The organism is Nonomuraea sp. NPDC050786, from assembly GCF_040654115.1.
Taxonomy (GTDB): Bacteria; Actinomycetota; Actinomycetes; order Streptosporangiales; family Streptosporangiaceae; genus Nonomuraea.
Genome location: NZ_JBFAHJ010000002.1, coordinates 53,405 through 109,079, shown reverse-complemented (window position 1 = coordinate 109,079; position 55,675 = coordinate 53,405). Strand labels below are relative to the sequence as shown.

Here is a 55,675-nt window from a genome sequence, read left to right as displayed (position 1 = left end):
AGCACGACGGCCAGCGCGCTGGCGCCGCCGATGTCGCCCTCGTTGAAGGCCAGCCGGTAGACGAGCAGGCCGGGCACGTTGGTCTGCCCCGCCGGGCCGCCGTTCGTGGTGACGAAGACGAGGTCGAAGCCGGCCAGCGCCGCGATGGTGGTGATGACGCCGGCGACCGTGATCTCCCTGCGCACCCCGGGCACGGTGACGTGCCGGAACTGCCGGAACGCCCCCGCGCCGTCGAGCCTGGCGGCCTCGTACAGGGACGGGTCGATCTTCTGCGCGCCGGCCAGGAAGAGCATCATGCACAGCCCGCTCATCACCCACGTCCCGATGAGGCCGAGCGCGACCAGCGCCAGGCCGTAGTCGCCCAGCCAGGCGCGGGTGATCGACCCCAGCCCCACCAGGTCGAGGAACTGGTTGACGACGCCGGACTCGCCGTAGAGCCACCGCCAGGTGATGCCGACGGCGACGAGCGGCAGCACCTGGGGGAGGAAGAAGACGATCCGGAAGAACGTCATCCCCCGCCGCACCTTGCCCATTAGGAGCGCCGTCATGAGCAGGCCGACGCAGATGGGGATGACCGAGAAGAAGACGATCAGCGCCAGGCTGTGCAGGATGGCCTCGTACAGCTGCGCATCACGGAAGATCTTGACGTAGTTGGCGAGGCCCGCCCACTCCGCCGGCAGGATCCCGTCCCACTTCAGGAGGGAGAGCCGGAGCGTGTTCATGGCCGGCCAGATGGCGAAGCCCAGGTACACCGCGAGCGCGGGCAGCACGTACAGCCAGCCGCGCGCCCGCCGCCCCCGCCGGCGCGGCGGGCGGGCGGGCCCGTCGGCCACCCGCCCCCCGCCGCGGGCCGGAGCGGCCCGCGGCGCGGAGACGGCCGGGCTCAGATCACGAGCCATGATGTCCGTCCCACGACTCCTGCAGGGACTTCAGGAAGGCGTCGGGGGCCATCTTGCCGCTGATGAGACCCTGGATGCCCGGAGTCAGCTTGTCGATCATGCCGGGGGAGGCGTAGTCGGGGAACGGCACGATCCCGTTGCCCTGGGCCACCGGCGCGAAGGCGCTCGCGATGTCGCCGCGCAGCCCCGTGGCGCCCAGTTCGGCCTTGGTGTCGACCGGCATGAACCCGCCGTCGAACTCGATCTTCGCCGCCTCCGGCGAGCTCAGGTAGTCGAGGAAGGCCGCGGCGACGTTCGGGTTCTTGGACTTCGACGAGATGGCGTACGCGACGCTCGCGCCCGAGGCGACCTTCGCGGGCTCGCCCGAGGGCGTGGGCATGAGGAAGAAGCCCACGTCGTCCTTCATCTCCGTCTCCAGAGTGGAGGCGGCCCAGTTGCCGGTGATCAGGAACGCGCTGTCGCCCTTGGCGAAGCTCGCCAGCGCGTCGGCGTCCGCCGTGGCGCTCGCCCCGCCGGCGATGTAGCCCTTCTTCGCCCAGTCGGTCAGGGTCTGGGTGGCCTTCAGCGCGGCCGGGTTCTCGATCGTGCCGCCCGGCTTGCCGTACACCCATGACCGGTAGTCGTTGACGTCGCCGATGACGTTGAGCAGCGCGTTCCACAGGTGGAAGCCGCCGACCTGGAGCGCGCCGTTGCTCAGCGGCGTCTGGCCGGCGTCCTTGGCCTTCTGCATCGCGGCCTCGAAGTCGGCCAGCGTCTTCGGCGCCGCCTTCACGATCTTCTTGTTGTAGAAGACGCCGAGCACGGAGAGCCCGCCGGGGACGGCGTACAGGCTGCCGGTCCCGAACTGCTTGGCCGACTTGTCCGAGCTGAGGACCTCGAGGCTGGCCGGCGGGAACTTGCTGGTCCAGCCGTACGCCGTGGACCACGGGCTCAGGTCGAGGATGAGGCCGGCCGGGACCAGGGAGTTCATCGCGCCCGGGTTGTACTGGGCGATGTCCGGTGCCGCATCCCCCGACATCGCCAGTTTGATGGACTTGATGTAGTCGTTGAACGGCGTCATCTGGGGCTTGACGGTGACGTTCGGATGCTTCCTGGTGAAGCCGTCGATGAGCGCCTTGGTGGGCGGGTCGTTCGTGTAGGCCAGGGTGAGCGTCACCGGGTCGTTGGGAATGGTGGTCGATACGTCGACCTTGGTCGCCGTACTCCCGCTGGAGCCGCTGGTGCCGGCGCAGGCCGTCAGAGCGAACGCCGTCGTGACGCTGAGCGCCGCGACCGCCGCGCGCCGGGCTGGTCTCGTCATGCGTATGACCTCTCTCCTCAATCGGGTGGTGGCGTGGTGTCGTCAACGGCCCTCAGGACGACCGCTTCTCACCAGGCCGAACCTGTTGCGCTCGATCTCGTCCAGCGAGTGCAGCAGCGCCCCGTGGACGACGGCGTCCTCCTGGAGCGCGGAGACCTCCAGGGCCGGCTGATCCAGCGGCTGGCCGGACAGATGCCGCCGGAGCGCCGCCAGCAGCGGCTCGCCGCATCTGGCCAGGGGGCCGCCGATGACCACGAGCCGCGGGTCGAGGATCGCCCTGATCACGGCGATGCCCTTGGCGAAGCGGCGGGCCACCACGTCGATCGCCTCCAGCGCCGCCGGGCTGCCGTCGGCGACGGCGTCCAGCACAACCTCCAGCGCCTGCTCGCCCGCGGCCTCGATCCGGGCCAGGAGCGCGCTGTCACCGGTGCGTCCGGCCGCCGCCGTGGCCAGGCGGACGACCTCCGTGCCGCCCACCCGGTCCTCGAACGGGCCGAGGCCCCGCGGATGGCGGGCCCCGGCGGGCTCCTCGGTGAACAGGTCGAGGAAGCCCACGTCGCCGGCGTCGTTGGAGGCGCCGCGGTAGAGCTCGCCGTTGAGCACGATCCCGGCGCCGACCCGCTCGCCCCAGTGGATCATCACCAGCGAGTCCTCGCGCTGGTCGGCGTCGCGCCACCGCTCGCCCTGCGTGGCCAGCTTGACGTCGTTGTCCAGGTAGACCGGGCAGCCGAGCGCCTCCTTCAGCCGGCGCGCGAGGAGGTCGCCGGTCAGGCCGGGCATGCTCGGGATGAGCTTGATGATCCCTGAGGCGGGGTCGACGATGCCGGGGGTGCCCACCGAGGCGAACCAGAGGTCGCCGGTCGTGACGCCGGTCTTGCGCAGCGCCCGGTCGATCGTGGACAGGAGCGTCTCCACCACCTGCTCACCGCCGCGACCGGCGCCGAGCTGCACCACGTCCGTCACCATGACCGTCCCGGCCAGGTCCGCCACCGCCACGCGGGCGTCCTGCGGGCTGATCGACAGGCCCAGCACGTGGCCCGCCTCCGCCCGGAAACGCACCAGTTGCGCCGGCCGGCCCGCGCGGGTGGAGTCGCGGTCGAGAGGGCCGAACTCGACGAGCCCCTCGGCGGCCAGCGCGTTGAGCGAGCGGGTGACCGCCTGGCGGGAGAGCCCCACCGCCTTGGCCAGCGCGGACACGCTCATGCTGGACTCGGCCCGCAGCTTCCGCAGGACGGCGGCGGTGTTGACCTCTCGCATGAACTGTGTGCCGGCGGCCACGACCTGCTCCATGCCGTCTCCCTGTCATCGGTTGCCGGTACGCTAGCATATTAATTATGGACCGTACGGAATTAATTAGTCGAGGGGTGTGACCTGCGATGTCGTTCGGTGACGGCCCGCTCTGGGAGGACACTGTCCGCGGCCTGGCCCACCGCGTGCTGGGGCCCGTGGCCGAGTCGGTACGGTTCGCCGCCCGCGACGGCGACGGGCGCGAATACTCCTACGAGGAGGCGCGTGGCGTGCTCACCGTCGCCGCGACCGACGGGGTGAGCGCCTCGGTCGCGCTCCACCACTATCTCCGTGACCGCTGCGGCGCCTCCGTGGGCTGGGACACGGTCCTGCCGCTGGGGCTGGCGTCGCTGCCCGACGCGCCGCTCCGCGAGGGCTCGGCGCGGGTCCGCGAGGGCTACTACTTCAATTTCTGCACCTTCAGCTACACGATGCCGTACTGGGACTGGGCCGACTGGGAACGCGAGATCGACTGGATGGCCCTGCACGGCATCACCATGCCGCTCGCGGTCACCGGGCACGAGGCCGCGCTGCACGCCGCCTACTCCCTCCTCGGCCTCGACGACCAGCGGATCCGCGGCTTCCTGGGCGGGCCGGGCTACCTGCCGTTCCAGTTCATGGGCTGCCTGGACGGCTTCGCCGGCCCGCTGCCCGCCTCATGGATCGAGAGCCATCGCGAGCTCGGGGCGCGCGTCCTCGACCGCGAGCGCGCCTTCGGCATGACCCCGGTGCTGCCGGCCTTCACCGGGCACGTCCCGTACGAGATCGCCGCGACGGCGCGGGCCGGCCGCCGGCACTGGCAGGGGTTCGAGACCTGGGTCCTCGACCCGGCCGACCCGCTGTACGAGCGGATCGGCGCCGAGATCGCCCGCGCCCAGATCAAGCTCTTCGGCACCGACCACCTGTACGCCGCCGACCCGTTCATCGAGATGATCCCCATCGACGCCGACCCGGCCTTCCCCGGCGCCGTGGCGGCGGCGACGCTGGCCGGCCTGCGGGCCGCCGACCCGGACGCCGTCTGGCTCATGCAGGCCTGGCCGTTCTCCTACCAGCGGGACTTCTGGACCGAGGAGCGCGTCAACGCCTTCCTCGACGCGATCCCGGACGACCGGATGATCGTGGCGGACCTGTGGGCGGAGCACGATCCGCTGTGGGGCCGCTTCCGGGAGTTCTCCGGGAAGCCCTGGCTGTGGTGCGCGCTGCTCAACTTCGGCGGACGCACGGACCCGGGCGCCGACCTGCGCGGGGTCCCGGCCGGGATCGACGCGGCCCTGGCGGCGGCGAGCCCGCCCGCGGGCCTCGGCCTGTCCATGGAGGCCACCCGCAACAACCCCGTCTTCTTCGAGCTCGTCGCCGATCAGATCTGGAACGGGGTCCCCGACCTGGAGGCCTGGCTCGACTCCTTCGTGACCCGGCGTTACGGCATTGGGGAGCGGTGGACGGACGAGTTGCGGGCGGCCTGGCGCGGGCTCCTGGACACCGTCTACGCCGCCCGGGGCGTGCGGATCGCCCCCGACCAGTTCAAGGGCGTGCTCACCGCCGATCCCTCGTACGCGCGGATCCCCGACGGCGTGGCCGAGCTCCGCGCCGAGGCCGCCCGCGCCCTCTGGTACGAGCCGGCCGTGCTGGCGCGGGCGTGGGAGCACCTGATCGAGGTGGCCGAGCACGATCCCGCCCTGCTGGCCGGTCCGCTGGGGCACGATCTCGTCGAGGTGGGCGTGGCCTTCATGGCCAGGGTCGCCGACCGCCGCCACCTCGACGCCGTGGAGGAGTCGGTACGGCTCGCAGCGGCGAGCGCGCCCGGCATCGACCGGTTCCTGCGGGTCTTCGATGACCTGGACCGGATGCTGGCCTGCCGCCCCGAGTACACCTTCCGGCACTGGGAGTCGAAGGCGCTGTCGTGGGCCGCCGACGCCGCGGACCGCGACGTCCTGGCCGACAACGCCCGCCGCATCATCACGGTGTGGGGCACCTCGGACAGCCCGCTGCTCGACGACTACGCCGGCCGGCACTGGAGCGGGCTCGTCGGCGGCTACTACCGCGACCGCTGGGCGCTGTGGGCGAAGGGCCTCGACCGCGCGCTCGCCGCGCCCGACGCCGCCGAAGCGGAGCTGCGGGAAGGGCTCCGCGAACGCGCCGAGGCGTTCCTGCGCGAGGGGACGGCGCCGGCGCCGGGTGACCTCGGCGATCTGGCCGCGGAGTCACGCCGGCTGTTCACCGCCTACGCGGGCGCCTTCCAGCCGGACGAACGATGAGGAGCACGATGGCCCAGGGGGCACCACCGACCGAGCGCCGCAACCCGCGCACCGCCGACATCGACACGCTGGAGTCAGGAGAGGTCCTCCGGCTGCTGCTGGACGAGGACGCCAGGGCGGTCGAGGCCGCCCGCGCCGCCACCGGTCCGCTCGCCCGTGCCGTCGACGAGGCGCACCTGCGGCTGACCCGGGGCGGAGGCGTGCACTACTTCGGCGCCGGCGCGTCGGGACGGCTCGCGGTGCTGGACGCCACGGAGATCACGCCGACGTTCGGGGTGGAGCGCGGGCTCTTCACCGCGCACTTCGCGGGCGGGGCCGCCGCGCTCACGGACTCGTCCGTCGATCAGGAGGACGCCGCGGAGCTCGGCGCCGCCGACGCGCAGGTCCTCGACCAGTACGACGTGGCGGTCGGCATCACGGCGTCCGGGTCCACCCCCTACGTGGCCGGCGCGCTGCGCGCCGCCCATGCCGCCGGCGCGCTCACCGTGCTGATCACCTGCAACCCCCTGGCGCCCCTGTGCGAGCAGGCCGACATTCTCGTCGTCGCGGACACCGGGCCCGAGGCGCTCACCGGGTCCACGCGGCTCAAGGCCGGAACGGCGACCAAGGTGCTGCTGAACGCGTTCTCGACGGCTGTCATGATCAAGGCCGGGCGGACGTACTCGAATCTCATGGTCGGGCTGGTCGCCACCAACGCCAAGCTTCGCGAGCGGGCGGTGAGCGTGCTCGCGGAGGCGACCGACCTCTCCAAGGAGGCCTGCCGCGCCGCCTTGGAGGAGTGCGGCGGCCGGATCCCCGACGCGCTCGTGCGCCTCCTCACGGGCTGCCCGCCCGACCAGGCGCGGGCCGCGCTGGCCGCGCACCCGGGCGTCCGTGCCGCCGTCGCCGCGCTCGGCGGGCACGCCGGATGAGCGGCGGCTTCGCGGGCGTGGACGTCGGCGGCGGGGGGATCAGGGTCCGGATCGAGAGCGGAGGGACGAGCGCGTACGGGGAGGACGCGGCCCCGGTGCCCAGGGACGGGGGCCGGGTGGACCTCGAACGGCTCGCCGCCCGGATCGCGGCGGTCGTCGAGGACGCGACCCGTCCCCTGGCTCCGGCGGTGGTCGAGGACGCGACCCGGCTTTTGGCCCCGGCGGTCGTCGAGGGCACGACCCGTCCCTCGGCCCCGGCGGTCCCGGAGCGGTTCGCCGGGATGGCCGTCGGGGTGACCGGGCTGCCCGGGCTGGTCAGGGAGCCGGAGACGCTCTGGCGCGCGCTGGGCGAGCGGTTCGGGCTCGGGGCGCTCGTGGTGGCGGGGGACATGGTGACCACGCACGTGGGCGCGCTCGGGTTCCAGCCGGGGGTGGTCGTCGCCGCCGGAACCGGCGTCATCACCCTCGGCACCGATCTGGACGGTGTCTGGAACCAGTCCGACGGATGGGGCCACCTCCTCGGCGATCACGGCGGCGGCGCCTGGATCGGGATGCACGGCCTCCAGGCCGCCCTGCGCGCCCACGACGGCCGGGCCGGCGGCTCGACGCCCCTGCTCGAACGCCTGACCGCCTGCTTCGGCCACCCCCTGGACCTGGTGGCGCTCGTCTACGAGTCGGCCTCGCCGGCGCACCACCTGGCGTCGTTCGCGCCCTCCGTCGCCGACGCGGCCCGTGCGGGGGACCCGGTCGCGCGGGACATCTGGGCTGAGGCCGGGCGGCAACTCGGCCAGACCGCCGTGGCCGCCGCGACCGGGCTCGACCCGGTCTTCTCCTGGGGCGGGCGGCTCTTCGACGCCGCGGACCTGCTGATGGAGCCGTTCCAGAGCACCGTACGGGCCCTGCTGCCCGGGGCCCGGTTCGCGCCGCCGCGGGGATCCTCGGCGGCCGGCGCGCTCGCCCTGGCCAGGGCCGCGGCGGGCGGCGAGGTGCGGCCGCACCACCCGTACCTGTACGTCTTCGCGGCTACTCGGAGCCGGACAGGCGCTGGAGCCGCTCCACCGCCTCCCCGAACTCGCTGATCATGTCGTAGACCACCTCGCGGGCCGGTCTGATCTGATCGAGCTGGCCCACCACCTGGCCCACGAAGTAGTTGACCAGCTCCAGCGCCCCCGGCTCGCCCTTCTCGGCCGCCGCCCCGATGCGGGCCATCGCACCCTCGGCCACCAGCAGCTGCAGCGGCATCCCCAGCGGCCCCGGGCTCTCCTGACCGGAGTCCCACTCCTCCGTCCAGGCGGACCTGAGCTGGCGGGCCGGCTTGCCCGTACGGGACCTGGACCGGACCGTGTCCAGCGACGAGGCCGCCAGGAACTTGCGCTTGACCGCCGGGCTCGTCTCGGCCTCCTCCGTGGTCAGCCAGACCGAGCCGCACCACACGCCCTGCGCGCCGAGCGCCATGGCCGCCGCCATCTGCCTGCCTGACGCGATGCCGCCCGCCGCCAGCACGGGGGTCGGGGCCACCGCGTCCACGACCTGCGGCACCAGCACCATCGTGGAGACCTCGCCGGTGTGCCCGCCCGCCTCGGTGCCCTGCGCCACGATGAGGTCCGCACCCGCGGCCACCTGCCTGCGGGCGTGCTCGACCGTGCCGACCAGCGCCGCCACCAGCACGCCTGCCTCCCTGGCCTTGGCCACCATCTCGGGCGGAGGCGGGCCCAGGGCGCTGGCGATGAGCCCGATCGGGTGCTTGAGCGCCACGTCGATCAACCCCGTCGCCCCGGTCGCCGTCACCCGCCTGCCGAGCTCGTCCGCCACCGCCGTCAGCGGCTGCACGGGGGCGCTCACGCCGTACTTGGACAGCAGGTGGGTGACGAAGTCGCGGTGGCGGTCGGGGACGAAGTCCATGAGGTGCGCCTGCCGGTCGAGCGCGGAGGCGTCCAGCTTGCCGGGCACGAGCACGTCCACGCCGTACGGCCGGCCGTTCACCTGCCCGTCGATCCAGGTCAGCTCGGTGTCGAGCTGTTCAGGCGAGTACGCGATGGCGCCCAGCACGCCGAACCCGCCCGCGTTGGTGACGGCGGCCACCACGTCGCGGCAGTGGCTGAAGGCGAACAACGGGAACTCGATGCCCAGGCGCTCACAGATGGCGGTCCGCATGATTCGACGCTATCCGGCAGAAGCTTGTTCGGTCCATCCCTTCACCCGGTCACGCTGCCGCGGCTGGAGTGCCCGGGGTCAGGAGGCGGTGGCGCGGCGGTCCAGGGGGAGGGGGATGGGTGGGGCGTGCCAGCCGAGTTCGGGGGTGTAGCCGCGTACCAGCCTGGCCGGGACGCCGGCGACCACGCTGTGGTCAGGGAACGTGCCGCGGACCACCGCACCGGCCGCCACCACGCACTGGCGGCCCAGCGTCGTGCCCGGGAGGATGATCGCTCCGGCCCCCAGCCACGAGCCGGAACCGATCGAGACCGGGCTGTTGCGGGGCCACTGGCGCCCGATCGGGACGTCAGGGTCGTCGTAGACGTGGTTCTGGTCGGTGATGTACACGTACGGGCCGGTGAAGACGTCGTCTCCGATGTCGACCGACTGGTGGGCCACGATGTGCGAGCCGCGGCCGATCGAGCAGCCGCGACCGACGCGGAGGATCACGTCGGGCCCGAGGTCCGCCCCCGGCATCATGCCGCACGAGATCGACACCCGCTCGCCGATGAGCGTGTGGTCGCCGATCTCGATCCACTGCTCGCCGAAGATCGCGCCCGGGGGGAACGCGATGCTGACTCCGTCGCCCAGCCGGCGGAACCGGTAGCCCGCGGGACTCAACGGAGAGATGGCGCCGGCGCGGCGGATCGCCCCGTAGACACGGTGAATCAGCGTGCCCACTGCCCGCCGTACTGATGACATAGGGACCAAAGTTACCGCTAGGTCAACCCGTTCGGGCATGTCGGGGGCGTTGTTTGATATCCTGAGAGCCCGTGGACAGTTCGACCACACCTCGAGCCACGGGAGCCCCTTTGCGCAGCGCATCGCAAACCAAGCATCTGTTCGTCACCGGCGGTGTCGCCTCCAGTCTCGGCAAGGGGCTCACGGCATCCAGCCTCGGTCGCCTGCTCAAGGCCCGCGGTCTCAGGGTCACCATGCAGAAGCTCGACCCCTACCTGAACGTCGACCCCGGGACCATGAACCCGTTCCAGCACGGCGAGGTGTTCGTCACCGACGACGGCGCGGAGACCGACCTCGACGTCGGCCACTACGAGCGCTTCCTCGACACCCATCTGCACGGCTCGGCCAACGTGACCACCGGGCAGATCTACTCCAACGTCATCGCCAAGGAGCGGCGGGGCGAATACCTGGGCGACACCGTCCAGGTCATCCCGCACATCACGAACGAGATCAAGGACCGCATCAGGGGCATGGCCGGTCCCGAGGTCGACGTGGTCATCACCGAGGTCGGGGGCACGGTCGGCGACATCGAGTCGCTGCCGTTCCTGGAGGCCGTCCGGCAGATCAGGCACGAGGTCGGCCGCGACAACGTGTTCTTCCTGCACGTGTCGCTGCTGCCGTACATCGGCCCCTCGGGCGAGCTCAAGACCAAGCCGACGCAGCACAGCGTCGCCGCGCTGCGCAGCATCGGCATCCAGCCGGACGCGATCGTCCTGCGCTCCGACCGGCCTGTGCAGACGGCGATCAAGCGCAAGATCAGCCTGATGTGCGACGTGGACGAGGACGCCGTCGTCTCCGCCGTGGACGCGGCCTCGATCTACGACATCCCCAAGGTCCTCCACTCCGAAGGGCTCGACGCGTACGTGGTGCGCCGGCTCGGCCTGCCGTTCCGTGACGTCGACTGGAAGGAGTGGGAGCAGCTCCTGCGCCGGGTCCACCGGCCGGCGAAGGAGGTCACGATCGCCCTGGTCGGCAAGTACATCGACCTGCCGGACGCGTACCTCTCGGTCACCGAGGCCCTGCGGGCGGGCGGGTTCGCCAACGACGCGCGCGTCAACATCCGGTGGGTCAAGAGCGACGACTGCGAGACCCCCGAGGGCGCCGAGCGCGAGCTCGACGGCGTGGACGGCGTGCTGATCCCCGGCGGGTTCGGCGTACGCGGCATCGAGGGCAAGATCGGCGCGATCCGCCACGCCCGCGAGGGCAAGATCCCGCTGCTCGGCATCTGCCTCGGCATGCAGGGCATGGTCATCGAGGCCGCCCGCAACATGGCCGGCATCGAGGACGCCAACTCCGCCGAGTTCGACCCCGACACCAAGCACCCGGTCATCTCCACCATGGCCGACCAGGAGGACGTCGTCGCCGGCGAGCGCGACATGGGCGGCACCATGCGGCTCGGCAGCTACACCGCCAAGCTCGGCGAGGGCACCCTGGCCAGGCAGCTGTACGGCGGCAAGGCCAAGGCCGACGAGCGCCACCGCCACCGCTACGAGGTCAACAACGCCTACCGCGAGCAGCTCGAGAAGGTCGGCCTGGTCTTCTCCGGCCTGTCGCCCGACGGCCGGCTGGTCGAGTACACCGAGCTGCCCACCGACGTCCACCCGTTCTTCATCGGCACGCAGGCGCACCCCGAGTTCCGCTCGCGCCCCACGCGGGCCAACCCGATGTTCAAGGGCCTCATCACCGCCGCGCTGGAGTACGCGGACGCCAGGGTCGGGGCGAAGGTGGCCAAGTGAAGATTGAGGACACGCCCGAGAGCTGGGACGTCGTCGACTCCAAGGAGCGGTTCCAGGGCTACGTCATCAAGGTCGTCACGGACACGGTGAAGATGCCCCGCGACGAGGTCGCCGACCGCGACTACGTGGTGCATCCCGGCGCGGTCGCCGTGCTGGCGCTCGACGACCAGGACCAGGTGCTGCTGATCAGGCAGTACCGCCACCCGACCCGCATGCTGATGTGGGAGCTGCCCGCCGGCATCCGCGACGTCGAAGGCGAGTCGCTGGTCGACGGCGCCGCCCGCGAGCTCGAGGAGGAGGCGGGCTACCGCGCCGACACCTGGCACACGCTGATCGACCTGCGTAGCTCGCCCGGCATGAGCGACGAGCGGATCAGGGTCTTCCTCGCCCGCGACCTGACCAAGGTCGAGACCGACTTCGTCCACCGGCACGAGGAGATCGACATGCCGGTCGAGTGGGTGCCGCTGGCGGACGCGGTGGAGAAGGCGCTCATGGGAATGATCCACAATTCCCCGGCCGTGGCCGGTATCCTCGCCGCGTACGCGGCTTCGGTTGAGGGGTTCGCCCTGTTGCGCCCCGCCGACGCCCCTGAGGAGTGACGGAAGGACCAGCGCGTGGAGGCAGTGCTCTCCAGCTACCTCGCCCATCTGGCGGTGGAGCGGGGCCTGGCTGCCAACACGCTCGCGTCCTACCGTCGTGACCTGCGGCGATACGTCGCCCATCTGCACGCGCGCGGCCGGGCGGAGCTGGATGAGGTGGGGGAGGCCGACGTGCTGGCCTTCCTCGCCTCCTTGCGCGAGGGCGACGGCGAGCACCCCGCGCTCGTCGCCAGCTCGGCCGCCCGCGCCGTCTCCGCCGTGCGCGGGCTGCACCGTTTCGCTCTGCGCGAAGGTGTCACGGCCCACGACCCCGCCCACGAGGTACGCCCGCCGCGCCAGCTCCGCAGGCTCCCCAAGGCCATCGCCGTGGACGAGGTCGAGCGGCTCATCGCCGCCTCCGGCCCCGACGGCGCGCCCCTCACGCTGCGCAACCGCGCGCTGCTCGAGGTCCTGTACGGCACCGGCGCCCGCATCTCCGAGGCCGTCGGGCTGGCCGTGGACGACCTCGAGGACGACCAGGTACGCCTGCGTGGCAAGGGCGGCCGCACCCGGGTCGTGCCGTTGGGCCGCTACGCCCGCTCCGCGCTCGACGCCTACCTCGTACGGGCCCGGCCGGGGCTGCTCGCGCACGGGCGCGGCACCCCCGCCGTGTTCCTGAACGCCAGGGGAGGCCGTCTGACCAGGCAGGGAGCGTGGGAGGTGCTCCAGGCCGCCGCCGAACGCGCCGGACTCGCCCGGATAAGTCCCCACGTTCTCCGCCATTCCTTCGCAACCCACCTTTTGGACGGCGGCGCTGACGTTAGGGTGGTCCAGGAGCTGCTCGGCCACGCCTCCGTGACGACCACACAGGTCTACACACTGGTCACGGTCGACAAGCTCCGCGAGGTCTATGCCGCCGCGCATCCGCGTGCCCGGCAGTGATCTATAGTCGTTTCCGACGTGCGGCACCGTCGGCGTGCCGCCTTGCCGCATAAAGTGCCGACGCCATAGTGTCCGTCCGGACGGTCCGGTTCGGGATCGTCAGGGAGGTTCGAGCTGGTGACTGTGACGACCAAGGGTTCGACCCCGGGGACCCCCGACAACCCCTGGGGCGACACGAAGACCAACGCGCCTTCCAACGGCGTCAACCTGGGGCCCACGCAGCGGCCCCGACCCGTGTTCCCCGAGCCGGTGCCGCCCTCGGTGCACGGCCCGGCGCGCGTGGTCGCGATGGTCAACCAGAAGGGTGGCGTCGGCAAGACCACGACGACCATCAATCTGGGGGCCGCGCTCGTCGAATACGGACTCAAGGTGCTGCTGGTCGACTTCGACCCGCAGGGCGCGCTCTCGGTCGGCCTGGGCATCAACCCGCTTCAGCTCGACCTGACCGTCTACAACCTGCTGATGGAGCGGGGCGTCACCGCCGAGGACGTGCTCCTCGAGACCGGCGTCGAGGGGCTCGACCTGCTGCCGAGCAACATCGACCTGTCGGCCGCCGAGGTCCAGCTCGTCACCGAGGTCGCCCGCGAGCAGGTGCTCGGCCGGGTGATCAAGCCGCTGCTGCCGCACTACGACGTCTGCCTCATCGACTGCCAGCCGTCGCTGGGCCTGCTCACGATCAACGCGCTGACCTGCGCCCACGGCGTGATGGTGCCCCTGGAGTGCGAGTTCTTCGCGCTGCGCGGCGTGGCGCTGCTCATGGACACGATCTCCAAGGTCCAGGAGCGGCTCAACGAGGACCTCGAGATCGAGGGACTGCTGGCCACCATGTACGACGCCCGCACCCTGCACGGGCGCGAGGTGCTGGCCCGCGTGGTCGAGGCGTTCGGCGACAAGGTGTTCCACACGGTGATCAACCGTACGGTCCGCTTCCCCGACGCGACGGTCGCCGGCGAGCCCATCACCACCTTCGACCCGTCCTCGCTGGGCGCCAGCGCCTACCGTGAGCTGGCCCGCGAAGTGCTGTCGCGCTGGCCGGCGCCTGCCACAATGGCCAGGTGACCGACTCCGAGCAGACTCCTCAAGGGTTCCAGGTCCACCTGGACGTCTTCGAGGGCCCTTTCGATCTGCTGCTCGGGCTCATCGCCAAGCACAAGCTGGACATCACCGAGGTCTCGCTCTCCAAGGTCACGGACGAGTTCATCGCCTACATCCGCTCGCGCGGGCCCGAGTGGGACCTCGACCAGACCAGCCACTTCCTGCTGGTCGCGGCTACCCTGCTGGACCTGAAGGCGGCCCGGCTGCTGCCCTCCGGCGAGGTGGAGGACGAGGAGGACCTGGCGCTGCTGGAGGCCAGGGACCTGCTGTTCGCGCGGTTGCTGCAGTACAAGGCGTACAAGGAGGTGGCGAAGCTCTTCGCGGGGCGGATGGCGGAGGAGGCGCTGCGCTTCCCCCGTACGGCTCCGATGGAGCCGCAGTTCGCCAACCTGCTGCCCGAGCTCATCCTGGGCATCGGGCCGGAGCAGCTCGCCAGGATCGCCGCCAAGGCCTTCACCCCCAAGCTGCCGCCCACCGTCAACGTCGGGCACATCTACCAGCCCCTGGCCAGCGTCAAGGAGCAGGCCGCCATCCTGGTCATGCACCTGCGCCGGCTTCGGCGCGCCACCTTCCGCGCGCTGGTGGCCGACTGCGAGGGCACCTTCGAGGTCATCGCCCGGTTCCTGGCGGCGCTGGAGCTCTTCCGGGAGTCGGCGGTGACGTTCGAGCAGGTCGAGCCCCTGGGGGATCTGCACATCACCTGGACGGGCGCTGACGACGGCGACGTCGCGGTGGGCGACGATTACGAGGAACCCGCGGAGAAAGCACGCAATGACTGACAACCCACTGCCCACCCCCCGCCGCTCCCCGGACTCCGAGCCGCCACTGCCCGCCTGGATGACCCTCCCGGGCTCCCTCGCCCAACCGTCCGCCCCGGCTGTGGAGGACGGCGAGACGTCTGCGGACGACGCCCCGCAGCCCGCAGACGAGACGCCTGTGGACGACGTCCGGCTGCCCGCAGACGAGACGCCTGAGGATGACGTCCCGGCGCTCTCCGACGAGGCGCCTGACATGCCGTCGGATCATGCGCCATCGGACGACGTCCTGTCGTCCTCCGACGAGACGCCCACCCCTTCGACCGCCGCCCCTTCCGACGCGGCGACACCCGCTGCCGACGATGACGCAGCGGGCGTCGCGCAGGTGGCCGATGCTCTGGACGCCGATGAAGTGGCGGCTCAAGCAGGCGCAGCCGAGGTGGCGGGTCAAGCGGGCGGCGCGCGTGACGTGACGGCTCAGGTGGACGCTGCGCCAGGCGCGGATCCTTTGGGCGTCGGGTCGGCGGGTGGCGGCGCAGTGGAGTTCGGCGCGACGCTCGCGTCCGAGGACGTGGGCGGCCCGGAGGCCGGAGAGCGGACGGCGCAAGGAGGCAGCCGGCCGGACTCGGCGCGGGAAAGCGGCGAGGAGGATTCCGGGCGGGAAGAGGGTGGGCCGACGCTGGAGGCGGCGTTGGAGGCTATCCTGCTGGTCGTTGACGAGCCCGTCGCCGAGGTGACTCTGGCTCAGGTGCTGGAGCGGCCCACCCATGAGGTCGCTGCGGCACTGCGGGGGCTGGCGGCGGAATACACCGGTGCCGGCCGGGGTTTTGACTTGCGAGAAGTCGCGGGCGGTTGGCGGTTCTACACGCGGGCCGACTGTGCGCCCTTGGTGGAGCGGTTCGTACGCGACGGCCAGCAGACGCGGCTGACTCAGGCCGCGCTTGAGACACTCGCGGTCGTGGCTTACCGGCAACCGGTGAGCCGGGCTCGCGTAGCCGCGGTACGCGGCGTCAACAGCGACGGCGTCATGCGGACGCTCGTCGCAAGAGGGCTGGTCGAGGAGGCCGGCACCGACCCGGAGAGCCAGGCAATGCTCTACCGGACAAGCTCATACTTCCTTGAACGTCTGGGACTTCGGGACCTCAGCGAGCTCCCCGAGCTCGCGCCCTTCCTCCCCGACGACGTGGAGAACCTCGAGGAGACAACAAAGTGATCAACAGGCGAAGCACCCCGTCCGGTGATGGACGCGGTCGTGGACGTACCGGCGGCTCCGACCAGGGCCGTGGCGGGCGTCCCGCCTTCCGTTCCGACTCCGGTTCGGGTTTTCGTTCCAACGACGCACGTGGCGACTCTCGCGGTGGGAGTCGGCGTGACGACTTCCGCGGCGGATCCCGTGACTCCCTTCGCGCCGACCGCAGCGGATCGCGTGCCCGGTACGGGTCCGGCGCCCGTGAGCAGGGCCCCGCGCGCGGCGAGCGCGACGACCGTTACCGCCGCGACGACCGCGAGACGCGTCGCGACGACCGTGGCAGCCGTTACGGCGACCGCGAGACCCGCCCCGGTGGCCGTGAGGGCCGCCCCGGTGACCGTGAGACCCGTCCCGGCGGTCGTGACACCCGTTCCGGTGGCCGTGAGGGCCGTCCCGGCGGTCGCGAGACCCGATCCGGGGGCCGTGAGGGCCGTCCCGGTAGCCGTGAGGGCCGGTACGGGCGCGAGGAGCGCTACGAGGGCGACCGCTACGAGCGGCCCCGTGGTGACGACCGGCCCGGATACCGCACCGAGCGCCGCGACGACGAGCGTGGCGGCGGTTACGGTGCCGGCCGTCGTGAGGAGCGCGGCGGTGGCTACGGTGCCGGCCGTCGTGACGAGCGTGGCGGTGGCTACAGTGCTGGACGCGGCCAGGAACGCGGCGGCTACGGTGCCGGACGCGGCCAGGAACGCGGCGGCTACGGTGCCGGGCGCAGCCAGGAGCGTAGTGGCTACGGTGCTGGGCGCGGTGAGGACCGTGGCGGGTTCCGGGCCGATCGGAGCGGGCGCAGGGAAGGCGCCGCCCCGGCCTCGACGCGCTCCCGGTACGGCAAGCGCGACGCCGACGCCCGTCCCGAGCGGACCCCGCGTACGACCCGGCGCGACGACGTGCAGACCATCGGAGGCGACAGGCCCCAGCGTGACCGCCGCACCACAGCAGGCGGCGGCTCCCAGCGCGACCCCCGGCCCATCGGAAGCGGCAGCCCTCAGCACGATCGTGTGAAGGCCGCCCGCCAGCCCCTCCGCGACCGCGCCTTCTACGACGACGACTACACCGACGAGCGCGACACCACCGAGGTCCCCGGCGGGGTGCGACTGCAGAAGGTGCTCGCCCAGGCGGGCGTGGCCAGCCGCAGGGCGTGCGAGGAGATGATCGGCGAGGGCAGGGTCACCGTGAACGGCCAGGTCGTGCGGCGCTTCGGCGCCAAGGTCGATCCGGCGACGCAGGTCATCCACGTGGACGGCAAGCGCATCCCCACGGCCCCCGACCTCGTCTACTACGCCATGAACAAGCCCATCGGCGTCGTCTCCACCATGAACGACCCGCAGGGCCGCCCGTGCCTGGCCGACTACGTCGAGGAGCTGGCGCCGCGGCTGTTCCACGTGGGCAGGCTCGACACCGAGACCGAGGGCCTGCTGCTGCTCACCAACGACGGCGAGCTGGCCAACAGGCTGACGCATCCCAGCTACGGCGTGCAGAAGAAGTACTGGGCCAAGGTGCCGGGCCCGATCCCGCGCGACCTGGGCCGCAGGCTCAAGCAGGGCATCGAGCTCGAGGACGGCATCGCCAGGGCCGACGACTTCTCGATCGTGCAGGAGCACGGCCAGCAGGCGCTGGTCGAGGTCGTCCTGCACGAGGGCCGCAAGCACGTCGTACGACGCATGCTGGAGGAGGCGGGGCACCGGGTGATCGACCTGGCCAGGATCGAGTTCGGCCCGGTGAAGCTCGGCCGTACCAAGCCGGGGACCGTCCGGGCGTTGACCTTGAAAGAGGTCGGCGAACTTTACGCGGCCGTAAAGCTGTAATCTGGCTGGACGCAGGAGCCCGTGCGAACCTCCGCACGGGCTCTCCCGCTATGGAAGGGGACGACCACATGGTGCGCGCGATCCGTGGGGCGATCCAGGTGGACGCCGACGACCGCGACTCGATCATCGTGGGCACGACCGAGCTGGTCAATGCGATCATGGAGCGTAACCAGCTGACCACGGACGACGTGATCAGTGTGCTGTTCACGGCCACGCCCGACCTGACGGCCGAGTTCCCGGCGCTCGCGGCGCGTAAGCTGGGATTTCACGAGGTGCCGCTGATCTGCTGCACCGAGATCGCCGTGCCGGGGGCGCTGCCCCGCGTGGTGCGCCTCATGGCCCACGTCGAGACCGACCGCCCGCGGTCGGAGATCCAGCACGTTTACCTGCGTGGCGCGGTGGCGTTGCGGCAGGATATCGCGCAGTAGACAGCTGAAAAGCGCACTACGAGAGCGTCAAAACTCCAATAGCCGGATAAATCAGGACACCGACATGGAACTTCGTACCGTGCTCGTCGTCGGCACCGGTCTCATCGGCACTTCCGCGGCCCTGGCGCTGCGCAAGCGCGGCGTACGCGTGCTGCTCGCCGACCGTGACCAGGGCGCCGTACGGCTGGCGCGAGAGCTCGGTGCCGGTGAGGAGTGGCAGGCCGGCGAGGAGCCTGCCGAGCAGGTGGATCTGGCGGTCATCGCCGTGCCTCCCGCCCACGTGGCGACCGAGCTGCTGGAGCTGCAGCGGATCGGCGCGGCCAGGTTCTACACCGACGTCGCCAGCGTGAAGGTCGAGCCGCTCGACCGGGCCGCGCAGCTCGGCTGCGACCTGGCCTCCTACGTGGCCTCCCATCCCCTCGCGGGGCGCGAGAAGTCGGGCCCGGGGGCGGCCAGGGCCGACCTGTTCCTGGGCCGGCCGTGGGCGCTCTGCCCCACCGAGGAGTCCGGGGCCGAGGCGAGGGCGGCCGTGCTGCGGCTGATCGAGCTGTGCGGGGCCAACGCCGTCGAGGTGAGCGCGCACGACCACGACCGCGCGGTCGCGGTCGTCTCCCACGCGCCCCACGTCGCCGCCTCCGCCGTGGCCGCCCGGCTGGCCGACGCCCCTGACGTCGCGCTCGGGCTGGCCGGTCAGGGCGTACGCGACGTCACCAGGATCGCGGGCAGCGACCCCGGGCTCTGGCTCGGCATCCTGTCCGGCAACGCCGCCCCGGTCGCCGAGGTGCTCGAGGCCGTCGCCGCCGACCTCGCCGAGGCCGCCGGCGCCCTGCGCGCGCTGGCCGAGGGCGACGGCACCGTCACCGGGGAGATCACCCAGCTGCTCAAGCGCGGCGTCGCGGGCCACGGCCGCATCCCCGGCAAGCACGGCGGCCCGGCCTCCTCCTACGCCGTCGTCCAGGTCGTCATCGGCGACCGCCCCGGCCAGCTGGCCCGCCTCTTCCAGGTGTGCGACGAGGTCGGGGTCAACGTCGAGGACGTGCGCCTGGAGCACGCCCCCGGGCTGCCCCTGGGCATCGCCGAGCTGTCGGTGCAGCCTGACGCGGTCCCGACGATCATCGACGCGCTGCGCGAGCGCGGCTGGCAGGTTCCCTAGGGCCGGTTCCCTAGGGCCGGTTCCACCCACCGGCCCGGCCGATGTCACATCCGGGCCTCCTCGTTACGTCCTTGGCTACGAACCGAGGAGGTAACCGAAATGACCGACATTCTGGTGCTTGGTGGCGGCTACACCGGCGTCGCGGCGGCCATCAGGGTCGCCGTCAGGACCCGGCGCACGGGCGGACGGGTGAGGCTGGTGAACGCCTCGCCGAGGTTCACCGAGCGCCTCAGGCTGCACCAGACGGCCGCCGGCCGGCGGGTGGCCGACCACCTGCTGAGCGAGGTGGTCGCGGGCACCGGCATCGAGTTCGTCCAGGGCCGCGTGACCGGGCTGGACGTGGAGCGACGTGAGGCGCGCCTGGAGGACGGGCGCGTCCTCGGCTACGACAAGCTGATCTACGCGCTCGGCACCGTCACCGACGCCTCGGTGCCCGGCGTCGCCGAGCACGCCTACGTCTATGACGACTACGCGAGCACCGTACGGTTCGCCGAGCACGTCGGCACCCTCGACGCCGGGGCACCCAAGGCGGGCCGGCTCAAGGCCGGTACGGTCGTCGTGGCCGGCGGCGGGCTGACCGGGGTCGAGTCGGCCACGGAGATCGCCGAGGCCCACCCCCACCTGCACGTCGTCCTGCTGACGAGAGGCCGGCCCGGCTCCATGATGGGGGAGCGGGCCCGCGCCTACCTCGACGCGGCGCTGCGGCGGCTGGGCGTCGAGGTGCGCACCGGCGTGGACATCACCAAGGTGCTGCCGGACGGCGTCGAACTGGCCGGGGGCGAGCTGATCCACTCCGACGCGACGCTCTGGACCGCCGGCACCAGGGGCCTGCCGGTGGCCGCCGAGTCCGGGCTGACCGTCGACGCCCGCGGCCGGATCGTGGTGGACCGGGCGCTGCGTTCGGTCTCCCACCCCGACGTGTACGCCGTGGGCGACGCCGCCGCGGTCAGCCAGCCGTACGGCGTGCTGCACGGCACCTGCCAGGGCGGCATCCCCACCGGCCTGCACGCGGCCGACGCGCTCGCCGCCACCCTCCGCGGCCGCGGCCCCAGGGACTTCAGGTTCGGGTACCTGCACCAGCCCGTCTCCCTGGGCAGGAACGACGCGGTCATCCAGTTCACCCGGCCGGACGACAGCCCGCGCAGGTGGTATCTGAAGGGACGCGCGGCCGTCACGTACAAGGAGACCGTGAGCAGCAGCCCGATGCCCACGTTCAAGCTGCTCAAGCGCGGTCTGGTGCCGGTCTGGATGCTCGCGCTGAGCGCCGGGCTCGGCTGAACAGCACACCGGGCGGGGCCGATGAGGCCCCGCCCGGCGCACTCCCCACGGTCAGCGCTTGGTGACCGCCTCGCTGACGGCGTTCGGGCCGTCGTACTCGCGGTCGGGCATGGATTCGAGAGCCTTGATGATCTCCTGGCTCGCGTTGTGCTCGCGGGCCGCTCTGACGAGCTCCTGCTTGCTGGCCGGGTAGTCGACGCCACCGAGGTGCTTCTGCAGCTCGATCGGGTTGATTGTTGTTCTCATAACTCTCTGCTGCCCTTCGCTCACAAAACGTAACGTCGAGCGTGAGAATTTGCCTGAGATGCCGCCAAACTGGCCAGTCTCGCCTCCACCCTGGGCGGGACCCGTCTCCGTTCGGCCAGGACTCACGGCAGCCCGCGCAGCGCGTCCAGGGCCGCGAGCGCCGAGACGCGGTCGTGCGGCACCGTCCTCGCCAGGTGCGCGGTGCGGCGCAGCGCCGCCCCGAGCGGGCGCCGCAGCCACGTGAACCAGAGCGTGTTGCGCAGCCCCACCCGGCGCCTGGCGTGCGGGTCCCGCAGCCGCGACGCCTGGTGGTGCACGGTCAGCTCCTCCAGGTAGCAGAGCTCCCACCCGGCCGTGGCCAGGTCCACGGCCAGCAGTTCCTCCTCGCCGCCCAGCCAGAGCCGCCGGTTGAAGCCCCCGCACTCCAGGAACGCCTCGCGCCGCAGCACCGACGCCCCCGCCAGGAAGCTGCCGAGCGCCGGCCCGGGGAGCCAGGACGGGCCGCGTACGGGCGAGTCCCGCAGCTCGGCCACGATCGGGTCGTCGCGGCCTCCCGGCTCGGCCAGGATGCGGGCCGTCACCACGGCCGGCTCCCAGGTTCTCCTCGAGCGCGACCACGTCCACCTCGGGGTGGGCGCGGGCCACGGCCTGCGCGGTGCCGTCGTCCGAGCCGTTGTCCACCAGCACCACGTGCGGCCGTTCCGGCAGGTCGAGCAGCCTGCCCACCGAGGTGAGCGCCTCTTCGCACCGGTTCCAGGTGATCATCACGGCGCCCACGCGCGGATCAGCCACCGGAGCGCTCCAGTCTCCGCCGCGCCGTCTCCACCGCGAGCGGCAGCTCCCGCCGCTCGGCCAGCGCCCGCGGCAGCCTCGGTACGGCGCTGCGCAGCCCCTCCCAGCCCGCGGGCCCGCCCCGCAGGGCGTCGAACGACCGCCGCGCCACCACCCGCCACGGGCGGCGCAGCACCGCGGTCAGCACGGCGTTGCGGGCGGCCAGCACCTGCCTCCCGCGCGGGTCCCTGGCGGGCGAGGGGTGGTGGTGGGCCACGACGTCGTCCACGTACGCCAGCCCCCACCCCCGCGCGGCCAGGTCCACGGCCAGCCGCTCCTCCTCGCCGAAGAAGAAGATCACGTCGTCGAACCCTCCCGCCTCCAGGAACGCCTCCTTGCGCACCACCGCCCCGCATGCCAGGAACCCCAGCACGCTCGGCCCCGGCAGGTCCGGCTCCGTGCCGAGCGGCGAGTCGCGCATCAGCTCCGACACCGTGTCCAGCCGTTCCTGCGGGCCCACCAGCACGCGCGCGCCCAGGACGGCGAGGCGCGGATGGGCGTCCAGCACGTCGGCGGCCCGCTCCAGCGCACCGGGGGCCCACCAGGAGTCGTCGTCGGCGAAGGCCACGTAGGGGGTCTCGGCCAGCCGGACGCCGATGTTGCGGGCGGGCGCCCCCAGGTTCGTGCCCGCCTCGACCAGGTGGACGTCCGGGAAGTGGCGCCGTACGAACCCCGCGGTCCCGTCGGTCGAGCCGTTGTCGACGAGGATCACGGGGCGCGGATGCATGGGAAGCGTACGGGTCAGCGCCCGCAGCCGGTCCTTGCTGGCCACCACGACGGTGACACGCGCTTGTTTCACATCGGGCCACTTACCGCGAGGGCCGCTCTTAGTCCTTGACGTCTCCTCCGGGCGGGCGTACAAAGAAAGGGTAACAGCGTTACCGAGAAGAAACGGCGTTACCGTGACCACCGCGTACCAGCAGGCCCAGCAGGAAGGGCAGCACGTCGTCAGGACCGCGATCCTCGACGCCGCCACCCACCTGCTCGTCACCGAGGGGCCGGCGGCGCTGACCGTGCGTCGGATCGCCGGCGAGGTCGGCTGCTCGACCAAGGTGATCTACACCCTCTTCGGCGGCAAGGACGGCCTCAGCGAGGCGCTCTGGCTGGAGGGGTTCGCGAGGTTCGAGCGTTGGCTGCTCGAGGAGGGCGGCGCGGCCGGCGACCCGCTGGCCAGGCTGCACAGGGGCCTGGACGCCTACCGTGCCTACGCGCTGGCCGAGCCCGACTACTACCGGGTCATGTTCCTGGGGGCCATGGCCGGGTTCCGGCCGGGCGACGAGGCCGTGGCCTCCGCGAAGCGCACGTTCGGCCTGCTCGTGCAGGCCGTGGGGAAGTGCCTGGAGGCGGGCGCGCTGCGCGGGGGAGAGGCCGAGGAGATCGCCGACGTGCTGTGGATGGCCATCCACGGCGCCGTGAGCCTGGAGATCCTCGGCCATTTCGACGAACCCACGGCGGCGCGGCGCTACCCCCTGCTCTGCGACTCGGTGCTCGCCCCCTTCCTGGCCTCCGATGACAGGCCCGATGAGAGGCCCGATGAGAGGAATGCATTATGACCACCCCGTACACCGGCGGCTTCGCCCCCGTGACCGAGGAGATCACCGCCTTCGACCTGGAGGTCACCGGACGCATCCCGGCCGAGCTCGACGGCCGCTACCTGCGTAACGGGCCCAACCCGCTCAGCCTCGACGACCCGAGGGCGACCCACCTGTTCACCGGTGAGGGCATGGTGCACGGCGTGCGGCTGCGCGACGGCCGCGCCGAGTGGTACCGCAACCGGTGGGTACGCAGCAATGACGTCGCCGCACGGCTCGGCGAGCCGCCCAGGCCCGGACCCGTGCACGAGGGGATGGACTTCGCCGCCAACACCCACGTCATCGGGCTGGCCGGACGCACGTTCGCGCTGGTCGAGGCGGGCGCTGTGCCGTACGAGCTGAGCTACGAGCTCGACACGATCGGCCGGTGCGACTTCGGCGGCGGCCTGCCCGGCGGGTACGCCGCGCACACCCACCTCGACCCGGCCACCGGCGAGCTGCACGCGCTGGCCTACTTCTTCGGCTGGGACCACCACCAGCACATCGTGATCAACCCGGAGGGCACGGTCACCCAGGTCAGGAACATCCCCATCGCCGACGCCCCGATGCTGCACGACTTCGCCCTCACCGAGCGTTATGTGGTGATCTACGACCTGCCGGTCACGTTCAGCATGGCCCACGCCGAGCAGGGCCGGCAGCTGCCGTACGCCTGGAACGACGCCCACGGCGCCCGGGTCGGGCTCATGTCGCGCGAGAGCGGCGACGTGCGGTGGGTGGACATCGATCCGTGCTGGGTCTTCCACACGCTGAACGCCTACGACGACGGCGACGAGGTGGTCGTGGACGTGGTCCGCTACCCCAAGCGGTTCGTGGACGCCCGGCTCGACCAGGGCGGCCTGCCGACGCTCGACCGGTGGCGCATCGACCCGGCCTCCGGCAAGGTCCGCGAGACGCGGCTGGACGACCGGTCGCAGGAGTTCCCGCGCATGGACGAGCGCCGCACCGGCCGGCCGTACCGCTACGGCTACACCACGGCCGGCGGCGACATCGACGACGTGCTCAGCAAGACCGACACCGAGCTGGAGGACCTGCCCGACGAGGCGTTCGACAACACGCTCATCAAGCACGACCTGGAGCGGGGCACGGCGGAGTCGCGGCAGTTCGGGCGCGGCGCGTACGTGGGCGAGCCGGTGTTCGTGGCCTCGGGGGAGGCCGAGGACGACGGGTACGTGCTCGCCTACGTCAACAACGAGGCCAGGGGAGCGGCCGACCTGGTGATCCTTTCGGCGCAGGACTTCACCGGCGAGCCGGTCGCCACCGTGCACCTGCCCGCCCGGGTGCCGCTCGGCTTCCACGGCAGCTGGATCGCCGATTGAGCCGGACACGGTACTCTCTCTTGGTGATGCGGTGACGGGATCGACGCATCCGGCCTGGTCCATCCGTACGGCGAGGACCTGGTCTCCGCTGGCAAGCTCGTGAAGAGGGAGAGGCCGTGACCGGTCTGGTCGTCGCCATGGACGGCCCTTCGGGGTCGGGTAAGTCGAGCGTGTCGCGCGGCGTCGCCAGGGCACTGGACCTGCGCTATCTCGACACCGGGGCGATGTACCGCGCGATGACCTGGTGGATGCTCCAGCAGGGCGTCGACCTGGCCGATCCCGCCGCCGTGGCGGCCCGCTGCGGCGAGCCGCGCATCGACTGCGGCACCGATCCCGACGGCCCCACGATCCACGTCGACGGCGTCGACGTGGCGGGGCCGATCAGGGAGGCCGAGGTCACGGGCTCGGTCTCCGCCGTGGCCGCCGTTCCCGAGGTCCGGGCGCGCCTGGTCGCGCTGCAGCGGGAGATCATCGGCGCCGGTGGCATCGTGGTCGAGGGCCGCGACATCGGCACGGTCGTCTGGCCCGACGCGGCCGTCAAGGTCTACCTGACGGCGAGCGCCGAGGCCCGTGCCAGGCGGCGCAGCGCCGAGGTGGCCGGCTCGACTGTGGAGGCGCAGCAGGAGGCCATGGCCAGGCGTGACACCCTGGACTCGACACGTAAGACGGACCCACTCTCGATGGCGGATGGCGCTGTCGAGCTCGACACCACCCCGCTCTCCCTCGAAGAGGTGATCGGCGAGGTGTTGAGGCTGGTCAAAGAGCGCACCTGAGGATTTCAGGTGCGGTACTCACATTAAGGAAACGCATCGTGACAACGGGGGACTGGGTCGAGGCCGACCTCGACGACCTTGAGATCACCGAGCACGGCGACGCCACGCCGCTGCCGGTCGTCGCCATCGTGGGGCGGCCTAACGTCGGCAAGTCCACGCTCGTCAACCGCATCATCGGCCGCCGCGAGGCCGTCGTGGAGGACGTGCCCGGCGTCACCCGCGACCGGGTCACCTACGACGCCAACTGGCGCGGCCGCCGCTTCACCGTGGTCGACACCGGCGGGTGGGACCCGGACGCCACCGGGATGAACCTGCGCATCGCCGAGCAGGCCCAGGTCGCCGTCGAGCTGGCCGACGTGATCGTATTCGTCGTGGACGCCACCGTGGGCGCGACCGACGCCGACGAGATCGTGGGCTCGGTGCTGCGGCAGTCCGGCAAGCCGGTCATCCTGACCGCCAACAAGGTCGACAACCAGCAGCTCGAGCTGGAGGCCGCCGCGCTGTGGTCGCTCGGGCTCGGCGAGCCCTACCCCGTCTCGGCCCTGCACGGGCGCTCCAGCGGCGACCTGCTCGACGTGGTGCTCGACGCGCTGCCCGAGACGCCCGCCGTCACCTTCGAGGGCGAGCGCGGCCCGGCCCGCGTCGCGCTGCTCGGCAAGCCCAACGTCGGCAAGTCCTCGCTGCTCAACAAGCTCGCCGGTGAGGAGCGGGTGCTGGTCGACCCCATGGCCGGCACCACCCGCGACCCCGTGGACGAGCTGATCGAGCTGGGCGGGCGCACCTGGCGCTTCGTCGACACGGCCGGCATCCGGCGGCGCGACCGCGAGCTGCAGGGAGCCGACTACTACGCGGCCATGCGCACCCGGGCGGCGCTGGAGCGCACCGAGGTGGCCATCGTGCTCATCGACGCCAGCGAGCCGCTCACCGAGCAGGACCTGCGCATCATCGGCCTGGTCATCGAGTCGGGGCGGGCGATGGTGGTGGCGTTCAACAAGTGGGACCTCGTCGACGAGGACCGCCGCTACTACCTGGAGAGGGAGATCGACCGGCAGCTCGTCCGCACCCCGTGGGCGCTCCGGGTGAACATCTCCGCCCTGACCGGGCGGCACGTCGACCGGCTGGTGCCCGCTCTGGAGAAGGCGCTCGACTCGTGGTCCACCCGGGTCCCCACGGCGCGGCTCAACGCGTTCCTGACGGAGCTGGTGCAGCAGACGCCGCCGCCGGTGCGGGGCGGGAAGCAGCCCAAGATCCTCTTCGCCACGCAGGCCTCGACCGAGCCGCCGAAGTTCGTGCTGTTCACCTCCGGGTGGCTCGAGGACACCTACCGGCGCTTCATCGAGCGGCGGATCCGCGAGGAGTTCGGGTTCGCGGGCTCGCCGATCGAGGTCACGATGAAGATCCGGGAAAAGCGGGCCAAGAAGGAGAAGTAATGGCTTTGCCGGTCGCCCGGGCGGGATCGTAGGATCTACGGCAACGCGTCGACGGAGACGAGTAACCAGCGGACCCGCAGGGGTCCAGAGAGCCGCCGGTAGCTGCGAAGGCGGTCCCGTGCCCCGCTGGTGAAGACACTCCTGAGTGCGGGGAGGAAATGCCCCGCCGGTCTGACCCCCGTCATCGGGTCGTGGAGGCCGCCTGTTCTCGAGGCGGCGAAAGTGCGGTGGCACCGGGAGTTCCCTTCTCCCCCGCACTCCCAAGGGGTCATGCATTTCCTCATGAGGAGCTGTAATGATCTCTCGTGTCATGTCGGCGGAGCTCGCTGAGCACGCCGGCCAACGAGTGACGATCGCCGGCTGGGTCCATCGCCGCCGGCAGCTGAAATCCGTGTCCTTCCTCGTCGTCAGGGACCGTACCGGCCTCTCCCAGGTGGTGGCCGCGCGCGAGCTCCCTGGCGAGGAGAGCGTCGTCGAGGTCACCGGCACCGTGCGGGCCAGCCCGCAGGCGCCCGGCGGCGTCGAACTGGTGGAGCCGGAGATCGCGGTGGTGTCGGAGCCGTGCGCGGCGCCGCCGTTCGACCTGTACCGGCCCGTCGTCTCCGCCGGGCTGCCGACGGTCCTCGACCACGCGCCCGTCGCGCTGCGACACCCGCTGCTCAGGGCGCCGCTGGAGATCTCGGCGGCGAGCGTGGCGGGCTTCCGGGAGGCGCTCGGCGGGCTCGGGTTCACCGAGATCCACACCCCGAAGATCGTCGCCTCGGCCACCGAGTCGGGCGCGAACGTCTTCGGCATCGACTACTTCGGCAGGCCCGCCTACCTCGCGCAGTCGCCGCAGTTCTACAAGCAGGCGATGGTGGGGGTGTTCGAGCGGGTCTACGAGGTCGGGCCCGTCTTCCGCGCCGAGCCGCACGACACCGTACGCCACCTCGCCCAGTACACCAGCCTCGACGCCGAGCTGGGCTTCATCCGGGACCACCGGGACGTGATGGCGGTGCTGCGGGAGGCGGTGGCCGGCATGCTGGAGTCGGTACGGCTGCGCGCCTGCGCCGCCGTCGAGCTCCTCGGGGTCGTGCTGCCCGAGGTGCCCGCCGAGATCCCGGCCATCCATTTCACCGAGGCGCAGGAGCTGACGGGCTCGGCGGAGCCGGACCTGTCGCCCGCGCAGGAGCGGTGGCTGTGCGAGTGGGCGGTGCGGGAGCACGGGTCGGAGTTCCTGTACGTCACCGGCTACCCGATGTCCAAGCGGCCCTTCTACACCCACCCCGACCCGGCGCGGCCCGGCTACTCCAACGGGTTCGACCTGCTGTTCCGGGGGCTGGAGCTGGTGACGGGCGGCCAGCGGCTGCACCGGCACGCGGACTACCTGGCGGCGCTGGCCGCCCGGGGGGAGGGGCCGGAGGCGTACGAAGGGTACCTGCAGGCCTTCCGGTACGGGATGCCGCCGCATGGTGGGTTCGCGCTCGGGCTGGAACGGTGGACGGCCCGGCTGACGGGCGCCGCCAACATCCGCCAGACCACCGCCTTCCCGCGCGACCTGCACCGTCTTTCGCCATAGGCCCTGGGAGTGTCGCCTCGACAGGCAATTCACCCGTTCACTAGAAAGGAGCAGAGCCAGGACCTGAGGGGATGACGTGAAACCGGGGCGCGGATGAACCGACTCTCCACTCGGTGGCCCTGGTACGCCACGTTCATCCCGGCCGCCCTGATCGTCAGCGGGATCTTCGTCAACCTGCTGTCTCCGCGTGACTATTGGGGCGACTACCAGCTGGGGGCCGCGGTCGTGCTGGCCGGAGCGCTGCTCTCGTTGCGGCACACGATCGCGGTCGCCGCGGCCCTGGTCCTGGCCGAGCTGGCGCTGCTGGTCAAGGACGGCTACTTCGGTCATGTTCCCGGCACGTTCTCGCTGATCAACGCGGTGTTCACCGCGCTCGTCGGCCTCGGGGTGAACCGCGTGGTCGCCCGCCACGGGCGCCGGCTGGAAGCGGTGCGTTCCGTCGCCGAGGCGGCCCAGCGTGCCGTGCTGCCCGCCCCGCCGGCCGGTGTCGGCCCGCTGGCCATCGCCGCCGTCTACAAGACCGCGCAGATCGAGGCGTTGATCGGCGGAGACGCGTACGCCGTGCAGGACACGCCGTACGGGATCAGGCTGCTCATCGCGGATGTGCGCGGCAAGGGCCTGGGCGCGGTCGGCACGGTCTCCGTACTGCTGGGCGCCTTCCGGGAGGCGGCCGACCAGACGCCCGACCTGGTGGTGCTGGCCGACCGCATGGAGCACGCCCTGGTCAAGGCGGCCTCGTCGCGCGAGGAGAACATTCGGATGGAGGGGTTCGTCACGGCGGTGCTCGGTGAGATCACACCGGGCGCGGAGCGCGTGCGGCTGCTGAACCGCGGCCATCCCTCGCCCTATCTCCTCCAGGGCGACACGGTGTCCCCGCTCGATCCGGGCGAGCCGGGTCTTCCCCTGGGCATGGGCAGCCTGGGCGGGCCGCGGGCAGGGCCCGAGAGCTGGCCGTTCCCGCCAGGGAGCACGCTGCTGCTGGTCACCGATGGGGTGACGGAGGCCAGGGACCGTACCGGGACCTTCTACGAACCGGCGAGCCGGCTCGGCGGCCGGGGCCCGTTCCGGCAGCCGGACCAGGTGGTCGAGGCCCTGGTCCGTGATGTCGAGCGCTGGACCGGCGGGCCGCGCGACGATGACATGGCGATCCTGGCGATCACCCGGCGCGCCGGCGGGCCGGCCGCTCCGTGAGCGCGATGGCCATGGAGCGCGGCACGGCCCGCCGGGTGGCCCGCCCTGCCCGGCGGCGCTAGGGCGTCGCCGGGCCGTCGGTGCCGGAAGCCTCGATGGCGGTCGCGATCTCCGCCAGGTCCTCGGCCGTGAGCGTGAGGTCGCCGGCCGGGATCCAGCCGTCCACCTGGCTCGCGTCCCGGGCACCCACGATGGCGCCCGTGATGCCCGGCCAGGCTAGCGTCCAGGCCACCGCGACCGCCGCCACGGACACGCCGTGCCGTTCGGCGACCGGCCGGAGCGCGTCCGTCACCCCCAGGCGGGCGGCCAGGCCCGTGGTGAAGCTCGGGTGGGTCTTGCGCCAGTCGCCGTCCGGCAGGGAGGCCACCCGTTCGGCGGAGAAGCGGCCCGCCAGCAGGCCCGACTCCATCGGCGAGTAGACGATCACGCCCGTCCCGTGCTCCGCCGCCCAGGCGATCTCCGGCGCCGCCGACCGGTTCAGGGCCGAGAACGGCGGCTGGATGGCGTCCACGTGGGCCACCCGCTCGGCGATCTCCAGTTCGGCGAGCGAGTGGTTCGACAGGCCGATGGCCCGTACCTTGCCCTCGGCCTTGAGATCCGCCATCGTCTGCCAGTACTCCTCCAGCGGGATGGCGTTCGGCGAGGGGCCGGAGGCGCCCAGGGCGTCCCAGTCCAGGGACTCGCCGGTGTCCGGCCAGTGCACCTGGTACAGGTCGATCGCCTCCACGCCGAGCCGCCGCAGCGAGTCCTCCACCTCCCGGCGTACCTCCGACATGATGCGGCGCGGCGTCGCGTCCAGGTCGGCGGGATCCCACACCAGACCGGCCTTGGTGAAGATGTACGGCCGCTCGGAGAGCCCCGCGACCGCCTTGCCGACGACCTCCTCCGAGTGGCCGTAGCCGTAGACGGCGGCGGTGTCGATCCAGTTGACGCCCCTGTCGACGGCGTGCCTGATGGCCGCGATCGAGTCGGCGTCGTCCTGCTCGCCCCAGCTCCACCGCCAGTTGGCGCCCGAGATGCCCCACGAGCCGAAGCCGGTGCGGCTGATGTCCATGTCCGTCGTTCCAAGTTTCATGGCAAGGATGCTGCCGGACCCCGCGACGGTTACCCAGGGCACGGGCTTACCTGGGTCTGCGAGAACCACCCTGGGACGGCCGGGGGCGGGGCAGCAGCAGCGCGACGGCCGCGCCGAGCAGGCAGATGAACGCCGTGACCAGGAACATCTCCGTGTACTCGGTGTGCAGCGCCACCTGCACCTTCGCGGTGTACTCGGCCAGCCGCCGCTGGTACGTCACCGCGTCCACGCCGAACGGGAGCGGCGTGTCCAGGTGGGCGGTGAGCGACTGGAACCGGTAGAACCCCCACGCCGACACCGCCGCGATGCCGATCAGCATGCCCATCATCCGGGCCACCACGACCGCCGCCGACGCCACGCCGTGCTGGACCGCCGGGCTCACGCGCAGCACGGCGGACGAGACAGGCGCGATCACCAGGCCCAGGCCCAGACCGGCCACCGCCAGGTCGATGTCCACGACGAGGCCCGCGCTCGCCAGGTCGAGCGGCCACCGGCTCATCAGCCAGTAGCCCGCCGCCCCGAGCGCCATGCCCGCCACGGCCACGGCGCGCTCGCCCAGCCTGCGGCCCAGGAGGCCGCCCAGCAGGGCCCCGACGGTGAGCGCCGCCAGGAACCTGGCGAGGACCAGCGACGCGTCCAGCGCCTCCAACCCGAGCAGGGTCTGGGCGGTGAGCTGGACGAACACCATGGTCACCAGGAGCGCGGCCCCGGCCAGGAAGCTCACGGCCAGAGTGGCGAGCAGGGGACCCTTGCGGGTGGCGGAGAGGTCGAGGAGGCGTACGGGGGAGCGGATCTCCCACCACACGAAGACCCCGGCCGCCACCGCCCCGGCCGGGATGACGACGAGGCCCCACGGCGGCAGCACGGCGCTGGCAGGGTCGGGGTTGTACAGGCCCACGACCAGCAGCCCGAGCGCCAACGCCAGCAGCGCCCCGCCGACGACGTCGACCCGCCCCGCCGTTGGCTCGGGCGCGCCCATGGTGCCGGCCGGCCCGGGCGACACCACGCTCGCCGTCCGCGCTGCCGCCTCCGTGTCCGCGTTCCCGCCCATGGGGCCCACCGTCCGCGCTGCCACCTCCGTGTCCGCGTTCCCGCCCTCGGATGCCGCCCCTTCTGCGGCGCCACGGGCGCCGATGCGCGCTGCGGATGTGCCGGCTGGGACCGTGAAGTGCACAGCGACGGCGGCCAGAGCCGCGAGCGGGACGTTGATCCAGAAGATGGCGTGCCAGCCGCCCAGCTCCACCCCCGCCACCGTGGCGGCCGGGAGCCCCGCCAGCAGCCCGCCGTACAGGGGCCCGAGGGCGCTGCCGAGCTCCTGCGCCGCACCCACGGCGCCCAGCGCCACCGGCCGCTCGTGCTCGTCCCACAGGTCGCCGATGAGGGCCATCGTGATCGGCAGCAGCGCCCCGCCGGCCACCCCCTGGACGGTACGCCCGGCCACCACCATCACCTCGCCGGCGGCCAGCGCCGTCAGCACCGAGCCGAGCGCGAAGGCGGCCAGGCAGGCGTGGATCAGCGGCCGCCGGCCGTACCGGTCGGAGAGCTGGCCGAGCAGGGGCATCGCGGCGACGTACCCGAGCAGGAACCCCGTGACGATCGGCGTGGCCCGCTCCAGGTGGTTCAGCGGGATGCCCACGTCCTCGGCGAGGTCGACGAGGATCGTCACCACCACGTACGCGTCGAGCGCGGCCAGCAGCACCACCGCGCCCCCGGCGCCGAGCACGACCCGGCGGGCGCCCGTCATCCGGCGGCGGGCGGCGTGATCGTGACCGGCGCGTCGTAGTCGCTGAACGACACCGTCACCGTGCCGTCCTGCAACGGCAGGCTGGCCTTGGTGAGCCGGCTGCTGGCCTTGTCGAGCCAGACCTTGCCGTTGACCCCCTGCGTGACGCCGGGGACGATCTGGCCGAGCACCTGCCCCGGGAACGTCGTGGCCACCCGGTAGGAGTCACCCTCCAACGCCTCCACCTTGGGATCGGTGGCCGAGGAGAGCAGCTGGGCGATGCCCTTGGACGGCTCGAGGATCACCGAGGGGTCGTAGAACTGCGCGAGCTGCTGCCGCGTCATCTTCTGGAAGCCGCCCGTCGGCCCCTTGAAGTGCACGGTGTCCCCGATCAGGGCGAAACTGATCTCCTGCAGGGACCCCAGCACGTCGATCGTGATCGTTCCGTCGGCGTCACCGGCGGCCGTGAGCCTGCCGTCGGCCTTCTTGACCGGCACCTTCGGCTTGCCCTCCGTAGCGATCGAGAAGCTGGCCGACTTGACGCCTTTCATGGCTTCGGCGGCCTTCTTCATCAGGTCGGGACCGGCGGGCAGCGCGTCGCCGCCGCCCGACGAGCATGCCGAGACCAGCGCGAGAACCGCCACGATCAGAAGCTTTCGGACCATGAGCGGATCGTAGCGAGCGCTTGGGAACCCCGTGAGCCGTCGCGGATATCGGTTGGGTGTCAGCGCAGCTTCTTCAGATGCTCCACGATCGGCTCGTAGGCCGCCTCGAGCGCTTTGAGCTGCTCGTCGCTGAGGAGGTCGACGAAGTGCTCGCGCACGCTCGCCACGTGGTCCGGCGCGACCCGCTGGATCGTGTCCCAGCCCTCGTCGGTCAGCACCGCGAACGTGCCGCGCCGGTCGTCGCGGCAGTCCTCCCTCGTCACCAGGCCCTTGGCCTCCATGCGGGAGATCTGGTGCGACAGCCGGCTGCGCGACTGGATCGTCGCGTCCGCCAGGTCGCTCATCCGCATGCGCCGGTCCGGGCTCTCGGAGAGGTTGACGAGGATCTCGTAGTCGTTCAACGAGAGTTGGTGCACCTGCAGCTCGCGGTCGAGCCGGTGCAGGAGCAGCTTGTGCAGCGCCAGATGCGTACGCCAGGCACGCTGTTCGGCGGGTGAAAGCCAGCGAGGCGCCCTCATGATCTCCAATGTAGCGCACGTAAAGTAATCCCCTATGGAGCAACGGGAGTCGGGGGAGAGCCTGAGGACCGTCCTGGTCGCCGGCGCGGCCAATCTGACGATCGCGCTGGCCAAGCTCGTCGCGGGCCTGATCGGCGGTTCGGCGGCCATGCTGTCGGAGGCGGCCCACTCGGCCGCCGACACCGTGACCGAGCTCCTGCTGCTGGTGGCGGTGCGCGGCGCGGAGCGGCCCGCCGACCGGCGGCATCCGTTCGGGCACGGCAAGGCCGGGTTCGTCTGGGCGATCACGGCGGCCGTGGCGACGCTGGTGGGCGGCGCCGGGTTCTCGATCACGCACGGCCTGCACGAGATCAGCCATGGCGAGGAGCTGTCGAACCTCCTTCCCTCGTACATCGTGCTGGCCGTCGCGTTCGGCATGGAGGCCGTCTCGTTCGCCAAGGCGTACTCGCAGCTGCGCGACCAGGCCGCGCGCTACCGGGTCCATCCGGTACGGCTCGTCCGGATGACCTCGGACACCGCGCTGAAGGCCGTGCTGTTCGAGGACGCGGCCGCTCTGGTGGGCCTGGTCATCGCGGCCGCGGGGCTGGCCGGGTCGCAGATGACGGGCTCGGCGCTCTGGGACGGCGCGGCGTCGATCGCGATCGGCCTGCTCCTGGTGGTGGTGGCGGTCAGCCTGATCCAGTCGAACCTGTCGCTGCTCATCGGCCAGGCCGCGCCACCGAGGATCGAGACCGGCATCCGGGCCGTGCTGCTGTCCCAGCCCGAGGTGGACGACGTGGTCGAGCTGCTCACCATGATGATCGGGCCGGGCTCCATCCTGGTGGCCGCGAAGATCGACTTCCGGGACGAGGCGAGTGCGGCGGGTGTGGAGATCGCGTGTGACGAGGTGGACCAGCGGCTGCGGGAGCGCTTTCCGGGCGTCAGCCAGGTCTTCCTCGACCCCACCCCGACCCGCCGCCGCTGACCCCGTACAGGCCCGTGGACCCCGGCCACGCCGAGCGGTCGGAGCCGCTGACCCCGTTCAGGTCCGTGGATCCCGGCCGCCCCGAGCGGCCGGAGCCGCTGTTCGTCAGGGGATCGGCACCCTTGTGGCAGGGGAGTCCGTGACCACGGCCACCCTGATGTCCGGACCGGCGCTCCACTCCAGCAGGTGGCGGCCCGCCAGGTCGTCGCCGCCCGCGTGGAGCTGGTCGAGCGTCAGCTCGCCCCGCTTGATCAGCGCCTCCTTGCGGGTCCAGTGCCTGATCAGCTCGTCGTTGCCGGTGACCAGCGCGCGCTCGCGCGGGGTGCAGACCCGTTCGGCCAGGGCCAGGTCCAGCGGGCCGGGCGGCACATGCTCGGCGTCCACGCCGACCTTGCCTGGCCCGGCCCCCGCGCACACGTAGCCGCGCGTGTGGCTGAAGCTCACGCCGAGGTCGGGCGCCTCCTCGATGTACGGCTTGCCGTGCCCTGGGCCGTGCAGCTCGCAGCGCTGCAGCAGGGTCAGCTCATGCGGCTCGGTGCCGAGCGCGGCGGCGGCGCAGAGCCGCACGAGGAGGTGGGCGGCGACGTAACTCGCTCGATCCGCCTCGAACCGGAAGCGCCCGGCCCGCTCCTTCTCCACCTCGGTGAGCCAGTCCTCCGGGGCGCGCACCTCGTCGGGGCGGCCGCCCATCGCTAAGGGGCCGATGGTCAGTCCTTCTTCTTGTCGCCGGTGAGGTTGTACTGATCCTCCGAGGCCGCGCCGAGCACGGTCACGTCATGGATCTTCCAGATCCCCTTCTCCTTCACAAGACTGATCTTAAGGTGCGAGTCCTTGACGGAGCGGATCGCCTCGGAAGTGTTCACCTGCTGGTCGACGACGACGATGGCGTGCGCGGTGGCCTCGTCCACGTCGGCCAGGTAGACCTCGCGTACCGTGGCCTGCGAGGTGGCCTTGAGCTTCACGATCACCTGCGCCATCGCGCCGCCGAACGCCGCGTCGTACGTGGCCAGGAAGTCGCCCGTGGCCTGGGCGGCGAGGGTCGACCGGGTGCTCTGGAGGTTGCGGTAGTCGTAGCTGAGCAGGGCCCTGCTGAACGCGTTGGCCGCTCCCGACACCTCCAGTCGCAGCGCGCGCTCGGCCTCGAGCCTGGCGCGCGCGTCCTCGGCCCGGGAGGCGGAGATCCACTGCAGGACGGCGGTGGCGGCGAGCGCGGCCACCAGCATCGCCGCCAGCGTTCCCAGGATCCTGGCCCGCGTGATGCCCTGCCGGCCCTTGACGCCGCTCGCCTCTGCCCCGGAGGCCGGACTCACCGCGGTCGGCTGCTCCTCATCCCGCGCCTTGTCCTGCTTGTCTTCGGGGCCGGCGGGTTCGGCGGACTGGGGCTGGGCCTCTTCGGCGCGGGTCTCCTCGGCGAGGTCCGGCTTGGTGGTCATCACGACTCCTCACGGCGGCGGGCGGCCCGGCCCGTCGCGATCCAGCCCACGATCCCACCGACGGCCACCACCGCGAGGAATATCCCGGCAACCAGCGGGGTGGTGTTCGGCGGGACGGGGGACGCGGGGCCGGTGGCCGCCACGCCGCTGGGCGACGCGGTGGCCTCCGGGCTCTTCTTCGATTTCTCGGTCTCCTTCGCCACGGGGCGAGCGGAGGCGGCGGAGGACGGAGTGTCCGCCGGTGCGGCGGCGTCCTGGCGGTCATGCGTACGATCCGGGTCTTCGGACTCGCCGGAGTCCCCGGAACGGGAGGGGGCGGGGCAGGAGCGCAGCGCGGGCACGGCGGGCGGCCCGACGGCGCTCGCGTACTCCTCGGCGGGGGTCGGCCCGCCCGGCACGCTGAAGATGAACGCCGCCCGCCCGTAGACCGTGTCGCCGGTCCGGTCACTGATGTCGTCCGCCAGGCTGAGCGCGGTGGGCATGATGCTGAGCAGGTGGTGCACGTTCCGCTCGGTCGCCGGCGAGAACACCGGCTGGTGCGGCAGCCCCGCCGCCGTCAGCAGGCACGAGAACCCCGGCCGCGACTTCTTGATCGCCGTGTCCAGCCGGGCGAAGACCCCCGGCCCCCGGTCGAGGAAGGTGTTCAGGTCGGCGCGGGAGTCGCGCAGCGTCCCCGTGACCGTGCGGAGGTCCGTGATGCCGGAGGCGAGCTCGCCCCGCTTCCCGGCGAGCGTGTGGGTGAGGTGGGTGAGCTGCACCGACAGGGAGTCGAGCACGTCGGCGTTGTCCGCCAGCGTGCCGGTGAGCGAGTGGGCTTCGTCGATGATGTTCCTGATCGCCGGGGCGCGCCCGTCCAGGGCCACGGCCAGCTCGTGCGTGATCGTCTTGGCGTCGCGCGGCGGCACCGCGTTCAGCAGCTTGCCGACGCCCTCGAAGAGCTTCTTGTAGTCGAGTGGCACCGACGTCTTGGCCAGCGGGATCGTGTCGCCGGCGGCGAGCGGGGGGCCGTTCACGCCGGTGGCGGGGGGCGAGAGCTCCACGTACGGCTCCCCGATGGCCGACTTGCGCCGCACCTCCGCCGTGGCGCCCTTCGGCAGCCGGACGCCCCTGTCGATGTCGAGCCCCACGACGATCCTGCCGGGCGCCAGCCGCACGTCGCCGATCTTGCCGACCCGGACCCCCAGGTAGGCCACGTCGAACCCCCGGATGAGGCCGGGCGACGAGACGAACTCGGCCGACACCCGGTACGGCCGCTCGATGGCGTCGAGCCGGATGATCGTGCTGAACGCCCAGACGGTCATGACGATCCCCAGGGCGACAAAGAACCCTAAATTCAGATAAATCCGGTTTCTCATCGTGGCGGCTCCAGCAGCAGGCGGAAGTCCTCGACCCGGTTCGGCAGCGCCCGGTCGTTCCCGGACGACTTCTTGGGCAGCAGCACGCCCTTCAGCCAGAGATAGATCAGCACCTGCCCGTTGACCGTGACCGGCGGCGCGTCGATGAACTTCTGGAGCCGCGCCACCAGCGTCTTCAGGTCCTCCTTGCCCCGCTGCATGGCCGACGAGATGGCCTCCAGCTCCAGGAGCAGCTTCCTGAGCCGGGCGGCGTGCCGCGGGTAGACGGTGAGGTTCGCCTCCTTGGCCAGCTTCGTCAGCGCGACGATCGCCTTCTTCACGTGCTTGCGCCCGTGCGCGATGCGAGCGGTGGCCGAGGCCAGCGTCCCCGGCAGCCGGTCCAGCTCCCCGCTGCCCTTGGCGAGGTCGTCGCCCAGCCTGGCCAGCGCGTCGATGCCGGCGCCGATGTCCTTGCGGGCCGCGGCGTAGGCGTCGGTCACCTCGGCCGTCTGCCTGATCAGCTTGTTGACGTCCTCGCCCCGCCCGCCGAACCCGGTGGAGGCGGCCTCCAGGATCGCGTTCACGTCCTGGGCGCCGAGCGCCTCGATGAGCGGCCCCGCCTTCGCGGTGACCTGCTCGATGTCCGGCTCGACCGAGGTCTCGGCGATGGTGGCGCCGTCCTTCAGGTACGGCCCCGTGGACAGGTCCTTGCCGGCGGGCGGCGTGAGCAGCACGTAGTTCTCGCCCAGCACCGACGTCTTGGCCACGGTGGCCGTGCTGCCCTGGGGCACCCGGTGCGCGGACTGGACCGACATCGTCACCCTGGCCCGGTAGCCGTCCAGCCGGATGCCGGTGACCGTGCCCACCCGTACGTCGGAGATCTGCACGCTGTGCCCGGCCACCAGGCTCTGCACGTCGTCGAAGACCGCGTACAGGGTCATGTCCCCGGTGGTCGCGCCGAGCGTCTGCAGCGAGCACGACGCCGTCCCGGAGAGTGACGTCGCAAGGGCCAGGACGGCGGCCAGGAGGCGGGCCCTCATCGCCGCCTCCCCTGCCGCTCGAAGGGGCAGTTGCTCAGCTTGGCCGGCAGGCACGGCACGTCGCCCAGGTTCAGCGCGTCGAACAGCGGCGTCAGCCACGCCCTGGTCATCGCGTTGAGCACGACGCGGATCTTCAGTACGTGCTGCTTCCTGTCCCAGGAGTCGACGAGCACGTCGGCGAAGTCCGCCGCGCCCTTGACCGCCCGCGCCATGGACGCGCTGTTGGCCCGGACCGTCAGCACCAGCTCGGCCAGCGTGCTCGCGGCCTGCGGGAGCCGTTCGGAGTACTGCTCGATGATCACGTCACCGCGCCGCACGAAGGTCGCCATGCCCGAGACGAACGTGCGCAGCCGCTGCCGCTCCTCCGCCAGGATCGAGCTCGCCTCGGCGAAGGAGTCGATCGCGCCCGTCACCTGGCCCTCCCGCCTGTTGAGGCTGGTGGCCAGCCGGTTCAGCCCCTTGGCCAGATCGACGAGCTGCTGGTCCTGCCTGGCCAGGGTGCCGGTCAGCTCGGCGGTGTCGGCGATCGCGTTGTTGATGGTCTTGCCGCGCCCCCTGACCCCGTCGGCCAGGGTGCTCGCGACGGAGCCGAGCTTCCTGTCGTCGAGCGCGTCGGTGAGCTTGGTGAACGCGTCGAGCGCGTCGTCGATCTCCACCGGCAGATCCGTGCGCTCCAGCGGGATCGTGCTCCCGGGCGTGACCCTCTGGTCGCCGGGCTTCCACGGCGGATAGAGGACGACGTTCCGCTCGCCGAGCGTGTTCTGGGGGGCGACCACGGCCTTCACGCCTGCCGGGAGCGGCACCTGCCGGTCGACCAGCAGGTCAACGCGCACCTTGTCCCCATCAATGCTGATTTTGTCGACATATCCGGCGTCGAGGCCCATCACCTTCACCCGCGCCTGCTCGTACAGGGAGGGCGCCTTGCGGAAGACCGCCACCAGCCGGTACGGCTCATCGCCCAGCACCGTGCATCCCGACGCCAGGAACGCCCCGAGCAGCAGAACCGCCATCAGTCGTCTCATCGGGCGCTCTTCCTGTCCTTCTTGATGACGCCGAGCACCTCGGGGTTGATGGGGCCGAGGCCCGTGGCTATGGCCTCGAGCCACGGGCCCTGGCCGCCCATCGTGGACAGCCCGGAGAACGTGGGGCCGGCCCACGCCAGGAGCGAGTTGAGCTCCTTGTTGCTGCCGCTCAGCCGCGTCGTGATGGCCGCGTTGTCGTCGAGCACCTGGACGAGGGTCTTCTCGTGCTCGTTGATCAGCCGGGTCGTGCTGCGTACCAGGTCGCTGCCGTCGCCCAGCAGCGTGCGCAGCTCGTTGCGGCGCGCGCGCAGCTCGGCCAGCATGACCTCGATGGCGTCGATGAGCCGCCCGAGCTGCCTGTCCTTCTTCTCCAGGACGTTCATGATCCGGGTGCCGTTGTCGACGAGCCGCTGCAGCTGCGGCCGGCTCTTGCTGATCGTGTCCGACAGGTCGCCGATGTTGCGCAGCAGGCGGGTGATCCTGCCGCGCTTGCCGAGATCCACCTTGTCGAGCTCGGTGAGCAGGTCGTCCACGGCGTCGGTGTCCAGGCGCTCGACCAGCCGGGTCGCGTCCTTGATGGCGTCGTTGATGAGGGTGGGCACCCCGGTCCGCGTCACGGGGATGCGCCGCTGCCCCTCGGGCAGCTGGTCCATGTACGGGGCCGAGACGGCGCCGGTGAGCTTGACGTACCGGCCGCCGAGCAGGTTCGACAGGGCGATGTCGGCCCGGGTACCGCGGCCGAGCCGCACGCCGTCGTCCACCTTCCAGGTGACGATCACGTTCCCCTGCGCGTAGTCGGCGCGCACCTCGGTGACCTTGCCGACGCGCACCCCGGCGATCCTGACGTCGTTGCCCGTACGCAGCCCGCCGGAGTCGACGAACACGCCGGACATGGAGTAGCCGCCCTCCAGCAGCCCCAGGTTGCCGACCAGGAACGTGGCGACGAGGATCGCGGCGAGCGTGACCAGCGACACCAGGCCCACGGCGATCCTGTTGCGGTCACGGAAGGATTTGAGCGCCATCACTCGCCCACCATGAGCTTCCGCAGGTCCTTCGTGCTCTGGATCCTGGTGTTGCGCAGCGGCGGCGGCGTCCGCATCCCGTACGGGCAGGGCGCGGCGTTCAGCGCCACGCACGGGACCGCGGTGACGAAGTAGTGGCCGCGGTCCACGGTCTGGTAAGCCCGCGCGAACAGCGGCTGGAACGTGCTGACCGTCTTGTCGATCTCGCCCACGTGCCGCCTGATGCCGCCGGTCAGCCCGGACAGGTTGTCGACCAGGCGCCCGAGCTCGTCGGCGTTCTTGCCGAGCACCTCGTCGGAGGTGTGGACGGTCGTCGACAGCTCCACCAGCGCCCGGTCGATCAGCTCCCGGTTGTCGGCGAACGCCTCGGAGAGCGTGACGAGGTTGTCGACGAGCTGCTCGATCTGCTTGTCGCGGCGGGCGACCACGCCGGTGACGGTGGCATAGTCCTTCAGGAGCTGCTCGATGGTCTTCTTACGCTCGTTCACCGTGGTCGTGATGGCGTTGACGTTGTCGAACAGCCTTGGGATGTTCTGCTCGTTGCCCTTGAGCGACTTGGCGGCGGCGGTGAGGAGCTGGTTGATCTGGTCGGGGTCGAGGCTGCGGGTGAGCGGGCCGAGGTCGCTGACCAGCTCGCCGATGTCCACGACGGAGGAGGTACGGGTGATGCGCGACCCCGGCGGCAGCTTGGCGAGCGCGGTGCCGGGCATCAGGTAGACCACGCGCTGGCCGACGGCGTTGCGCCAGCGGATGGCGGCCTCGGTGTCCGCCGGCACGGTGACCCCCTGCTGCACCTCCATGGTCACCTCGGCCCGGCCGTCCACCACCTTGATCGTGCCGACCTGGCCGACGGGCGCTCCGGCGATCTTCACCTGGTCGCCCTGGACCAGCCCCGACACGTCGTCGAACACGGCGACCAAGCGGTAGCCGCCGTCCGTGTTCACCCGGGCGATCTGGATGGCGATCACCACGATCAGCGTCACGCAGAGGCCGACGAAGAGCAGGAACCGGGCGAACGTCCAGGCGCGCCGCATCAGCGCCTCCCGTCGGTCGGGCTGCACGCGCCGACGACCAGCTCGCACAGGTCGGTCGCGACGAACGCCTCCACCTGGAGCTGGCGGCTGTTGCCCGGCCCCGGCGCCTCGATCAGCTCGTTGAGCAGGTCCACCAGCCGGTTCAGGCCGCGCACGCCGTCGCCGGCCAGGCCGAGCTGGGCGTAGATGAGCGCGGCCACCCGCTCGCCGGAGTGCACGCCGGCCCGCAGGTCCTGCCGGTGCTTGGCCAGCCCGTGCGCGCCGAGCTCGGAGACGGAGGTGACCTCCTGGAGCAGGGCGCGTACCTTGTCGGCCCGCGCGAGCAGGTCGGGGGTGATGACGTTGACGTCGGCGGAGATCGCGACGAGGTCGTCACCCTTGTCCTGCAGGGCCGTGCCGAGCAGGGCGGCGTCGTGCAGGAACTGCCTGGCCCGCCCGCGCTGCCGGTGCGCGACGCCGACGAGCGTGCCGGCGTCGCCGATCAGCTCGCGCAGGTTGCCGCCCTCGCCGTCCAGGCCTTTGGCCAGGGTGTGCACGATGACGGTGACCTCGCTCGGATCGACGGCGTCCAGGCCGCGGTAGGCGTCACCCAAGGTGTCGGAGAGGTCCAGCGGGCCCTCGGTGGCGGTGATGACGCCGCCGTCGGCCAGGTAGGGGCCGGTGCTCTCGCCGGAGCCGGGCCTGAGGTCGAGGAACTTGGGGCCGAACACCGACGCCGGTTCGACCGCCGCGACCGTGGACTGCGGCACCCTGACGCCGGGGTCGACGTGCATGGTGACCACGGCCCTGCCCTTGGCGTCGAGCGACACGCCGGTCACCTCGCCGACCGTGATGCCGCGGATCTTGACGGGGGAGCCGGGGTCCATACCCTGCCCGGCGCGGGCGAACACGGCGTCGATCCTGGTCCCGCTGATCTCGGTGGCGGTGCGGAGCACGTACAGGGTGGCCGCGGCCAGGAGCACGAGCACGGCGAAGGCGATGCCCACCCGGGCGGCGAGGGGAAGCTGGAATCGGGTCACCGGCTCACCCCGTCAGCGGTATGTTGCCGCCGCCGCCCCAGAACAGGTACGACAGCAGCAGGTTGAGCAGCACGATCGTGACGATCGACTGGCGGATGGCGCGGCCCGCCGCCACGCCCACGCCCACCGGGCCGCCGGTGGCGTGGAAGCCGTGATAGCAGTGGATGACGATGACCGCGAAGGCGAAGACGGCGACCTTGGAGACGCTGAACACGATGTCGGTGACCGGCAGGTACAGGTAGAAGTAGTAGTCATAGACCCCGGGCGCCAGGCCGAACAGGACCGTGCACATCAGCCGGGTGGCGAAGAAGCTGGCGAAGAGCGCGATCAGATAGATGGGGACCAGCGCCAGCAGCGCGGCCACGACCCGGGTGCAGACCAGGTAGGTGAAGGCGTTGATGCCCATCACCTCCAGCGCGTCGATCTCCTCCGAGATCCGCATCGCGCCCAGCTCCGCCGTGAACGACGAGCCGACCTGCGCCGCCAGCGCCGTGGCCGCGATGATCGGGGTGATCTCCCGGACGTTCGCGAAGCTGCCCACCAGGCCCATGAACGACTCCGCGCCGATCGCCTGCAGCCCCTGGTAGCCCTGCAGGCCCACGGTCGCGCCCACGACGAACGCCATCGTGAACACCACGAAGACCATGCCGCCGCCGATGACGGTCGCCCCCACGCCCACCACGACGTCGCTGACCTGCCTGAGGACGACCTTGACGTACTTGAGCCGCAGGACGACGTCGCGTACGCAGTAGAACAGCACCTTCCACACGAACAGCGGCCAGTCGGCCAGCGTCGCGAAGCGCTCCGCGACGTCCCGCCCCCGCAGGGCGATCCTGAGACCGGCAGTCCGTGTCACCATCACTGGGCCACCATCAGAGGGACCTCGGCGGGTAGGCCAGGAAGTAGACGGCCGAGATCACGTAGTTGCACGCGAACACCAGCATGAACGTGACCACGGTCGCCTGGTTGACCGCCCGCCCCACGCCGACCGGGCTGGTCGCGCAGGTCATGCCCTTGTAGCAGGCGACCGCCGCCGCGATGAACCCGAAGATCCACGCCTTGAACAGCGTCACGTACAGGTCGGACGCGACGACCAGGGAGAACGCGCCGTCGAAGTACGCGCCGGGGGTGACGCCCTGCACGACCACGTTGAAGAAGTAGCCGCCGGCCGCGCCGGCCAGGATGACCAGCGGGCACAGGCACACCGCGATCGTGCTGGCCGCCCACATGCGCGGGGTGACCAGGCGGTGGATCGGATTGACCGACATGACCTCCATCGCGCTCAGCTCGTCGCGGATGTGGCGCGCGCCGATGTCGGAGGTCATCGCGCTGCCGCCGGCTCCGGAGATCAGCAGCGCGCTGGCCAGCGGCGCCACCTCGCGGATGAGCCCGACGAAGACCGCGCTGCCCGTGGCGGAGCTGGCGCCGAGCTGCCTGGCCAGCTCACCCACCTGCAGCGCGACGGTGGCGCCGAGCGGCAGCGCCACGAGCAGGACGGGCACGCTGGTGACGCGGGCGAGGAACCAGCACTGCTCGACGAACTCCCACCACCAGCGCTTGACGTCCCACGTCCGGCGTAACCCCTCCAGGACGATGACGAACAGCTCGCCGACCTGGCCGAGCACCGACCCGGCCCGGCGTCCGACATATCCGGACAGGGTCATCGGCCGCCCGTCCGCGCGCGCATTACCGCCATGACCACCTCCGCCGCCTACGGATGAGTCGCAACCCTACTGAGGGGTTATCTGGGAGTCGATGACTTCGTGGGAATTTGCGCGAAAGGTATGAGACGCAGGTCACATCTTGTCAGCCAAGTACGAAACGTGACCGCCCCGTTACACCCGCATCCCCTTGACGCCGCCCCCGCGGGGTTGTTTGCCTGGACACAGGCTTGGAAGACTGAGGGGCAGAGGTGGTGCAGATGCTGATCGGGACGATCCTCCGCGCCAAGGGCAGTGACGTGGCGACCGTGGCACCAGGGGCCACGGTGCGCGAGTTGCTGACCACGCTCGCGGAGCGCAATATCGGAGCCGTGGTGGTCTCCACGGACGGCTCCACCATCGAGGGCATCGTGTCCGAGCGCGACGTCGTACGTCGCCTCCACGATCGCGGTCCGGCGATCCTGGACGGCCCGGTGTCGGCGATCATGACGACAGAGGTGCGCACGGTGGGGCCCGGCGAGAACGTCGACTCGCTGCGGCAGATCATGACCATGCAGCGGTTCAGGCACATGCCCGTGGTCGAGAACGGCCGGCTCGTGGGCATCGTGAGCATCGGCGACGTGGTCAAGAGCGCGATCGAGGAGCTGGAGACGGAGAAGGCGTCGCTCGTCGACTATCTCCATCGTTGACAGGGATGGCACGCTTGGTCCGTGATGTACGGGCCTCCCCCTGAATACCCGCGTGCCGAATACCCGCGCGCGACGAGCAGTCCGCCGATCATCGTGCTCGTCGCCGGGCTCGCCGCGCTGCTCGGGTTCCTGCTGGGGGTGTTCGTGGGAGCCGGCTCGTCCGAGACGTCGTCGTCATCGGAGGAGCCCGACGCCCGCGTCACGGTCACCGTCGAGGACAGCCCGCCCGTGGACCCGGAGACCACAGCCTCCACCGGAGCGTCACCGCCCCAGACCGGCCAGTCCGTGCCCGACCAGACGCTGCCCGGCCAGACGCTGCCCGAACAAACACAGCCCAGCCAGACGCTGCCCGGACAGCCCCAGCCGGGCCAGGCTCAGCCAGGGTCGACGGGCGCGCCCAGCGCGGCGACCAGCAGCGGCCCCGGCGCCAACTCGGCCGTCAACCCGACCGTCAACCCCGCCTCTGTGCGCACGCTCATCGTGGGCAAGGACATCCAGCCGGGCACCTACCGCACCACCGGCCCGATCACGGGGTCCACGATGTGCTACTGGGCCAGGCTGCGGAGCGCGACCGGCGACATCGCCGCGACCGGCATGCCGAAGGGGCCGGCCAGCGTCACCATCGAGGCCACGGACAAGGCGTTCGTGTCCGGCGGATGCGCGGAGTGGATCAAAGCTTGACGCTTTTGTGCGCTGAATGCTGGACAAGAGAGCAGGAATGCGCAATTCTGTGCGGCAAACGAGAAGGGAGGCACGCTCCGGCGTGCTGGCGTGAGTCCTCCGGTTATGGACCACGCCACTCCGGCGTCCCTGGCACGGACGCGGTGCGGAGAGTGCGGAACAGCGCGCATCGCCACTAATCCCGAACCCGACCGTTCGCGAGGAGTGACATGCGACCATCCGCGCTCGTCTCCTTGGCCGCGCTCGCCGCCGCCACCGTGCTCGTCCCCGCCCAATCAGCCGCCGCCCAATCAGCCGCCCAATCAGCCGCCAAGTCCGCGGCCGTCGCCAAGGCCGGCGCCCTGCCCGCTCCCGTGTCCTGCGCCGGCTGCTGGAAGCCCGCGCTGAACACGTCCTGGCAGTGGCAGCTCTCGTCCCTGCCGCAGAAGCCGTACCCGAACGTGCAGATGTACGACATCGACGGCTTCGCCGCCAAGGACGGCGCGATCGTCAAGTCCCTCAAGGCCGACAGGCCGGGCCGCGGCGTCGTCTGCTACATCAGCGCGGGCACGTACGAGGACTGGCGCCCGGACGCCGGCCAGTTCCCCGCCGAGGTGCTCGGCAAGCCGCTGGAGGACTGGCCGGGCGAGCGCTGGCTGGACATCCGCAAGTACACCGGCAAGCTCGGCCAGATCATGAAGGCCCGGCTCGACATGTGCAAGGCGGCCGGGTTCGACGCCGTGGAGCCCGACAACGTCGACGGCTACGGCAACGACAGCGGCTTCCCGCTCAAGGCGGCCGACCAGCTCACCTACAACACCTGGCTCGCCAACGAGGCGCACAGGCGGGGCATGTCGGTCGCGCTCAAGAACGACGTGGAGCAGATCCCGCAGCTGCTGCCGTACTTCGACTGGGCGCTGAACGAGGAGTGCTGGGAGCACACCGAGTGCACCACCGCCCAGAACGGCGACTACGGCTACGACCAGTTCGTCAAGGCGGGCAAGGCCGTGTTCAACGTCGAGTACAACCTCGCCACCTCGGCCTTCTGCGCCAGGTCCAACGCCCAGAACTTCAACTCGCTGAAGAAGAAGTACGAGCTCGACGCCTACCGCGTGGCCTGCCGTGGCGGGTGACTTCGATCTGCTGGTCGTCGGTGACGCCAACCCCGACGTGGTGCTTGCCGGGGCGCCGCGCGAGCTCGCGTACGGCCAGCGGGAGCAGCTCGTCTCCGGCGGCGACCTGGTGCTCGGCGGGTCCGGCGCGATCACCGCGTGCGGGGCGGCCCGGCTGGGCCTGCGGACCGCGTTCGCCGGGCGCGTGGGCGACGACGCGGCCGGGCGCTTCGTGCTGGGCGCCCTGGCCGAGCGCGGCGTGGACGTCTCCCACTGCGTGACCGACTCCCGGTCCACGGCCATGACCGTGGTGCTGGCCGACGGGGCGGACCGGGCCATCCTCACCTCGCCGGGCTGCCTGCCGTACCTGACGGTGGATGACGTGCCGCGCGGCGTGGCCAGGCATGTCCACGTGTCGTCATATTTCCTGCAACCGGGGCTCACGTCCGGGTTGCCGGGCTTGCTGGCGGAGGAGCGGCGAGGCGGCGCGACCACCTCGCTGGACACCAACGACGACCCCGCGGGAACGTGGCACGGGCTCGAGGACGTGCTGCGCGAGGTGGACGTCTTCCTCCCGAACGCCTCGGAGGCCCGGGCCGTCGCCGGCCGGTTGTTCGGCACCGGTCAGGAGAGCCTCGAGGCCGTCGCGGCGCGGCTGGGCGCGCTGGGGCCCGCCGTGGCCGTCAAGGACGGCGGCGACGGCGCGCTGGTGTGGCGGTCGGGCGAGCTGGCCCGGGTCGCCGCCGTGCCCGTGGAGCCGGTGGACACCGTCGGCGCCGGCGACAGCTTCGACGCCGGGTTCATCGCCGCCATGCTGCGCGGGATGAGCCTGCGCGAATGCCTGGAGGTGGCCGTGACCTGCGGCTCCCTCTCGACCCGGGCCGCCGGTGGCACCGCGGCCCAGCCCACCTGGGAGGAGCTGTGAAGATCGTCTTTCTCGGCGCGGGGAGCGTCGAGTTCACCCAGGGCCTGCTGGCGGACCTGGTTGCCTTCCCCGACCTGGGGGAGTTCGAGGTGGCGCTGCACGACATCCACCCCGAGCGGCTCGAGACCGCGCAGGCCGCCGCCCAGGTCATCGCCGCCGGGCGGGCCGTCAAGATCTCCGCCCACCTCGACCTGCGGCAGGCGCTCGAAGGGGCCGACTTCGCGATCAACATGATCCAGGTCGGCATGATCGACGCCACCCGCGTCGACTTCGAGGTGCCCGCCCGGTACGGGCTGCGCCAGACCATCGCCGACACCATCGGCGTGGGCGGCATCTTCCGCGCCCTGCGCACCTTCCCGGCACTGGACCGGATCGGGCGGGCCATGGCCGAGGTGTGCCCGGACGCGTGGCTGCTCAACTACACCAACCCGATGGCCATGAACGTGTGGTACCTGGCCGCCGCCACCCCCGTGCGCAACGTGGTGGGGCTCTGCCACTCCATCTACTGGACCGCCCACGACCTGGCGGAGCTCGTCGGGGTGCCGCACGAGGAGGTGTCGTACCTGGCGGCGGGCGTCAACCACCAGTCGTGGATGCTGCGGTTCGAGAGCGGGGGAGAGGACCTGTACCCGCGGCTGGACGAGGTCATCGCCCGCGACCCCGGCCTGTTACGCCGGGTCCGCGTGGACATGTACCGCAGGCTCGGTTACTACCCGACCGAGACCAGCGAGCACTCGGCCGAGTACGTGCCCTGGTACCTGCACGACGAGGCCGAGGTCGAGCGGCTGCGGATCCCCGTGGGCGCGTACCTCGGCATCAGCGAGGAGAACGTGCGCCAGTACGAGGCCACCCGCGACGCGCTCAGAGCGGGCCGGCCGATCACCGCGGAGGGGACCATGGAGTACGCCCCGCAGATCATCCACAGCATCGCCACCGGCACGAGCCGGGTCGTCTACGGGAACGTCCAGAACAGGGGCCTGGTCGGAAACCTGCCCGGCGGATGCGTGGTGGAGGTGCCGTGCGTGGCCGACGCGCTCGGCGTCCGCCCGGTCGCCGTCGGCGACCTGCCCGCCCAGTGCGCGGCGCTCAACCGCGCGTACGTCAACGTCAACGAGCTGACCGTACGCGCCGTCACCGAGGGGCGGCCTGAGCACATCCGGCACGCCATGATGGCGGACCCGAACACGGCCGCCACGCTCACCGTCGAGCAGATCGACTCGCTGTGCGACGCGCTCCTCGAGGCCCACGGCGACCTGATGCCGGAGTCCCTCAGGAGCCGGTCATGAGGGGGCTGGCGGCGCTCGTCCTGGTCGCCGGGCTGCTGACGGGCTGCGGCTCCTCGTCCGAGGAGGCCGGCGGCCCCGTCGAGATCACCTGGTGGCACGGCCAGACGGAGCTGCAGGCCAAGGTCATCGAGGAGCTGGCCGCCGAGTACGGCAAGAGCCATCCGGACGTGAAGATCACGCCCGCCGTCGGCTCCACGAACGTGGACGAGATGCTGCAGAAGGTCCAGGCGGTCCTGGCCGGCGGCAAGGCGCCCGACATCGCGTACATGTACGGCACGTGGATGCCGCACCTGGCGCGCACCCCCAAGGTGTACGACCTGACCGCCACCGTGCGGGCCCCCGGATTCGGCTGGGACGACTTCTGGCCGTCGGAGCGGGCCGTGTCGGAGGTGAACGGCAAGGTCATCGGGGTCCCCGCCCTGGTCGACAACCTGGCCGTCATCTACAACAAGAAGCTGTTCGACGCGGCCGGGCTGGCGTACCCCAGCAAGGACTGGACCTGGGACGACTTCCGCGTCGCGGCGAAGAAGCTGACCGGCGCCGGCGTGTACGGCACCGCGTACCCCGTGACCGGGACCGAGGACACGGTGTGGCGGTTCTGGCCGATGATCTGGCAGCAGGGCGGCTCGATCGCGGCGCCGGACGGCAAGAAGTCGGCGTTCGACACGCCGCAGGCGGTGCAGGCACTCGACCTGTGGAGCGCCATGGCTCGCCAGGACAAATCCGTATATCTCGATCAGAACGGGGAGAAGTTCCTGCCGCTGTTCCAGAGCGGCAAGATCGGGATGGTCATCGCGGGGCCGTACGCGCTGCTTGACTTCATCGACCACAAGATCCCTTACGGTGTGCAGGTGCTGCCCGGTTACAACGGCGACCACCAGACGATCGCGGGTCCCGACAACTGGGTCGTGTTCGACAACGGCTCGCGCCGGGCCAAGGCCGCCGCCGACTTCCTCACCTGGCTCACCCAGCCGGAGCAGGACGCCCGGTGGTCGCTCGGCCTGGGCAACCTGCCCGTCCGCAAGGCCACGACCGCGCTGCCGGCGTACCGGAAGTTCGTCAAGGACTTCCCCGGCATCGACGTCTTCACCGCGAACCTCGACAACGCCAAGCAGGCCAGGCCGCCCCTGCCCGCGTACCCGGAGTTCTCCGAGAAGGTCGGCAACGCGATCGCCCACGCCATGGTCGGCGGCACGCCCGCGCGGGACGCCCTCGCCAGGGCGGCCACCGAGGCCGACACGGTGCTGGAGCGCTCGCGATGACCGCTCTCGCGGCCCGGGTGGGCACGCACCAGGCGCGGCGGCGCCGGTGGGTGCCCCAGCTGACCGGGTGGGGATTCGTGCTCCCCGCGACGCTGGTGATCGTCGGGCTCAGCCTGTTCCCCGCGGTGTGGGCGCTGCTGCTCTCGCTGCGCGACGGCGACCTGCTCACCGGCGGCGAGTACGTCGGGCTCCAGAACTACCGCGACCTGCTGGGCGACGCCGAGCTGGCCGCCGCGGCCGGGCACACGCTGGTCTACACCGTGCTGTTCGTGCCCGGCTCGGTGGCGCTCGGCCTCGCGCTCGCGCTGGCGCTGAACCTCAAGATCCGCCTCATCGGGTTCTACCGCACGTGCTTCTTCGTCCCGTACGTCGTCTCGGCGGCGGCCACGGGGATCCTCGCGAACTTCGTCTTCGACCCGGACTTCGGCATCGTCAACGCCGGGCTGAAGGCGCTCGGGCTGCCCCCGATGCAGTTCCTGCAGGACCCCGGCCAGGCCATGCTCACGCTGGTCGTGATCTCGCTCTGGGGCGGCGTGGGCATGCCCGCCGTGGTCTACCTGGCCGCCCTGCAGGACATCCCGCGCGAGCTGATCGAGGCGGCCAGGGTGGACGGCGGCTCCGGGCGGCACGTCCTGCGCCACGTCGTGCTGCCGCAGCTGCGGCCCGCCACGGTCTTCCTGGTGATCTGGCAGACGATCACCGCGCTGCAGCTGTTCGACCTCGTCTACACCACCACGAAGGGCCAGCCGCTCGACTCCACGACGACGATCGTGTTCTACCTCTACCGGCAGGCGTTCCAGCTCTTCCACTCGGGCTACGGCACGGCCATCGCCTACGTCCTGTTCGTCGTGACGCTCGCCGTGTCGGGCGCCGTCCTGTGGAGGAGTGCCCGATGAAGCGCCGCAGCCTCGCCCATCTCTTCCTGATGCCGCTCGCGCTGCTGTTCGTGGCGCCGCTGGTGTGGATGGTGCTGACCGCGTTCATGCCGGATGCCGACATCAACACCTACCCGCCCAAGCTCTGGCCCGAGCACTTCACGCTGGCCGGGTTCGAGCGCATCCTCACCGACGACGAGTACCCGCTCTGGCTGGCCAACACGGTCGTCGTGGCCGGAGCGGCGGTGCTCGGGCACGTGGTGCTCTGCTCCCTGGCCGGCTACGGCTTCGCCCGGATCGAGTTCCGCGGCCGGGGGCTCGCCTTCGCCGCCGTCATGGCGACCATCATGGTGCCGGCGCAGGTGCTGATGATCCCGACGTTCCTGCTCTTCAAGAACATGGAGTTGATCGACACGCTGGGCGCGGCCATCGTGCCGTGGCTGGCGTCGGCGTTCGGGGTCTTCCTCATGCGGCAGTTCTTCCTGTCGCTGCCCAAGGAGCTGGAGGAGGCCGCCGTCATCGACGGCTGCTCCCGGCTGGGGGTGTTCTTCCGGGTTGTGCTCCCGCTGGCCCGGCCGGCGCTGGCCACGCTGGTGGTCTTCACGCTGCTCGGCGCCTGGAACGACCTCATCTGGCCGCTCATCGCGATCTCCTCCGAGTCGCGCTACACGCTCCAGCTCGGGCTCGCCACGTTCGCCGGCGCCCGGCACACCGAGTGGTCGGCGCTGATGGCCGGGAACGTGGTCGCCGTGCTGCCGCTGGTGGCCGCGTTCGTGCTGGCGCAGCGTCACTTCGTGGCCACGATGAGCTTCAGCGGCTTGAAGGGCTGACCGCCGGAGAGGAGGATGCCCACAGCCCACCAAGGAGGACAGGCCATGTCGGTGTTGCGGAGTTTCGTGGACAGCGTGCGCAGCGGGGCGATCGAGGTGATCGATCTCACCGCGCCCCTCTCGTCCGAGACGCCGGTCCTCCAGCTGCCCGAGCCGTTCGGCAACACGATCCCGTTCCGCCTGGAGGAGATCAGCCGGTACGACGACCGCGGCCCCGCCTGGTACTGGAACGACATCCACACCGGCGAGCACACCGGCACCCACTTCGACGCCCCCGTCCACTGGGTCACCGGCCGCGACGGCCAGGACGTCTCCCAGGTCCCCGCGCGCAGCCTCATCGCGCCCGCGGTCGTGCTCGACTTCTCCGCCGAGGCCGCCAAGGACCCCGACTTCCTCCTCCAGATCGACCACGTCAAGGAGTGGGAGCGCGTCAACGGGCCCCTGCCCGACGGCGGCTGGCTGCTCTACCGGACCGGCTGGGACGCCCGCTCCGGCGACCAGGCCGCCTTCCTGAACGCCGACGCCACCGGCCCCCACACGCCCGGCATCTCGGTGGAGTGCGCCTCGTGGCTGGCCTCCGCCACGCCCATCGCCGGCATCGGCGTCGAGACCGTCGGCACCGACGCGGGCGCCGCCCACTCCTTCGACCCGGCCTTCCCGTGCCACTCCTACCTGCTGGGGGCCGGCAAGTACGGCCTCACCCAGCTGCGCAACCTCGACCTGCTCCCCGTGACCGGCGCCGTCGTGGTCGCTCCGCCGCTGCCCATCGTGGGCGGCTCCGGCAGCCCCGTACGCGTGCTGGCCCTGGTGGAGCGTTGATCGTCGCGGAGGCCGTGGGCCGGGCCCTGGCCGCCTGCGGCGTCGAGACCGCCTTCGGGGTGGTCGGCAGCGGCAACTTCCACGTCACCAACGCCCTCGTGGCCGGCGGCGTGCGCTTCGTCGCCGCCCGCCACGAGGGCGGGGCCGCCACGATGGCCGACGCGTACGCGCGCATGAGCGGGCGGGTCGGCGTCGTGTCGGTGCACCAGGGGCCGGGGCTCACGAACGCCCTGACCGGGCTCACCGAGGCCGCCAAGAGCCGCACGCCGCTGATCGTCCTCGCCGGGGAGGCCACGGAGGTCCTGTCCAACTTCCACATCGACCAGGCGGCGCTGGCCACGGCGGTGGGGGCGGTGCCGATGCGGGTCACCTCGCCGGGGGAGGCGGTGTCGCGGGCGGTGGAGGCGTACCGGGTGGCGGTGGCCGAACGGCGTACGGTCCTGCTGAACCTCCCCCTCGACGTCCAGGCCGCCCCCTTCGACGACACCGCGGAGCCGGACAAGGGACTCCCCGGCTCGTCGGCGGACTGGGCGGCGGGCGGGGTGGCGGAGCTGGCGCGGCTGCTGGGTGAGGCCCGGCGGCCGGTGTTCATCGCCGGGCGGGGTGCCAGGCACGCGCGGCGGGAGCTGGAGGAGCTCGCCGGCCGCGCGGGCGCCCTGCTGGCCACCTCGGCGGTCGCGAAGGGCCTCTTCCGCGGCAGCCCGTGGGACCTCGACGTGAGCGGCGGCTTCGCGACGCCCCTCGCCGCCGAGCTGATCAGCGACGCCGACCTGGTCGTCGCCTGGGGGTGCGCCCTGAACATGTGGACCACCCGCCACGGCACCCTGATCGGGCCCGGCGCCAAGGTGGTCAAGGTGGATCTCGACCCGGCGGCCTTCACCGCCCATGTGCCCGCCGACCTGGGCGTGGAGGGCGACGTGGCCGCCGTCGCCGCGGCGCTGGCCGCCCGTCTCGCCCCGCGCCAGGGGTACCGGTCGGACGAGGTCGCGCGGCGCGTCCGGGCCGAGGGGCGCTGGCGGGACGTGCCGTACGAGGACGAGAGCGGCGGCGGGCGGATCGACCCGAGGACGCTCACCATCGGGCTGGACGACCTCCTGCCGCGGGAGCGCATCATCGCCGTCGATTCCGGAAATTTCATGGGATATCCGTCGATGTGGATGGATGTCCCGGATGAGGGTGGGTTCTGCTTCACCCAGGCGTTCCAGTCGATCGGGCTGGGGCTGGCGACGGCGATCGGCGCCGCACTGGCCCGGCCGGACCGGCTGCCGGTGGCCGCGCTCGGCGACGGCGGCGCTCTCATGGGCATCGCGGAGCTGGAGACCGTCGTCCGGCTCGGCCTCCCGATGGTGATCGTGGTGTACGACGACGCGGCGTACGGGGCGGAGGTCCACCATTTCGGGCCGCACGGGCACCCGCTCGGCACGGTCACCTTCCCGCCCGCCGACCTCGCCGCCATCGCCCGGGGACACGGCCTCGCCGCCGTGACTGTCACCGACCCGTCCGACCTGGCGGGCGTGGCCGAATGGCTGAACGGGCCGCGCGACCGGCCGCTCATGGTGCACGCCAAGGTCACGGGGGAGCACGGCTCCTGGTGGCTCGAGGAGGCCTTCAAGGGCCACTGACCTCGGGCGCCGGTCCAAGGGCTGGGGTCAGAGCTTGCGGTACGCGCGAGCCTCCTCGGCCGCCTCCAGCACCTCGGAGAGCGGCACGCCCGCCCCCGCCGCCACCGCCGCCGCGATGGCCCCCTCCACGAACGGCACGTCCGCCACCACCACCCGCCCCTCCTCCTCCAGCAGGCGGGCGGTCAGCACCGAACTGCCCAGGTCGGGGATGAGCACCACGCCGTCCCCCTGGTCGACGCTGCGCAGCGCGGCCTCGATGAGGTCCACGCTCGTGCCCAGCCCGCCGTCCTCGGTGCCGCCCGCGGCCGCCACCGGCGCGTCCGCACCGGCGATGCCGCGAGCCAGCGCCGCCGCCTCGGCCGCCAGCCCGGCACTGTGCGCGACGAGCACCAAGCCCACCATCACCCGCCTCCAGCCTCGACAGGGCCGGCCACGACAGGGGCCGCCATCACGCCACCACGGCGGCCAGGGCCGCCATGAACAGGGCCGCCGACGCCGCCCCCGGATCCTCGTGCCCGATGCTGCGTTCGCCCAGGTAGCTGGCCCGTCCCTTGCGCGCCTGCATCGGGATCGTGGCCTTCGCGCCCTCCTCGGCCGCCCTGGCCGCCTGCTCGCACGCCTCCCGGACGCCCACCCCGTCGCGTACGGCCAGGGCGAGCGCCCGCGAGGCCGGAACCAGCGCGTCCACCATGGTCTTGTCACCCAGCGCGGCCTTGCCCAGCCGTTCGAGCGCCACCACCCCGGACTCGAAGGCCGCCGCGAACCCGGCCAGCGTCACCGGCGACTCCAGCGACTTGCCCATCTGCCGGAACACCGACCCGTACAGCGGACCGGAAGCGCCCCCGACGCGGCGGATCAGCGTCGCGCCCGCCAGCGCCAGCACCTGCGCCGGAGTCTCGGGCGGCGATCCGGCCAGCGCCGCGCGGACCTCGGTGAGGCCGCGGTCGAGGTTCGTGCCGTGGTCGGCGTCGCCGATCGCCGCGTCCAGCCGGGTGAGCCGGTCGCGCTCCCTGTGGACCAGCCTGGCCGCCTCCTCGAACCAGGCCACGAACACCTCGGCGTTCATCAGCGCCCCCAGCGCAGCCCCGGCGTCTCGACCGGCGCGTCCCACAGGCGGGTCAGCGTGTCGTCGAGCAGGCAGATCGATACCGAGAAGCCCTGCATGTCCAGGCTCGTCACGTAGTTGCCCACCAGCGAGCGCGTCACCCTGGCCCCCTTGCCCTTGACGAACGCCGCCACCTCCGCGAAGACCACGTACAGCTCCATGAGCGGGGTCGAGCCCATGCCGTTCACCATGACCAGCAGGTCGCCGCGGAGCGGCAGGTCGCCGTGGATCGCCTCCATGGCGATCCCGGCCAGCTCGCGCGCCGACACCATCGGCACCCGGGCCCGGCCCGGCTCGCCGTGGATGCCGATGCCCAGCTCCACGTCCGTCTCCGGCAGGTCGAACGTCGGCTTGCCCGCGTGCGGCGTCGTGCACGACGTCAGCGCGATGCCGAACGACCTGCTGCGCTCGTCGACCTCGCCCGCCACCAGCGCGACC

Annotated in this window: 55 protein-coding genes and 1 pseudogene (2 of these 56 cut by a window edge); 30 read left to right on the top strand and 26 right to left on the bottom strand. The window is 71.7% G+C overall.

Annotation, left to right across the window (positions count from 1 at the left end):
- The 3 genes in view from AB0H84_RS04885 to AB0H84_RS04875 are tightly spaced (at most 42 nt apart) and all read right to left on the bottom strand, a layout consistent with a single transcriptional unit that may run on beyond the window.
- Positions 1-899 carry the 5' portion of a sugar ABC transporter permease gene (locus AB0H84_RS04885; protein ID WP_357598231.1) on the bottom strand. It extends 64 nt beyond the left edge of the window, so 899 of the gene's 963 nt are visible here — the first part of the coding sequence; its start codon is at positions 897-899; the stop codon falls past the left edge of the window.
- Positions 889-2,199, bottom strand: a complete 1,311-nt coding sequence (locus AB0H84_RS04880) for an extracellular solute-binding protein (RefSeq protein WP_357598228.1) — start codon at positions 2,197-2,199, stop codon at positions 889-891. The genes AB0H84_RS04885 and AB0H84_RS04880 overlap by 11 nt, the downstream gene beginning before the upstream one ends.
- Positions 2,200-2,241: 42 nt before the next feature.
- Complete coding sequence (locus AB0H84_RS04875; RefSeq protein ID WP_357598225.1) at positions 2,242-3,489, bottom strand: ROK family transcriptional regulator; 1,248 nt, start codon at positions 3,487-3,489, stop codon at positions 2,242-2,244.
- A gap of 86 nt (positions 3,490-3,575) precedes the next feature.
- Between AB0H84_RS04875 and AB0H84_RS04870 the strand changes: the two genes are divergently transcribed.
- From AB0H84_RS04870 to AB0H84_RS04860, 3 genes are read left to right on the top strand one after another with little or no spacing between them, the layout of a single operon-like run.
- The gene (locus tag AB0H84_RS04870; RefSeq protein WP_357598222.1) at positions 3,576-5,741 is read left to right on the top strand and encodes an alpha-N-acetylglucosaminidase TIM-barrel domain-containing protein; all 2,166 of its coding nucleotides are present in this window, start codon (positions 3,576-3,578) and stop codon (positions 5,739-5,741) included.
- A gap of 8 nt (positions 5,742-5,749) precedes the next feature.
- Positions 5,750-6,652 (top strand): N-acetylmuramic acid 6-phosphate etherase, encoded by a 903-nt coding sequence (locus tag AB0H84_RS04865; protein WP_357598219.1) that lies wholly within the window; start codon positions 5,750-5,752, stop codon positions 6,650-6,652.
- Positions 6,649-7,731, top strand: a complete 1,083-nt coding sequence (locus AB0H84_RS04860) for a BadF/BadG/BcrA/BcrD ATPase family protein (RefSeq protein ID WP_357598216.1) — start codon at positions 6,649-6,651, stop codon at positions 7,729-7,731. The genes AB0H84_RS04865 and AB0H84_RS04860 overlap by 4 nt, the downstream gene beginning before the upstream one ends.
- Here AB0H84_RS04860 and AB0H84_RS04855 read toward each other — a convergent pair.
- Both AB0H84_RS04855 and AB0H84_RS04850 read right to left on the bottom strand, forming a co-directional pair.
- Positions 7,676-8,806: a nitronate monooxygenase family protein gene (locus tag AB0H84_RS04855; protein ID WP_357598214.1), complete on the bottom strand. Its 1,131-nt coding sequence runs from the start codon at positions 8,804-8,806 to the stop codon at positions 7,676-7,678. The two genes, AB0H84_RS04860 and AB0H84_RS04855, sit on opposite strands and share 56 nt — an antisense overlap.
- Before the next feature lie 78 nt (positions 8,807-8,884).
- Positions 8,885-9,547, bottom strand: a complete 663-nt coding sequence (locus AB0H84_RS04850) for a DapH/DapD/GlmU-related protein (protein WP_357598211.1) — start codon at positions 9,545-9,547, stop codon at positions 8,885-8,887.
- Positions 9,548-9,657: 110 nt separating this feature from the next.
- On the opposite strand from AB0H84_RS04850, the gene AB0H84_RS04845 reads away from it, so the two are divergent.
- From AB0H84_RS04845 to AB0H84_RS04800, 10 genes are all read left to right on the top strand, one after another.
- Positions 9,658-11,322: a CTP synthase gene (locus AB0H84_RS04845; protein WP_357598208.1), complete on the top strand. Its 1,665-nt coding sequence runs from the start codon at positions 9,658-9,660 to the stop codon at positions 11,320-11,322.
- Complete coding sequence (locus AB0H84_RS04840; protein ID WP_357598206.1) at positions 11,319-11,921, top strand: NUDIX hydrolase; 603 nt, start codon at positions 11,319-11,321, stop codon at positions 11,919-11,921. The genes AB0H84_RS04845 and AB0H84_RS04840 overlap by 4 nt, the downstream gene beginning before the upstream one ends.
- Positions 11,922-11,936: 15 nt before the next feature.
- A complete protein-coding gene (locus tag AB0H84_RS04835; RefSeq protein WP_344985029.1) occupies positions 11,937-12,842 on the top strand; it encodes a site-specific tyrosine recombinase XerD in 906 nt (301 codons plus the stop codon).
- A gap of 117 nt (positions 12,843-12,959) precedes the next feature.
- On the top strand, positions 12,960-13,901 hold the full coding sequence (locus tag AB0H84_RS04830; RefSeq protein ID WP_357598203.1) for a ParA family protein: 942 nt from the start codon (positions 12,960-12,962) through the stop codon (positions 13,899-13,901).
- Positions 13,898-14,716, top strand: coding sequence for a segregation/condensation protein A (locus AB0H84_RS04825; RefSeq protein WP_357598200.1), 819 nt, complete (start codon positions 13,898-13,900; stop codon positions 14,714-14,716). The genes AB0H84_RS04830 and AB0H84_RS04825 overlap by 4 nt, the downstream gene beginning before the upstream one ends.
- 655 nt (positions 14,717-15,371) lie before the next feature.
- Positions 15,372-15,905: an SMC-Scp complex subunit ScpB gene (scpB, locus tag AB0H84_RS04820; RefSeq protein ID WP_357599618.1), complete on the top strand. Its 534-nt coding sequence runs from the start codon at positions 15,372-15,374 to the stop codon at positions 15,903-15,905.
- The gene (locus AB0H84_RS04815; RefSeq protein ID WP_357598197.1) at positions 15,902-17,746 is read left to right on the top strand and encodes a pseudouridine synthase; all 1,845 of its coding nucleotides are present in this window, start codon (positions 15,902-15,904) and stop codon (positions 17,744-17,746) included. The genes scpB and AB0H84_RS04815 overlap by 4 nt, the downstream gene beginning before the upstream one ends.
- A 68-nt stretch (positions 17,747-17,814) precedes the next feature.
- Positions 17,815-18,174 (top strand): chorismate mutase, encoded by a 360-nt coding sequence (aroH, locus tag AB0H84_RS04810; RefSeq protein WP_357598194.1) that lies wholly within the window; start codon positions 17,815-17,817, stop codon positions 18,172-18,174.
- Between the two features lie 64 nt (positions 18,175-18,238).
- On the top strand, positions 18,239-19,327 hold the full coding sequence (locus AB0H84_RS04805; RefSeq protein WP_357598191.1) for a prephenate dehydrogenase: 1,089 nt from the start codon (positions 18,239-18,241) through the stop codon (positions 19,325-19,327).
- 99 nt (positions 19,328-19,426) lie between these two features.
- Positions 19,427-20,605, top strand: coding sequence for an FAD-dependent oxidoreductase (locus tag AB0H84_RS04800; RefSeq protein ID WP_357598188.1), 1,179 nt, complete (start codon positions 19,427-19,429; stop codon positions 20,603-20,605).
- Between the two features lie 51 nt (positions 20,606-20,656).
- On the opposite strand, the gene AB0H84_RS04795 is transcribed toward AB0H84_RS04800, so the two are convergent.
- The 4 genes and pseudogenes from AB0H84_RS04795 to AB0H84_RS04780 form a co-directional block, all read right to left on the bottom strand.
- Positions 20,657-20,851: a DUF2795 domain-containing protein gene (locus AB0H84_RS04795; RefSeq protein WP_357599616.1), complete on the bottom strand. Its 195-nt coding sequence runs from the start codon at positions 20,849-20,851 to the stop codon at positions 20,657-20,659.
- Between the two features lie 122 nt (positions 20,852-20,973).
- The gene (locus AB0H84_RS04790) at positions 20,974-21,435 is read right to left on the bottom strand and encodes a hypothetical protein (protein WP_357599689.1); all 462 of its coding nucleotides are present in this window, start codon (positions 21,433-21,435) and stop codon (positions 20,974-20,976) included.
- Between the two features lie 58 nt (positions 21,436-21,493).
- Positions 21,494-21,616, bottom strand: a pseudogene (locus AB0H84_RS04785) (glycosyltransferase); the annotation flags it as partial.
- A 19-nt stretch (positions 21,617-21,635) separates the two neighbouring features.
- Positions 21,636-22,481, bottom strand: a complete 846-nt coding sequence (locus AB0H84_RS04780) for a glycosyltransferase (protein WP_357598185.1) — start codon at positions 22,479-22,481, stop codon at positions 21,636-21,638.
- 103 nt (positions 22,482-22,584) lie between these two features.
- Between AB0H84_RS04780 and AB0H84_RS04775 the strand changes: the two genes are divergently transcribed.
- The 6 genes from AB0H84_RS04775 (at position 22,585) to AB0H84_RS04750 (ending at position 29,542) form a co-directional block, all read left to right on the top strand.
- The gene (locus tag AB0H84_RS04775; RefSeq protein WP_357598182.1) at positions 22,585-23,235 is read left to right on the top strand and encodes a TetR/AcrR family transcriptional regulator; all 651 of its coding nucleotides are present in this window, start codon (positions 22,585-22,587) and stop codon (positions 23,233-23,235) included.
- Entirely contained in the window at positions 23,232-24,590 is a 1,359-nt protein-coding gene (locus tag AB0H84_RS04770) for a carotenoid oxygenase family protein (protein ID WP_357598179.1), read from the top strand. The genes AB0H84_RS04775 and AB0H84_RS04770 overlap by 4 nt, the downstream gene beginning before the upstream one ends.
- A 116-nt stretch (positions 24,591-24,706) precedes the next feature.
- Entirely contained in the window at positions 24,707-25,363 is a 657-nt protein-coding gene (gene cmk, locus AB0H84_RS04765) for a (d)CMP kinase (protein ID WP_357598177.1), read from the top strand.
- A gap of 38 nt (positions 25,364-25,401) precedes the next feature.
- On the top strand, positions 25,402-26,793 hold the full coding sequence (gene der, locus AB0H84_RS04760; RefSeq protein ID WP_357598174.1) for a ribosome biogenesis GTPase Der: 1,392 nt from the start codon (positions 25,402-25,404) through the stop codon (positions 26,791-26,793).
- A gap of 295 nt (positions 26,794-27,088) precedes the next feature.
- On the top strand, positions 27,089-28,351 hold the full coding sequence (gene aspS / locus AB0H84_RS04755) for an aspartate--tRNA(Asn) ligase (RefSeq protein ID WP_357598171.1): 1,263 nt from the start codon (positions 27,089-27,091) through the stop codon (positions 28,349-28,351).
- A 93-nt stretch (positions 28,352-28,444) separates the two neighbouring features.
- Positions 28,445-29,542, top strand: a complete 1,098-nt coding sequence (locus AB0H84_RS04750) for a PP2C family protein-serine/threonine phosphatase (protein WP_357598168.1) — start codon at positions 28,445-28,447, stop codon at positions 29,540-29,542.
- Between the two features lie 58 nt (positions 29,543-29,600).
- Here AB0H84_RS04750 and AB0H84_RS04745 read toward each other — a convergent pair whose 3' ends face one another.
- From AB0H84_RS04745 to AB0H84_RS04730, 4 genes are read right to left on the bottom strand one after another with little or no spacing between them, the layout of a single operon-like run.
- A complete protein-coding gene (locus AB0H84_RS04745) occupies positions 29,601-30,617 on the bottom strand; it encodes an aldo/keto reductase (protein WP_357598165.1) in 1,017 nt (338 codons plus the stop codon).
- 46 nt (positions 30,618-30,663) lie between these two features.
- The gene (locus AB0H84_RS04740) at positions 30,664-32,361 is read right to left on the bottom strand and encodes an MFS transporter (protein WP_357598162.1); all 1,698 of its coding nucleotides are present in this window, start codon (positions 32,359-32,361) and stop codon (positions 30,664-30,666) included.
- Positions 32,358-33,005, bottom strand: a complete 648-nt coding sequence (locus tag AB0H84_RS04735) for an LppX_LprAFG lipoprotein (RefSeq protein WP_357598159.1) — start codon at positions 33,003-33,005, stop codon at positions 32,358-32,360. The genes AB0H84_RS04740 and AB0H84_RS04735 overlap by 4 nt, the downstream gene beginning before the upstream one ends.
- 59 nt (positions 33,006-33,064) lie before the next feature.
- Positions 33,065-33,523, bottom strand: a complete 459-nt coding sequence (locus AB0H84_RS04730; RefSeq protein WP_357598156.1) for a MarR family transcriptional regulator — start codon at positions 33,521-33,523, stop codon at positions 33,065-33,067.
- Between the two features lie 34 nt (positions 33,524-33,557).
- Here AB0H84_RS04730 and AB0H84_RS04725 point away from each other — a divergent pair, with 34 nt between their 5' ends.
- Positions 33,558-34,487 carry a cation diffusion facilitator family transporter gene (locus AB0H84_RS04725; RefSeq protein ID WP_357598153.1) on the top strand — a complete coding sequence of 310 codons (930 nt, stop codon included), beginning with the start codon at positions 33,558-33,560 and terminating at the stop codon, positions 34,485-34,487.
- Positions 34,488-34,592: 105 nt separating this feature from the next.
- Here AB0H84_RS04725 and AB0H84_RS04720 read toward each other — a convergent pair whose 3' ends face one another.
- The 10 genes from AB0H84_RS04720 to AB0H84_RS04675 are packed head-to-tail and all read right to left on the bottom strand — an operon-like array spanning position 34,593 to position 44,055.
- On the bottom strand, positions 34,593-35,177 hold the full coding sequence (locus tag AB0H84_RS04720; protein WP_357598150.1) for a 4'-phosphopantetheinyl transferase superfamily protein: 585 nt from the start codon (positions 35,175-35,177) through the stop codon (positions 34,593-34,595).
- Positions 35,178-35,194: 17 nt separating this feature from the next.
- Positions 35,195-35,920, bottom strand: coding sequence for a hypothetical protein (locus tag AB0H84_RS04715; RefSeq protein WP_357598147.1), 726 nt, complete (start codon positions 35,918-35,920; stop codon positions 35,195-35,197).
- A complete protein-coding gene (locus AB0H84_RS04710; protein WP_357598144.1) occupies positions 35,920-37,275 on the bottom strand; it encodes an MCE family protein in 1,356 nt (451 codons plus the stop codon). The genes AB0H84_RS04715 and AB0H84_RS04710 overlap by 1 nt, the downstream gene beginning before the upstream one ends.
- On the bottom strand, positions 37,272-38,294 hold the full coding sequence (locus AB0H84_RS04705) for an MCE family protein (RefSeq protein ID WP_357598141.1): 1,023 nt from the start codon (positions 38,292-38,294) through the stop codon (positions 37,272-37,274). The genes AB0H84_RS04710 and AB0H84_RS04705 overlap by 4 nt, the downstream gene beginning before the upstream one ends.
- Complete coding sequence (locus AB0H84_RS04700; RefSeq protein ID WP_357598138.1) at positions 38,291-39,316, bottom strand: MCE family protein; 1,026 nt, start codon at positions 39,314-39,316, stop codon at positions 38,291-38,293. The genes AB0H84_RS04705 and AB0H84_RS04700 overlap by 4 nt, the downstream gene beginning before the upstream one ends.
- Positions 39,313-40,338, bottom strand: a complete 1,026-nt coding sequence (locus tag AB0H84_RS04695) for an MlaD family protein (protein ID WP_357598135.1) — start codon at positions 40,336-40,338, stop codon at positions 39,313-39,315. The genes AB0H84_RS04700 and AB0H84_RS04695 overlap by 4 nt, the downstream gene beginning before the upstream one ends.
- Positions 40,338-41,399 carry an MCE family protein gene (locus AB0H84_RS04690; protein ID WP_357598132.1) on the bottom strand — a complete coding sequence of 354 codons (1,062 nt, stop codon included), beginning with the start codon at positions 41,397-41,399 and terminating at the stop codon, positions 40,338-40,340. The genes AB0H84_RS04695 and AB0H84_RS04690 overlap by 1 nt, the downstream gene beginning before the upstream one ends.
- Positions 41,372-42,391 carry an MlaD family protein gene (locus AB0H84_RS04685; RefSeq protein WP_357598129.1) on the bottom strand — a complete coding sequence of 340 codons (1,020 nt, stop codon included), beginning with the start codon at positions 42,389-42,391 and terminating at the stop codon, positions 41,372-41,374. Before AB0H84_RS04685 ends, AB0H84_RS04690 begins: the two co-directional genes overlap by 28 nt.
- A gap of 4 nt (positions 42,392-42,395) precedes the next feature.
- Positions 42,396-43,250: an ABC transporter permease gene (locus AB0H84_RS04680; RefSeq protein ID WP_357598126.1), complete on the bottom strand. Its 855-nt coding sequence runs from the start codon at positions 43,248-43,250 to the stop codon at positions 42,396-42,398.
- A gap of 13 nt (positions 43,251-43,263) precedes the next feature.
- Positions 43,264-44,055, bottom strand: a complete 792-nt coding sequence (locus AB0H84_RS04675) for an ABC transporter permease (RefSeq protein WP_357598124.1) — start codon at positions 44,053-44,055, stop codon at positions 43,264-43,266.
- 257 nt (positions 44,056-44,312) lie between these two features.
- Between AB0H84_RS04675 and AB0H84_RS04670 the strand changes: the two genes are divergently transcribed.
- From AB0H84_RS04670 to AB0H84_RS04625, 10 genes are all read left to right on the top strand, one after another.
- Positions 44,313-44,741: a CBS domain-containing protein gene (locus tag AB0H84_RS04670; protein ID WP_357598121.1), complete on the top strand. Its 429-nt coding sequence runs from the start codon at positions 44,313-44,315 to the stop codon at positions 44,739-44,741.
- A gap of 21 nt (positions 44,742-44,762) precedes the next feature.
- On the top strand, positions 44,763-45,422 hold the full coding sequence (locus AB0H84_RS04665) for a hypothetical protein (protein ID WP_357598118.1): 660 nt from the start codon (positions 44,763-44,765) through the stop codon (positions 45,420-45,422).
- Positions 45,423-45,631: 209 nt separating this feature from the next.
- Positions 45,632-46,534, top strand: a complete 903-nt coding sequence (locus AB0H84_RS04660) for an endo alpha-1,4 polygalactosaminidase (protein ID WP_357598115.1) — start codon at positions 45,632-45,634, stop codon at positions 46,532-46,534.
- A complete protein-coding gene (locus AB0H84_RS04655) occupies positions 46,524-47,438 on the top strand; it encodes a carbohydrate kinase family protein (RefSeq protein WP_357598112.1) in 915 nt (304 codons plus the stop codon). Before AB0H84_RS04660 ends, AB0H84_RS04655 begins: the two co-directional genes overlap by 11 nt.
- Positions 47,435-48,724, top strand: a complete 1,290-nt coding sequence (locus AB0H84_RS04650) for an alpha-glucosidase/alpha-galactosidase (protein ID WP_357598109.1) — start codon at positions 47,435-47,437, stop codon at positions 48,722-48,724. The genes AB0H84_RS04655 and AB0H84_RS04650 overlap by 4 nt, the downstream gene beginning before the upstream one ends.
- Positions 48,721-49,986: an ABC transporter substrate-binding protein gene (locus AB0H84_RS04645; RefSeq protein ID WP_357598106.1), complete on the top strand. Its 1,266-nt coding sequence runs from the start codon at positions 48,721-48,723 to the stop codon at positions 49,984-49,986. The genes AB0H84_RS04650 and AB0H84_RS04645 overlap by 4 nt, the downstream gene beginning before the upstream one ends.
- Positions 49,983-50,882 carry a sugar ABC transporter permease gene (locus AB0H84_RS04640; RefSeq protein ID WP_357598103.1) on the top strand — a complete coding sequence of 300 codons (900 nt, stop codon included), beginning with the start codon at positions 49,983-49,985 and terminating at the stop codon, positions 50,880-50,882. The genes AB0H84_RS04645 and AB0H84_RS04640 overlap by 4 nt, the downstream gene beginning before the upstream one ends.
- Positions 50,879-51,691 (top strand): carbohydrate ABC transporter permease, encoded by an 813-nt coding sequence (locus AB0H84_RS04635; RefSeq protein WP_357598100.1) that lies wholly within the window; start codon positions 50,879-50,881, stop codon positions 51,689-51,691. Before AB0H84_RS04640 ends, AB0H84_RS04635 begins: the two co-directional genes overlap by 4 nt.
- Before the next feature lie 45 nt (positions 51,692-51,736).
- On the top strand, positions 51,737-52,510 hold the full coding sequence (locus AB0H84_RS04630; RefSeq protein ID WP_357598098.1) for a cyclase family protein: 774 nt from the start codon (positions 51,737-51,739) through the stop codon (positions 52,508-52,510).
- On the top strand, positions 52,507-54,132 hold the full coding sequence (locus tag AB0H84_RS04625; RefSeq protein ID WP_357598095.1) for a thiamine pyrophosphate-binding protein: 1,626 nt from the start codon (positions 52,507-52,509) through the stop codon (positions 54,130-54,132). Before AB0H84_RS04630 ends, AB0H84_RS04625 begins: the two co-directional genes overlap by 4 nt.
- A 27-nt stretch (positions 54,133-54,159) precedes the next feature.
- Here AB0H84_RS04625 and AB0H84_RS04620 read toward each other — a convergent pair whose 3' ends face one another.
- The 3 genes in view from AB0H84_RS04620 to dhaK are tightly spaced (at most 46 nt apart) and all read right to left on the bottom strand, a layout consistent with a single transcriptional unit that may run on beyond the window.
- On the bottom strand, positions 54,160-54,534 hold the full coding sequence (locus AB0H84_RS04620; RefSeq protein WP_357598093.1) for a phosphoenolpyruvate--protein phosphotransferase: 375 nt from the start codon (positions 54,532-54,534) through the stop codon (positions 54,160-54,162).
- 46 nt (positions 54,535-54,580) lie between these two features.
- Positions 54,581-55,198: a dihydroxyacetone kinase subunit DhaL gene (gene dhaL / locus AB0H84_RS04615; RefSeq protein ID WP_357598090.1), complete on the bottom strand. Its 618-nt coding sequence runs from the start codon at positions 55,196-55,198 to the stop codon at positions 54,581-54,583.
- Positions 55,198-55,675 carry the 3' portion of a dihydroxyacetone kinase subunit DhaK gene (gene dhaK, locus AB0H84_RS04610; RefSeq protein WP_344984987.1) on the bottom strand. 503 nt of this gene lie beyond the right edge of the window, so only the last 478 of its 981 coding nucleotides appear in the window; its start codon lies beyond the right edge, outside the window; the stop codon is at positions 55,198-55,200. The genes dhaL and dhaK overlap by 1 nt, the downstream gene beginning before the upstream one ends.

Coding starts and splice junctions, on each gene's coding strand:
- AB0H84_RS04880 (WP_357598228.1), bottom strand. CDS start 2,199: ATGACGAGACCAGCCCGGCGCGCGGCGGTCGCGGCGCTCAGCGTCACG.
- AB0H84_RS04875 (WP_357598225.1), bottom strand. CDS start 3,489: ATGGAGCAGGTCGTGGCCGCCGGCACACAGTTCATGCGAGAGGTCAAC.
- AB0H84_RS04870 (WP_357598222.1), top strand. CDS start 3,576: ATGTCGTTCGGTGACGGCCCGCTCTGGGAGGACACTGTCCGCGGCCTG.
- AB0H84_RS04865 (WP_357598219.1), top strand. CDS start 5,750: ATGGCCCAGGGGGCACCACCGACCGAGCGCCGCAACCCGCGCACCGCC.
- AB0H84_RS04860 (WP_357598216.1), top strand. CDS start 6,649: ATGAGCGGCGGCTTCGCGGGCGTGGACGTCGGCGGCGGGGGGATCAGG.
- AB0H84_RS04855 (WP_357598214.1), bottom strand. CDS start 8,806: ATGCGGACCGCCATCTGTGAGCGCCTGGGCATCGAGTTCCCGTTGTTC.
- AB0H84_RS04850 (WP_357598211.1), bottom strand. CDS start 9,547: ATGTCATCAGTACGGCGGGCAGTGGGCACGCTGATTCACCGTGTCTAC.
- aroH (WP_357598194.1), top strand. CDS start 17,815: ATGGTGCGCGCGATCCGTGGGGCGATCCAGGTGGACGCCGACGACCGC.
- AB0H84_RS04805 (WP_357598191.1), top strand. CDS start 18,239: ATGGAACTTCGTACCGTGCTCGTCGTCGGCACCGGTCTCATCGGCACT.
- AB0H84_RS04800 (WP_357598188.1), top strand. CDS start 19,427: ATGACCGACATTCTGGTGCTTGGTGGCGGCTACACCGGCGTCGCGGCG.
- AB0H84_RS04795 (WP_357599616.1), bottom strand. CDS start 20,851: ATGAGAACAACAATCAACCCGATCGAGCTGCAGAAGCACCTCGGTGGC.
- AB0H84_RS04770 (WP_357598179.1), top strand. CDS start 23,232: ATGACCACCCCGTACACCGGCGGCTTCGCCCCCGTGACCGAGGAGATC.
- aspS (WP_357598171.1), top strand. CDS start 27,089: ATGATCTCTCGTGTCATGTCGGCGGAGCTCGCTGAGCACGCCGGCCAA.
- AB0H84_RS04750 (WP_357598168.1), top strand. CDS start 28,445: ATGAACCGACTCTCCACTCGGTGGCCCTGGTACGCCACGTTCATCCCG.
- AB0H84_RS04745 (WP_357598165.1), bottom strand. CDS start 30,617: ATGAAACTTGGAACGACGGACATGGACATCAGCCGCACCGGCTTCGGC.
- AB0H84_RS04740 (WP_357598162.1), bottom strand. CDS start 32,361: ATGACGGGCGCCCGCCGGGTCGTGCTCGGCGCCGGGGGCGCGGTGGTG.
- AB0H84_RS04735 (WP_357598159.1), bottom strand. CDS start 33,005: ATGGTCCGAAAGCTTCTGATCGTGGCGGTTCTCGCGCTGGTCTCGGCA.
- AB0H84_RS04730 (WP_357598156.1), bottom strand. CDS start 33,523: ATGAGGGCGCCTCGCTGGCTTTCACCCGCCGAACAGCGTGCCTGGCGT.
- AB0H84_RS04725 (WP_357598153.1), top strand. CDS start 33,558: ATGGAGCAACGGGAGTCGGGGGAGAGCCTGAGGACCGTCCTGGTCGCC.
- AB0H84_RS04720 (WP_357598150.1), bottom strand. CDS start 35,177: ATGGGCGGCCGCCCCGACGAGGTGCGCGCCCCGGAGGACTGGCTCACC.
- AB0H84_RS04715 (WP_357598147.1), bottom strand. CDS start 35,920: ATGACCACCAAGCCGGACCTCGCCGAGGAGACCCGCGCCGAAGAGGCC.
- AB0H84_RS04710 (WP_357598144.1), bottom strand. CDS start 37,275: ATGAGAAACCGGATTTATCTGAATTTAGGGTTCTTTGTCGCCCTGGGG.
- AB0H84_RS04705 (WP_357598141.1), bottom strand. CDS start 38,294: ATGAGGGCCCGCCTCCTGGCCGCCGTCCTGGCCCTTGCGACGTCACTC.
- AB0H84_RS04700 (WP_357598138.1), bottom strand. CDS start 39,316: ATGAGACGACTGATGGCGGTTCTGCTGCTCGGGGCGTTCCTGGCGTCG.
- AB0H84_RS04695 (WP_357598135.1), bottom strand. CDS start 40,338: ATGGCGCTCAAATCCTTCCGTGACCGCAACAGGATCGCCGTGGGCCTG.
- AB0H84_RS04680 (WP_357598126.1), bottom strand. CDS start 43,250: ATGGTGACACGGACTGCCGGTCTCAGGATCGCCCTGCGGGGGCGGGAC.
- AB0H84_RS04675 (WP_357598124.1), bottom strand. CDS start 44,055: ATGACCCTGTCCGGATATGTCGGACGCCGGGCCGGGTCGGTGCTCGGC.
- AB0H84_RS04670 (WP_357598121.1), top strand. CDS start 44,313: ATGCTGATCGGGACGATCCTCCGCGCCAAGGGCAGTGACGTGGCGACC.
- AB0H84_RS04660 (WP_357598115.1), top strand. CDS start 45,632: ATGCGACCATCCGCGCTCGTCTCCTTGGCCGCGCTCGCCGCCGCCACC.
- AB0H84_RS04645 (WP_357598106.1), top strand. CDS start 48,721: ATGAGGGGGCTGGCGGCGCTCGTCCTGGTCGCCGGGCTGCTGACGGGC.
- AB0H84_RS04640 (WP_357598103.1), top strand. CDS start 49,983: ATGACCGCTCTCGCGGCCCGGGTGGGCACGCACCAGGCGCGGCGGCGC.
- AB0H84_RS04635 (WP_357598100.1), top strand. CDS start 50,879: ATGAAGCGCCGCAGCCTCGCCCATCTCTTCCTGATGCCGCTCGCGCTG.
- AB0H84_RS04630 (WP_357598098.1), top strand. CDS start 51,737: ATGTCGGTGTTGCGGAGTTTCGTGGACAGCGTGCGCAGCGGGGCGATC.
- AB0H84_RS04620 (WP_357598093.1), bottom strand. CDS start 54,534: ATGGTGGGCTTGGTGCTCGTCGCGCACAGTGCCGGGCTGGCGGCCGAG.
- dhaL (WP_357598090.1), bottom strand. CDS start 55,198: ATGAACGCCGAGGTGTTCGTGGCCTGGTTCGAGGAGGCGGCCAGGCTG.